Source organism: Cyanobium sp. Copco_Reservoir_LC18, from assembly GCF_009834675.1.
Taxonomy (GTDB): domain Bacteria; phylum Cyanobacteriota; class Cyanobacteriia; order PCC-6307; family Cyanobiaceae; genus Cyanobium; species Cyanobium minutissimum.
The window spans coordinates 1-54,831 of the sequence record NZ_ASAC01000008.1 but is presented as its reverse complement, the minus strand read 5'-3'; the positions used below and the strand labels follow the sequence as shown (position 1 = coordinate 54,831).

At 72.3% G+C, this 54,831-nt stretch carries 55 protein-coding genes and 1 tRNA gene (1 of these 56 only partly in view); 31 read left to right on the top strand and 25 right to left on the bottom strand.

Annotation, left to right across the window (positions count from 1 at the left end; translation table 11 throughout):
• Both L107_RS16895 and L107_RS03455 read left to right on the top strand, forming a co-directional pair.
• Positions 1-862, top strand: partial view of a cyclic nucleotide-binding domain-containing protein gene (locus L107_RS16895; RefSeq protein WP_304523533.1) — the 3' end only. It extends 1,964 nt beyond the left edge of the window; only the last 862 of its 2,826 coding nucleotides appear in the window; its start codon lies off the left edge, out of view; its stop codon occupies positions 860-862.
• Between the two features lie 38 nt (positions 863-900).
• A complete protein-coding gene (locus L107_RS03455) occupies positions 901-1,617 on the top strand; it encodes a TrkA family potassium uptake protein (RefSeq protein ID WP_159816468.1) in 717 nt (238 codons plus the stop codon).
• Here the strand turns inward: L107_RS03455 and L107_RS03450 are convergent.
• Positions 1,568-3,196, bottom strand: coding sequence for a sodium:proton antiporter (locus L107_RS03450; RefSeq protein WP_236550486.1), 1,629 nt, complete (start codon positions 3,194-3,196; stop codon positions 1,568-1,570). The two genes, L107_RS03455 and L107_RS03450, sit on opposite strands and share 50 nt — an antisense overlap.
• A 189-nt stretch (positions 3,197-3,385) precedes the next feature.
• On the opposite strand from L107_RS03450, the gene L107_RS16890 reads away from it, so the two are divergent.
• On the top strand, positions 3,386-4,975 hold the full coding sequence (locus L107_RS16890) for an amidase (RefSeq protein ID WP_159816467.1): 1,590 nt from the start codon (positions 3,386-3,388) through the stop codon (positions 4,973-4,975).
• 30 nt (positions 4,976-5,005) lie between these two features.
• Positions 5,006-6,106, top strand: a complete 1,101-nt coding sequence (gene mtnA / locus L107_RS03440; RefSeq protein ID WP_159816466.1) for an S-methyl-5-thioribose-1-phosphate isomerase — start codon at positions 5,006-5,008, stop codon at positions 6,104-6,106.
• Between the two features lies 1 nt (position 6,107).
• Here the strand turns inward: mtnA and L107_RS03435 are convergent, their stop codons facing one another.
• Complete coding sequence (locus L107_RS03435) at positions 6,108-6,527, bottom strand: cytochrome c oxidase assembly factor Coa1 family protein (protein WP_159816465.1); 420 nt, start codon at positions 6,525-6,527, stop codon at positions 6,108-6,110.
• 23 nt (positions 6,528-6,550) lie between these two features.
• Positions 6,551-6,979 carry a hypothetical protein gene (locus L107_RS03430; RefSeq protein ID WP_159816464.1) on the bottom strand — a complete coding sequence of 143 codons (429 nt, stop codon included), beginning with the start codon at positions 6,977-6,979 and terminating at the stop codon, positions 6,551-6,553.
• A 128-nt stretch (positions 6,980-7,107) separates the two neighbouring features.
• Between L107_RS03430 and L107_RS03425 the strand changes: the two genes are divergently transcribed.
• From L107_RS03425 to L107_RS03410, 4 genes are read left to right on the top strand one after another with little or no spacing between them, the layout of a single operon-like run.
• Positions 7,108-8,157, top strand: a complete 1,050-nt coding sequence (locus L107_RS03425) for a sulfurtransferase (RefSeq protein ID WP_159816463.1) — start codon at positions 7,108-7,110, stop codon at positions 8,155-8,157.
• A gap of 30 nt (positions 8,158-8,187) precedes the next feature.
• The gene (locus L107_RS03420; protein ID WP_159816462.1) at positions 8,188-8,328 is read left to right on the top strand and encodes a hypothetical protein; all 141 of its coding nucleotides are present in this window, start codon (positions 8,188-8,190) and stop codon (positions 8,326-8,328) included.
• Positions 8,325-9,458: a YeeE/YedE thiosulfate transporter family protein gene (locus tag L107_RS03415; RefSeq protein ID WP_159816461.1), complete on the top strand. Its 1,134-nt coding sequence runs from the start codon at positions 8,325-8,327 to the stop codon at positions 9,456-9,458. Before L107_RS03420 ends, L107_RS03415 begins: the two co-directional genes overlap by 4 nt.
• Positions 9,459-9,479: 21 nt before the next feature.
• Positions 9,480-10,466, top strand: coding sequence for a class I SAM-dependent methyltransferase (locus L107_RS03410; RefSeq protein ID WP_159816460.1), 987 nt, complete (start codon positions 9,480-9,482; stop codon positions 10,464-10,466).
• Here the strand turns inward: L107_RS03410 and L107_RS03405 are convergent.
• Together L107_RS03405 and L107_RS03400 are read right to left on the bottom strand one after the other, a co-directional pair.
• Complete coding sequence (locus L107_RS03405; protein WP_159816459.1) at positions 10,463-11,464, bottom strand: zinc-binding alcohol dehydrogenase family protein; 1,002 nt, start codon at positions 11,462-11,464, stop codon at positions 10,463-10,465. The genes L107_RS03410 and L107_RS03405 overlap by 4 nt on opposite strands.
• Before the next feature lie 10 nt (positions 11,465-11,474).
• On the bottom strand, positions 11,475-11,951 hold the full coding sequence (locus L107_RS03400; protein ID WP_236550485.1) for a hypothetical protein: 477 nt from the start codon (positions 11,949-11,951) through the stop codon (positions 11,475-11,477).
• Between the two features lie 58 nt (positions 11,952-12,009).
• Here L107_RS03400 and L107_RS03395 point away from each other — a divergent pair, with 58 nt between their 5' ends.
• Entirely contained in the window at positions 12,010-14,121 is a 2,112-nt protein-coding gene (locus tag L107_RS03395; protein WP_159816458.1) for a bifunctional aldolase/short-chain dehydrogenase, read from the top strand.
• Positions 14,122-14,134: 13 nt separating this feature from the next.
• Here L107_RS03395 and L107_RS03390 read toward each other — a convergent pair whose 3' ends face one another.
• A complete protein-coding gene (locus tag L107_RS03390) occupies positions 14,135-15,559 on the bottom strand; it encodes a sodium/glutamate symporter (RefSeq protein ID WP_159816457.1) in 1,425 nt (474 codons plus the stop codon).
• Positions 15,556-17,439 (bottom strand): S9 family peptidase, encoded by a 1,884-nt coding sequence (locus L107_RS03385; protein WP_159816485.1) that lies wholly within the window; start codon positions 17,437-17,439, stop codon positions 15,556-15,558. Before L107_RS03385 ends, L107_RS03390 begins: the two co-directional genes overlap by 4 nt.
• 85 nt (positions 17,440-17,524) lie before the next feature.
• On the opposite strand from L107_RS03385, the gene def reads away from it, so the two are divergent.
• From def to L107_RS16320, 5 genes are all read left to right on the top strand, one after another.
• The gene (gene def / locus L107_RS03380) at positions 17,525-18,130 is read left to right on the top strand and encodes a peptide deformylase (protein WP_159816456.1); all 606 of its coding nucleotides are present in this window, start codon (positions 17,525-17,527) and stop codon (positions 18,128-18,130) included.
• A gap of 5 nt (positions 18,131-18,135) precedes the next feature.
• Positions 18,136-18,333 carry a hypothetical protein gene (locus L107_RS03375; RefSeq protein WP_015109112.1) on the top strand — a complete coding sequence of 66 codons (198 nt, stop codon included), beginning with the start codon at positions 18,136-18,138 and terminating at the stop codon, positions 18,331-18,333.
• A gap of 143 nt (positions 18,334-18,476) precedes the next feature.
• Positions 18,477-19,346 carry a DUF3747 domain-containing protein gene (locus tag L107_RS17005; protein ID WP_370515350.1) on the top strand — a complete coding sequence of 290 codons (870 nt, stop codon included), beginning with the start codon at positions 18,477-18,479 and terminating at the stop codon, positions 19,344-19,346.
• 61 nt (positions 19,347-19,407) lie between these two features.
• Positions 19,408-19,578 (top strand): 30S ribosomal protein S21, encoded by a 171-nt coding sequence (rpsU, locus tag L107_RS03365; RefSeq protein ID WP_006172073.1) that lies wholly within the window; start codon positions 19,408-19,410, stop codon positions 19,576-19,578.
• Between the two features lie 140 nt (positions 19,579-19,718).
• Entirely contained in the window at positions 19,719-19,859 is a 141-nt protein-coding gene (locus L107_RS16320) for a hypothetical protein (RefSeq protein ID WP_201295790.1), read from the top strand.
• A gap of 30 nt (positions 19,860-19,889) precedes the next feature.
• Here L107_RS16320 and L107_RS03360 read toward each other — a convergent pair whose 3' ends face one another.
• Entirely contained in the window at positions 19,890-21,428 is a 1,539-nt protein-coding gene (locus L107_RS03360) for a YifB family Mg chelatase-like AAA ATPase (RefSeq protein ID WP_159816454.1), read from the bottom strand.
• A gap of 57 nt (positions 21,429-21,485) precedes the next feature.
• On the opposite strand from L107_RS03360, the gene L107_RS03355 reads away from it, so the two are divergent.
• The 3 genes from L107_RS03355 (at position 21,486) to L107_RS03345 (ending at position 24,145) form a co-directional block, all read left to right on the top strand.
• Complete coding sequence (locus tag L107_RS03355) at positions 21,486-21,830, top strand: histidine triad nucleotide-binding protein (protein ID WP_159816453.1); 345 nt, start codon at positions 21,486-21,488, stop codon at positions 21,828-21,830.
• A 70-nt stretch (positions 21,831-21,900) separates the two neighbouring features.
• A complete protein-coding gene (locus tag L107_RS03350; protein WP_159816452.1) occupies positions 21,901-23,922 on the top strand; it encodes an ABC transporter ATP-binding protein/permease in 2,022 nt (673 codons plus the stop codon).
• 4 nt (positions 23,923-23,926) lie between these two features.
• Complete coding sequence (locus L107_RS03345) at positions 23,927-24,145, top strand: chlorophyll a/b-binding protein (RefSeq protein WP_159816451.1); 219 nt, start codon at positions 23,927-23,929, stop codon at positions 24,143-24,145.
• Here L107_RS03345 and L107_RS03340 read toward each other — a convergent pair whose 3' ends face one another.
• From L107_RS03340 to psbX, 4 genes are all read right to left on the bottom strand, one after another.
• Positions 24,146-24,655: a hypothetical protein gene (locus tag L107_RS03340; RefSeq protein WP_159816450.1), complete on the bottom strand. Its 510-nt coding sequence runs from the start codon at positions 24,653-24,655 to the stop codon at positions 24,146-24,148. It abuts the gene before it with no gap.
• On the bottom strand, positions 24,652-25,173 hold the full coding sequence (locus L107_RS03335; RefSeq protein WP_159816449.1) for an LpqB family beta-propeller domain-containing protein: 522 nt from the start codon (positions 25,171-25,173) through the stop codon (positions 24,652-24,654). Before L107_RS03335 ends, L107_RS03340 begins: the two co-directional genes overlap by 4 nt.
• Before the next feature lie 55 nt (positions 25,174-25,228).
• A complete protein-coding gene (locus L107_RS03330) occupies positions 25,229-26,209 on the bottom strand; it encodes a Ycf66 family protein (protein ID WP_159816448.1) in 981 nt (326 codons plus the stop codon).
• A 78-nt stretch (positions 26,210-26,287) separates the two neighbouring features.
• Entirely contained in the window at positions 26,288-26,410 is a 123-nt protein-coding gene (psbX, locus tag L107_RS03325) for a photosystem II reaction center X protein (RefSeq protein ID WP_015109102.1), read from the bottom strand.
• A gap of 85 nt (positions 26,411-26,495) precedes the next feature.
• On the opposite strand from psbX, the gene L107_RS03320 reads away from it, so the two are divergent.
• Complete coding sequence (locus L107_RS03320; RefSeq protein ID WP_159816447.1) at positions 26,496-26,825, top strand: YggT family protein; 330 nt, start codon at positions 26,496-26,498, stop codon at positions 26,823-26,825.
• A 12-nt stretch (positions 26,826-26,837) separates the two neighbouring features.
• Here L107_RS03320 and accC read toward each other — a convergent pair whose 3' ends face one another.
• Complete coding sequence (gene accC / locus L107_RS03315) at positions 26,838-28,187, bottom strand: acetyl-CoA carboxylase biotin carboxylase subunit (protein ID WP_159816446.1); 1,350 nt, start codon at positions 28,185-28,187, stop codon at positions 26,838-26,840.
• A 159-nt stretch (positions 28,188-28,346) separates the two neighbouring features.
• Here accC and L107_RS03310 point away from each other — a divergent pair.
• From L107_RS03310 to msrB, 3 genes are all read left to right on the top strand, one after another.
• Positions 28,347-28,428 (top strand) — tRNA-Leu (locus tag L107_RS03310).
• A 54-nt stretch (positions 28,429-28,482) separates the two neighbouring features.
• Positions 28,483-29,781, top strand: coding sequence for a glycosyl transferase (locus tag L107_RS03305; protein ID WP_159816445.1), 1,299 nt, complete (start codon positions 28,483-28,485; stop codon positions 29,779-29,781).
• 38 nt (positions 29,782-29,819) lie between these two features.
• Positions 29,820-30,233: a peptide-methionine (R)-S-oxide reductase MsrB gene (gene msrB / locus L107_RS03300; RefSeq protein WP_159816444.1), complete on the top strand. Its 414-nt coding sequence runs from the start codon at positions 29,820-29,822 to the stop codon at positions 30,231-30,233.
• A 27-nt stretch (positions 30,234-30,260) separates the two neighbouring features.
• Here the strand turns inward: msrB and L107_RS03295 are convergent, their stop codons facing one another.
• The gene (locus L107_RS03295) at positions 30,261-31,394 is read right to left on the bottom strand and encodes a PRC-barrel domain-containing protein (protein WP_159816443.1); all 1,134 of its coding nucleotides are present in this window, start codon (positions 31,392-31,394) and stop codon (positions 30,261-30,263) included.
• Positions 31,395-31,486: 92 nt separating this feature from the next.
• The gene (gene smc, locus L107_RS03290; RefSeq protein ID WP_159816442.1) at positions 31,487-35,098 is read right to left on the bottom strand and encodes a chromosome segregation protein SMC; all 3,612 of its coding nucleotides are present in this window, start codon (positions 35,096-35,098) and stop codon (positions 31,487-31,489) included.
• Positions 35,099-35,198: 100 nt separating this feature from the next.
• Here smc and L107_RS03285 point away from each other — a divergent pair, with 100 nt between their 5' ends.
• Together L107_RS03285 and L107_RS03280 are read left to right on the top strand one after the other, a co-directional pair.
• Positions 35,199-35,675 (top strand): hypothetical protein, encoded by a 477-nt coding sequence (locus tag L107_RS03285; RefSeq protein ID WP_236550484.1) that lies wholly within the window; start codon positions 35,199-35,201, stop codon positions 35,673-35,675.
• Positions 35,672-36,037 (top strand): phage holin family protein, encoded by a 366-nt coding sequence (locus tag L107_RS03280; RefSeq protein WP_159816441.1) that lies wholly within the window; start codon positions 35,672-35,674, stop codon positions 36,035-36,037. Before L107_RS03285 ends, L107_RS03280 begins: the two co-directional genes overlap by 4 nt.
• A gap of 15 nt (positions 36,038-36,052) precedes the next feature.
• On the opposite strand, the gene L107_RS03275 is transcribed toward L107_RS03280, so the two are convergent.
• The 4 genes from L107_RS03275 to L107_RS03255 all read right to left on the bottom strand — a co-directional run bounded on the left by L107_RS03275 (position 36,053) and on the right by L107_RS03255 (position 41,793).
• The gene (locus tag L107_RS03275; RefSeq protein WP_201295789.1) at positions 36,053-37,699 is read right to left on the bottom strand and encodes an alpha-amylase; all 1,647 of its coding nucleotides are present in this window, start codon (positions 37,697-37,699) and stop codon (positions 36,053-36,055) included.
• Between the two features lie 67 nt (positions 37,700-37,766).
• Positions 37,767-38,942, bottom strand: coding sequence for a class I SAM-dependent RNA methyltransferase (locus tag L107_RS03270; protein ID WP_159816440.1), 1,176 nt, complete (start codon positions 38,940-38,942; stop codon positions 37,767-37,769).
• Positions 38,943-39,298: 356 nt separating this feature from the next.
• On the bottom strand, positions 39,299-40,543 hold the full coding sequence (locus tag L107_RS03260) for a mechanosensitive ion channel family protein (RefSeq protein WP_159816439.1): 1,245 nt from the start codon (positions 40,541-40,543) through the stop codon (positions 39,299-39,301).
• Positions 40,540-41,793: a hypothetical protein gene (locus L107_RS03255; RefSeq protein ID WP_159816438.1), complete on the bottom strand. Its 1,254-nt coding sequence runs from the start codon at positions 41,791-41,793 to the stop codon at positions 40,540-40,542. The genes L107_RS03260 and L107_RS03255 overlap by 4 nt, the downstream gene beginning before the upstream one ends.
• Before the next feature lie 168 nt (positions 41,794-41,961).
• Between L107_RS03255 and L107_RS16885 the strand changes: the two genes are divergently transcribed.
• On the top strand, positions 41,962-42,339 hold the full coding sequence (locus tag L107_RS16885; protein WP_159816437.1) for a hypothetical protein: 378 nt from the start codon (positions 41,962-41,964) through the stop codon (positions 42,337-42,339).
• A gap of 17 nt (positions 42,340-42,356) precedes the next feature.
• Here the strand turns inward: L107_RS16885 and L107_RS03245 are convergent, their stop codons facing one another.
• The 3 genes from L107_RS03245 to L107_RS03235 all read right to left on the bottom strand — a co-directional run bounded on the left by L107_RS03245 (position 42,357) and on the right by L107_RS03235 (position 43,768).
• Entirely contained in the window at positions 42,357-42,641 is a 285-nt protein-coding gene (locus tag L107_RS03245) for a DUF5666 domain-containing protein (RefSeq protein ID WP_159816436.1), read from the bottom strand.
• 147 nt (positions 42,642-42,788) lie between these two features.
• A complete protein-coding gene (locus L107_RS17000) occupies positions 42,789-43,133 on the bottom strand; it encodes a PilZ domain-containing protein (RefSeq protein WP_159816435.1) in 345 nt (114 codons plus the stop codon).
• Between the two features lie 161 nt (positions 43,134-43,294).
• Positions 43,295-43,768 carry a hypothetical protein gene (locus L107_RS03235; protein WP_106222741.1) on the bottom strand — a complete coding sequence of 158 codons (474 nt, stop codon included), beginning with the start codon at positions 43,766-43,768 and terminating at the stop codon, positions 43,295-43,297.
• Between the two features lie 162 nt (positions 43,769-43,930).
• On the opposite strand from L107_RS03235, the gene L107_RS03230 reads away from it, so the two are divergent.
• The 5 genes from L107_RS03230 (at position 43,931) to L107_RS03210 (ending at position 50,051) form a co-directional block, all read left to right on the top strand.
• Entirely contained in the window at positions 43,931-44,908 is a 978-nt protein-coding gene (locus L107_RS03230; RefSeq protein ID WP_159816434.1) for a DnaJ C-terminal domain-containing protein, read from the top strand.
• A 92-nt stretch (positions 44,909-45,000) separates the two neighbouring features.
• On the top strand, positions 45,001-46,077 hold the full coding sequence (locus L107_RS16880) for a hypothetical protein (protein ID WP_159816433.1): 1,077 nt from the start codon (positions 45,001-45,003) through the stop codon (positions 46,075-46,077).
• 78 nt (positions 46,078-46,155) lie between these two features.
• Complete coding sequence (hemB, locus tag L107_RS03220; RefSeq protein ID WP_159816432.1) at positions 46,156-47,157, top strand: porphobilinogen synthase; 1,002 nt, start codon at positions 46,156-46,158, stop codon at positions 47,155-47,157.
• Positions 47,158-47,202: 45 nt separating this feature from the next.
• Positions 47,203-47,628 carry a VOC family protein gene (locus tag L107_RS03215; protein ID WP_159816431.1) on the top strand — a complete coding sequence of 142 codons (426 nt, stop codon included), beginning with the start codon at positions 47,203-47,205 and terminating at the stop codon, positions 47,626-47,628.
• Positions 47,625-50,051, top strand: coding sequence for an endonuclease MutS2 (locus L107_RS03210; RefSeq protein ID WP_159816430.1), 2,427 nt, complete (start codon positions 47,625-47,627; stop codon positions 50,049-50,051). Before L107_RS03215 ends, L107_RS03210 begins: the two co-directional genes overlap by 4 nt.
• A gap of 30 nt (positions 50,052-50,081) precedes the next feature.
• On the opposite strand, the gene L107_RS03205 is transcribed toward L107_RS03210, so the two are convergent.
• Complete coding sequence (locus tag L107_RS03205; RefSeq protein ID WP_159816429.1) at positions 50,082-51,320, bottom strand: ABC transporter ATP-binding protein; 1,239 nt, start codon at positions 51,318-51,320, stop codon at positions 50,082-50,084.
• A gap of 64 nt (positions 51,321-51,384) precedes the next feature.
• Between L107_RS03205 and cgtA the strand changes: the two genes are divergently transcribed.
• The gene (gene cgtA / locus L107_RS03200) at positions 51,385-52,377 is read left to right on the top strand and encodes an Obg family GTPase CgtA (protein ID WP_159816428.1); all 993 of its coding nucleotides are present in this window, start codon (positions 51,385-51,387) and stop codon (positions 52,375-52,377) included.
• 7 nt (positions 52,378-52,384) lie between these two features.
• On the opposite strand, the gene L107_RS03195 is transcribed toward cgtA, so the two are convergent.
• Positions 52,385-52,603 (bottom strand): Calvin cycle protein CP12, encoded by a 219-nt coding sequence (locus tag L107_RS03195; RefSeq protein ID WP_043325524.1) that lies wholly within the window; start codon positions 52,601-52,603, stop codon positions 52,385-52,387.
• A gap of 201 nt (positions 52,604-52,804) precedes the next feature.
• On the opposite strand from L107_RS03195, the gene L107_RS03190 reads away from it, so the two are divergent.
• Positions 52,805-53,293: a hypothetical protein gene (locus tag L107_RS03190; protein ID WP_159816427.1), complete on the top strand. Its 489-nt coding sequence runs from the start codon at positions 52,805-52,807 to the stop codon at positions 53,291-53,293.
• On the opposite strand, the gene L107_RS03185 is transcribed toward L107_RS03190, so the two are convergent.
• Positions 53,267-54,831, bottom strand: a 1,565-nt coding sequence (locus tag L107_RS03185; protein WP_159816426.1) for an ABC-F family ATP-binding cassette domain-containing protein, incomplete at its 5' end; no start/stop codon positions are given. The two genes, L107_RS03190 and L107_RS03185, sit on opposite strands and share 27 nt — an antisense overlap.

Here is a 54,831-nt window from a genome sequence, read left to right as displayed (position 1 = left end):
GCGCAAGGAGTTGACGCTGCGGGCGATCCTCGATGGCCTGGCCACCCTCCAGGAGGATCCGGCGGTGCCGGCCCTGGTGCAGCGCCTCCAGGCCATCGCCCCCCTGGAGCTGCCGGAACTGCTGCACCGGGAGGGTTGGGATCGCCGCCTGCCGGCGGCCGTCGCCGGCACCCTGGCCCACCCCGGCGGGGAGGCCCCCTCCTGTTCCCTGGAGGTGCCCGTGGAGGAGACCCTTGGCTTCCTGGCCACCCTGGCCGCCGATGCCAGCCCCACCCTCGCCTCCGCCGCCCTGTTCCTGACGGCCTGCCTCGATGGCGGCCGGGCCCGGTCGATGGCGGCCGAACTGGCCGTGCCCGGGGCCCCGCCCCTGCTGCTCCAGACCGCCCGGGCGGTGGAGGCCCTCGACGGCCACCCGGAGCTGCGCGGTTTCCCGGAGCTGGAGAAGCGGGTGTTCCTGGCCACCAGCGATTTCTTCCGCCGCAGCGACGCCGACACCCTCGATGCCCTGGCGGCCCAGGCCGATGTGCGCGCCTTCGCCAAGGGCGAGCTGATCACCGAGGCGGGCGACACCTGCCGGGAGCTGCTGCTGCTGATCGAGGGCATCGCCCGGGTCCATCACCGGGACGGGGAGCGCACCTGGGTGAAGGATCTCCAGCCCGGCCGGGTGCTGGACGAACTCCAGGTGCTCACCCACAGCGCCTCGGAGAGCACGATCGTGGCCGAGGCCGACGGCACCCGCCTGCTGGCCGTGCCGGTGGATTCCTTCGATGCGGTGCTGGAGCGCGATCCCGATTTCGCCCGCCGGGTGCTGGAACTGGAGAGCGGCCAGCTGCAGCGGCTGATGCGGGCGGGGGTCTCCTGAGTCCGGAGTCCCCCGGCGCCGTTGGTACCCTTGCGCCCATGTACGTGCTGATCGGCGGGGCGGGAATGATGGGGCTGGGCCTGGCCAGCCAGCTCCTTCAGCTCGGCCACACCGTCGCGATCATCGACATCGATCCGCTGGCCTGCGGCTTCGCCCGCGAGAAGATCGGCGTGATGGCCTTCGAGGGCAGCGCCGTCAGCTCCACCGTGCTGATCGAGGCCGGCATCCGCAAGGCGGATGCGGTGGTGGCCGCCCTGCGGGACGATGCCCTCAACCTGGCCCTGATCACCCTGTCGCGCAGCTACGGCAGTTCCCACATCGTGGTGCGCATGCGCGATCGCGAGTTCCTCCAGGCCTACCGCCTCGCGGGAGCCAGTCACATCATCAGCACCATCGATCTGGCGGTGGCGACGATGGCGAATGCGATCGAATATCCCGATGTGGAATCGATGATGCACTTCGAGCAGGGCCAGGTGAAGGTGCTCAAGCTGCCGGTCCCCGCCGATTGTTCCGTGGCCGGCCGCAGCGTCGCCGCGATCGCCCAGGATCCCCGCTTCCCGAGCGGCTCCCTGATCATCGGCTATCAGATCAATCCCGAGGCCAGCGTCGAGATCCCCAACGGCAACACCGTGCTCCAGGCCGGTTCCACGATCCTGGTGGTCACCAGGCCGGAGTTCGTGCACCCGCTGATCGACTATCTCGGTCTCAGCGCTCGTCGTCGTCCAGCGCTAAAAGTTTCTCATCCAAATCTCTGACGAAGGGCTGCACGAGATCGTCCGGCACGATGCGCTTGCGCAGCGCCTCGATCAGGGCCCCCTTCTCGGCCAGGAGCAGGCGTCTGCGGATCGCCTCCAGCGGTCGGCCCCCGGGCTGATCAGGGCCGGAGCGCCCCTCGCTGTAGGCCTCCCGCAGCACCCGTTCGGACGCCGCCACCCGGGCCTGGTAGGAGGCCCAGAGTTCCTCGTAGGCGGTCTTCGGCAGCACCCCGGACTTCAGCAGCCGGTCGAGTTCCTCCTGGGCCGCCTTGGAGGCGATCAGCTGGATCTGGAGCCTGCCGATTTCGGCGCCGACCGGTGACACCTGGGCGATGTTCAGGCGCCCGATCAGCCAGGGCAGCGCCAGCGCCTGGATCACCAGGGAGAACAGCACCGCGCCGAACACCAGCTCGATGATGCCGCTCCTGCCGGCCAGCGACAGGGGAATCGCCACCGCCATCGCCATCGAGAGCGAGCCTTTGATGTTGCCGAACACCAGCACGTGCTGCCAGCGCAGGGGGATCGGTCGGTCGAAGCGGCGCAGCAGCGCCAGCAGCCCGTACACCGTGAGCACCCGCGCCAGCTGGTAGGCCAGCACCACCAGGGCGATCGCCGGCAGCGACGTCCACAGGGTCAGGGGGTTGATCTCGAGGCCGATCAGCAGGAACAGGAAGGTGTTGACGATGAATCCGGCGTACTCCCAGAAATTCAGCACGGTGAGCCGGTCGGTGGCCGTGTCGCTGCGTGGCAGGCCCTGGTTGCCGAAGACGAGCCCGGCGATCACCACCGCCACCGCACCGGAGACCCCCAGAAACTGGCCGAACTGAAACGTCCCCAGGGCCAGGGGCACCGTGAGCAGCAGCGAGCTGAGGGGATCGTGGAGCCGCAGGAACACCGGCAGGCAGAGGTAGCCCAGGACGCCGCCCACCAGCACCCCTCCCACCGCCACCACCACCATCTCCCGCAGCCCCTGCGCCACCGTGATCGAGCCCGAGGCATGGATCAGCAGCAGCAGGTTGAAGCTGACCAGGGCGGCCGCATCGTTGAACAGGGTCTCGCCCTCCACGATCGTCGTCAGCCGCGCGGGCACCCGGATCTCCTTGAAGACCGCGATCATCGACACCGTGTCGGTGTTGGCCAGGATCACCCCCACCAGCAGGGCAGGGATCCAGGGGAGCCCCAGCACCAGATGCACCAGCAGCGCGATCACCCCCGAGGCGACCAGGGAGCCCGGCCCCGCCAGCAGCGCGATCGGCTTGAAGGTGCTGCGCAGCCGGCTGATGTCGGTGTTGATCGCCGCCTCGAAGATCAGGATCGGCAGGAAGAGATTGAGCACCAGCGAGGGATCGAGCCCGATCCGCCGCGAGAACACCTCGGTGAACGGCAGGCCCGCCAGCACCAGGCCGGTCACGTAGGGCAGCCGCAGCCGCTGGGCGATCAGGGCCACCGCCGTCGCCAGCAGCAGCAGCACGATCGACAGGCTCACCAGTTCGGGGAGGCCACCGGCCGTCGGTCCGGCGGTGGCGCCGCCGCCCGCCACCGTCGCCATGGCCAGCCCCATCTCGTTCAAGTCGGCCACCGCGGGGTTGGGGTCTTCGGTCCGCTCGGTTCGATCGCGGAGCCCCATTATTGGCTCAGGTGGCCACCCTGGGCCGCCCTGGCCAGGGCGGGCGGGTCGTTGCGATGCTGGGCAGGCGCTGGGGGCGGCAGGCTCTTGCCCAGGGGGATCGCTGCGGGCGGTATCGGGTGTGCCATCGCCCTGACGGCGGTGCTCTCCCCTGCATGGGCAGCCGCCCCGGCGGGTCCGGCGGCGGCGGGGGAGGGGGCGCCATCCTGCGTGGCCCGGATCGCCGCGGTGCAGCGGGAGATCCTGGGCCGCAACCTGGCCACCGGCTCCGGGCCGCCCCTCAACGCCTTCCAGCAGCTCAACCCTTACGCCCTCGAGCAGGCCGCCGCCCTCGATCGCGCCCGGGCGGCGGGCGCCCCCGCCGGCCCCCTCCACTGCCTGCCGCTGGCGGTGAAGGACAACTTCGCCACCGCCGACCAGCCCATGGCGGCCGGATCCCTGGCCCTGCTGGGCAACCAGCCCGCCGCCGATGCCGAGGCGGTGGCCCAGCTGCGGGCCGCCGGGGCGATCGTGGTCGGCACCACCACCATGGACGAGTTCGCCTTCGGCATCCGCGGGCTGTCTGGGGCGGCGGGCCGGGTGGGCAACGCCTACGACCCCTGGCTCAGCCCCGGTGGCTCCTCCTCCGGTTCCGCCGTGGCGGTGGCGGCGGGGTTCGTGCCCCTGGCCCTGGGCAGCGACAACTGCGGCTCCCTGCGCCTGCCGGCCGTCTACAACGGCGCCGTGACCCTGCGGCCCACCCAGGGGCGCGTCTCCAGCGCCGGCCTGCTGCCGCTGGGTTTCGTCAACGGCACCCCGGGGCTGATCGCCCGCGACCTGGACCTGCTGGCCCGGGGCCTGGCGGTGCTCGATCCCACCTGGCGCTCCGAGCAGGCGGTGGCCCCGCCGGACCTGCGCGGCCGGCGCCTGGCGGTGCTGGCCCGGGCCGGCGACCAGGACCTGGCCCCCACCACCGCAGCGGCGGCGGGGGCCCTGCGGCAGGCCGTGGCGCTGCTGCGGGCGGCCGGGGCGGAGGTGGTCGAGGCGCTGGTGGTGCCGGGGCTCTACACCCGGCTGGGTGCGGACTTCGTCAAGGGCTCGGGGCGCCGCATTGATGCCCAGCTGGCCCGCTACCCCGGCAGCCGGCGCAGCTGGGACGACATCTGCGGCTCCGGCCGCCTGCCGCCGGAGTGGACCCCGGCCGAATGCCGCGACCTGATGGCCAGCGATCCGGCGGCGGAGGCGCGGGCGCGCCGGCGGATGGACGCCAACCGCCGGCGGCTGGAGCAGGCCCTGGTGGCCGGGCGCCTCGATGCTCTGCTGCTGCTGAGCGACCGTCGCGGCGGCGCCCAGCGCGAGACCTCCCCCGCCATCACCTGCATGGTGAGCAGCACCAGCGGCCTGCCGGCGGTGGCGCTGCCGGTGGGTGTCGATGGCCGCGGCCTGCCCGTGGGCCTGGAGATCCTCGGCGCCGGCGGCCGGGACGAGGACCTGATCGCCATCGCCGCGGCGCTGGAGGCCCGCCGCGGGCCCCTGCCGCCCCCCCGACCGGTGGCGCCCCTGGCGTCCCCCCTGGATCTGGCCGGCCACAACCGGCTGGTGCCGCTGCTGGGCTGGAACGCCTGGAAGAGCCGCCGCGGTGAGGCCCTCGGGGATCTCGCGCCCGCCCGCTTCCGGGCCCTCACCGAGGAGCTGCTGCGCCGGCCCGGTGATGGCGGAAAATCGTTGCCGGCGCCCCCTGCGTCCCCGTGACCCCCGGGTCCCCATGACCCCTTCTTCCCGATGAACATCGACGGCAGGCCCTGGCGCACCATCTGGCTGGAGGCGGGCGGACGCTCGGTGGGCGTCATCGACCAGACCCTGCTGCCGCACCGCTTCGTCACCCGCTCGCTCTCCAGCGTCGAGGAGGCGGCCGAGGCGATCGTCACCATGGTGGTGCGGGGGGCTCCCCTGATCGGCGTCACCGGGGCCTACGGCCTGATGCTGGCCCTGCAGGCCGACCCCTCCGACGCCTCCCTGGCCGCGGCCTTCGAACGCCTTGATGCCACCCGCCCCACCGCCATCAACCTGCGCTGGGCCCTGGAGCGGGTGCGGGCCAAGGTGTTGCCCCTGGCGGCGGAGCAGCGCGCCGAGGCGGCCAAGGCCGAGGCGGCCGCCATCGCCGAGGAGGACGTGGCCATGTGCGAGGCCATCGGCGACCACGGCCTGCGCCTCCTCCAGGAGATCGCCGCCGCGCGCCCCGAGGAGCGCCGCGGCCAGCCCCTGAACGTGCTCACCCACTGCAACGCCGGCTGGCTGGCGACGGTGGACTGGGGCACGGCCCTGGCGCCGATCTACAAGGCGCACCGCTCCGGCCTGGCGATCCACGTGTGGGTCGATGAGACCCGCCCCCGCAACCAGGGGGCCAGCCTGACGGCCTTCGAGCTGGGCCGCGAAGGGGTGCCCCACACCGTGATCGTCGACAACGCCGGCGGCCACCTGATGCAGCACGGCCAGGTGGATGCGGTGATCGTCGGCACCGACCGCACCACCCGCAGCGGCGATGTCTGCAACAAGATCGGCACCTACCTCAAGGCCCTCGCCGCCCACGACAACGGCGTGCCCTTCTACGTGGCCCTGCCCGCCTCCACCATCGACTGGACGATCGGCGATGGGGTGAAGGAGATTCCGATCGAGGCCCGCTCCCCCCTGGAGGTGACCCGCATCGCCGGCAAGCCCGCGGCCGGGGAGCCCACCAGCGTGCAGCTGGTGCCCGACGGCAGCGACGGCTTCAACCCGGCCTTCGACGTCACCCCCGCCCGGCTGGTGACGGCCCTGATCACCGAGCGGGGCGTGGCGCCGGCCAGCGAGGCGGGCCTGCAGGCCCTCTACGCCGCCGCTTGATTCACAGCGAGGGCCGCAGCAGGCTGATGGGTTCGCCGGGGCCATCCGGCCGCACCGTCAGGGTGGAGTAGGTCCAGCGGCCGGCCCTCTTGCGGGCCTCCACGTAGAGGGTGCTGCTGCCCCGGGATCCCTGCAGGGGAATGGCCAGCCGGGCCTCGCCCGTGCCACCCGAGAGGCTGACGTTGCCGGAGACGAGGAAGCCCCCCTGGATCGGCGTGCCCAGACGGCCGATCACCACCGGATCCCGCTGGGCCCGGGCCAGGGCCTCCCTGTAGGGCGTGGTCGACTTGAGCAGCCCGAACACGAGGCTGACGATCAGGGCGATGAAGGCGGCCACGCCGGCCAGGCCGGTGAGGCAGCCGGCCGGTACCAGCCACTTCCAGTGACGGCCCCACCAGCTGGGGGCCGGTCGGCTGTCCATGGGGGGAGTCTGCTCGTCGACCCTCAGAGCCCTTCGAAGCGGACGTTGAGGTTGAGCTGGTTGGGGCCGATGGCGGTGGCCTGCAGCACTAGGGCGGCGGCCTTGCCTGCGGCGGTGCCGTCCACCTTGGTGCCCGAGGGGGGATCCAGCACCAGGTTGAAGCCCCAGGGGCCGACCACGGTGTTGACCGTGCGCTCGCTGTAGCCCTGCTTGGCGAGCGACGCCTTCACCTTGGCGAGCAGCTCGTCCGGCTTGCCGGGCAGCTGGGTGTTGAGGCTGGTCTGGCCGATGGCATTGGCGGCGAACAGGCTGGCGGCCGGCTTGGGCAGCGGCAGGGCCAGGCCCTTGAGCAGCGATCCGGCAGGGGTGGCCAGGGCGGCCCCGCCCACCAGGGCGCCGGCTCCCACCATCAGGGAGGTGGAGAGGGCCAGCAGACGGGGGCGCCAGGGCATGGCCTGTTGATCGCGGCAGCAGGGCAACCGTACCCCGATTCCGAAGGCACACCCCCCTGTGGTTCAACACACAGAGGCCCGGACCCGCCGTCGCCTAAACATCGGTACATCGGTCGTCATTCCGTTCAATGCTCTCCCGGATCTCCCGCCCCAGCCGGCGCCTGTTCCTCTCGGTGGCGGCCGGTGCCGCCACCACCCTGGTGGCCACCGGCTTCGCCTTCGCTGAGGCGCCGATCACCCGGGCCCTGGCCGCCGCCCCCGCCCAGGCCAGCGCCGGTGTGACCACCCTGGCCGCCGGCGGCACCACCCTCCAGGTGCTCTCCCCTGAAGAGGCCGCCGCCGCCGCCCGTTCGGGCCGCTGGAAGGTGCTCGACGTCCGCCCGGTGCCGCCGCTCTCCTACGTCGGCGGCCACATCCCCGGGGCCGTGCATCTCTCCGAGCAGGCCTTCCGCGGCCCCAACGGCCGTCTGCCCTTCCAGATCTGGACTCCCACCAAGCTGGCCGGCCTGCTGAGCCAGGCGGGCATCTCCAACCGGGATTCGGTGCTGGTCTATTCCGACGGCAACGACGTGCTCGGCACCGCTCTGGTCTCCTACATCCTCGAGAAGAGCGGCGTGCGCCAGGTGGCGATCGTCGATGGTGGCCTCAGCGGCTACAAGGCGGCCGGCCAGAGCACCACCAAGGCCTTCCCCAGCTTCCAGGCCGCCAGCTTCCGTCCCACCACGGTCCAGGGACTGGCCATCACGCTCGATGAGCTGAAGCCCCTGATCGGCCGCAGGGACGTGGTGATCATCGACCCCCGCCCCAAGGCCCAGTTCGAGGGCACCGACCAGACCTTCATCCGCAACGGTCATATCCCCGGGGCCCGGAACATCCCCTGGCAGGCGTTCACCGAAGCGAACAACGCCGATGAGGCGAAGCGGAACCCCCACAGGCTGAAGTCCCTCGAGGAGATCCGGGCCCTCCTCGTCAGCCGCGGCATCACCCCCGACAAGACGATCATCGTCTCCTGCAGCACCGGCCGGGAGGCCAGCCTGCAGTTCCTTGCTCTCCGGCATCTCCTCAGGTACCCGAACGTGCGGATCTATGAGGGCTCCTGGACCGAATACAGCGCCACCAACCTGCCGATCGCCGTGGGGCCCGAGGGCAGCCCGGCTCAGCAGGTGAGTCTGCGCTGACCCCCACCTCCGTTCCCCCTCCCCGCCGCCATGGCCAAACCCCTCCCCCGCGCCCGCGTCTGGGCGCTGGCCAGCCTGTTGCCGCTGCTGCTGCTCGCCCCGGCCGCCACCCTGGCCTGCGACACCGGCGGCGACAGCTCGGCCCCCGCCGCCCGGACGAAGAAGCGTTGAAACAGCCGCTTCCCCCGGCGCTGGCCGTGGCCCCCGCCGTGGCGGTGGCCGCGGCCCTGGCGATCCGGCAGCCGTCCTCGGCCCTGGTCTGGGGGCTGGGCTGCGGCCTCGGCCATGTCCTGGTCCGCTCCCGGTTCGGCTTCGCCTCCGGCTACCGCCGGTTGCTGCAGCGGCGGGATGCGGCACCGGTCTTCGCCCAGCTGCTGCTGGCGGCGCTGCTGGTGATGGCCATGGCCCTGGTGCTCGCCGCCGAGCCCCTCACGGGCCTGCGGCCGAAGCTGCTGGCGACGCCCCTCTCCCTGCCGTTCCTGGCGGGGGCCTTCCTGTTCGGCATCGGCATGGAGCGGGCCCGGGCCTGCGGCTGCGGCACCCTGGCGGCCACCTCCCGCGGCGGGGTGGGCGTGCTGGCCGCCCTGACAGGCCTTGTGGTGGGCGCCTTTCTCGGCAGCCTGCATGCCCCCCGGCTGGCGACCCTGCCTTTGCCGCGCCTGCCGTCCCCGGTCGGCCTCGACTGGTTCGGCCTGCTGGGCGCCCTGACCCTCCAGCTCGCGTTCATCGCCCTGATCACGGTGCTGCTGACCCGCTGGAGCGGCCAGGTGCCGTGGCATGGCGAGGGCCGCGGCCCCTACGGCGGTGCCATCGCCGTCGCCCTGCTGGCCACGGGCCTGCTGCTGGTGACCGCCGAGCCCTGGAGGGTGCTCTGGGGCCTGGCCCTCAGCGGCGCCCACGCCGCCCGGGCCCTGGGCTGGGATCCCGGCGGCAGCCTGTTCTGGTCCAGTCCCCGGGGCCAGGCCCTGCTGACGGGGCCGGAGGCCTGGCTGTTCAACGAGGCCGTGCTCGTCGATCTGGGCCTGCTCTACGGCGCCGTCGCCACCGCCCTTGCCCAGGGCCGCTTCCGCTGGCGCGGTGAGCGCTCCGAGCCCCTGCCGGACCTGGCCCGGCGTGGCTTCGGCGGCCTGCTGATGGGCTACGGCGGCCTGCTGGCGTCGGGGTGCAACGTCAACGCCTTCCTGGGCGGGGTGATGAGCTTCAGCCTGCACGGCTGGATCTGGCTGGCGGTGGCCCTGGCGGGCTTCGGCGCCTCGCTGCGGCTGTGCCCGGCTCCGGGCCCCGCAGCGCCGTCAGACTGAGTCGCCGCCACTCCGCCGTCCATGGCCCAGGCCCAGCCCGTCGCTCCGGCCCTGACCCCCGCCTCCCCGGCCCCGCCCCCCAACTGGGTGGCGTCGCGCCATCCCCTCGGCTGGCTGATCGACCGGCTGCTGGCCGTCGAGCCCCTGCGGAGGCTGCTGTTCCTGCAGGCCCGCCAGCTGATCATCCGCACCGCCGAGCGCCGCGGCATCGCCTGGCGGGCCCGGCGCGAGGAGCTCGTACGGCAGGCCGGGCCGTTGCTGGCCAGCAGCACCGAGGCGGCCACCCAGGCGCCGCCTTACTACCGGGCCCGGTTCCACGCCTACCAGGAGGGCAACCTCTGCTGGCAGGCGGCCGGTGAGGCGGAGCAGGCCACCGACGCCATGGCCCTGCGGGTGTGGCCGGGGGAAACCCTCGAGCCCCAGGAGGCCCAGCGGCGGCTGAGGGACGCGATCTTCGCGGCGATCGAGCCCAGCCTCAGCGGCCCGGTGCACAGCGCCCTCGACATCGGCTGCTCGGTGGGCGTCGGCACCCTGGCCCTCAAGGACTGGCTGGAGCGGCGCGAGGGCACCGATGTGGCCGTCGAGGGGCTCGATCTCTCCCCCCAGATGCTGGCGGTGGCCCGGGTCCGCGATCCCGGGGGGAGGATCCGCCGCTGGCACCACGCCGCCGCCGAGGCCACGGGCCTGCCGGCGGCGAGTTTCGATCTGGTCACGCTGCAGTTCGTCTGCCACGAGCTGCCGGCCGAGGCCACCCGGGCGGTGCTGCGGGAGACGGCCCGGCTGCTGCGGCCCGGCGGGGTGGTGGCCCTGGTGGATCAGGACCCCGATTCGGCCGTGATCCGGCGCCTGCCGGCGCCGATCGCCACCCTGCTCAAGAGCACCGAGCCCTACCTGGAGGAGTACTTCAGCCTCGACCTGCCCCGGGCCCTGGAGCAGGCCGGCTTTCGCGAGGTGCGCCGGGAGGCCTGCGACCCGCGCCACCGGGTGCTGGTGGCGCGACTGGCCTAGCCCCAGCCCACCAGCGCGATCTTGCCGATCGTGCTCCCGGTGACCAGCTGGGCGTGGGCGATCCCCAGGTTGGCGGCGTTGATGGGGCTGAGGGTGCGGGCCAGGGTGGGGCGCAGCGCGCCGGCGTCGAACAGCGCGGCCAGCTGATCAAGGATCTCCCCCTGCCGCCCCATGTCGGCGGTCTGGAACTGGGAGCGGCTGAACATGAACTCCCAGGCGAACGTCACGCTCTTGGCCTTGAGCCGGTTGAGGTCGAGGGGGCGGCGGTTGCCCACGATCGCCACGATCGACCCCAGCGGGGCGATCAGTTCGGCCATCGCCTCCCAGTAGGCGTCGGTGTCGCTGAAGTTGGCGATGTGATCCACCGTCTCGAAGCCCAGGGCGGCCAGCTGGGGGGCCAGGGGCCGGTGGTGTTCGACGACGTGGTCGGCCCCCAGCTGCCGCACCCAGGCGGCGCTCTCGGGGCGCGAGGCGCTGGCGATCACCACCGCCCCGGCCCGGCGGGCCAGCTGGATGGCGATCGAGCCCACCCCACCGGCGCCGCCGAGGATCAGCAGGCTGGGACCCTTGGCGCTCCCGCCCCCGCCGCCATCGGGATCCAGCCCGAGCCGCTCGAACAGCGACTCCCAGGCCGTCAGCCCCGTCAGCGGCACGCTGGCCGCCTCGGCCCAGGAGAGCCGGGCCGGTTTGTGTCCCACCAGGCGCTCGTCCACCAGCACGGCTTCGGCGTTGCACCCGGCCCGTCCCGCATCGCCGGCGAACATCACCGCATCCCCCACCCGGAAGCGGCCCACCCGCTCCCCCACCGCCGCCACCACTCCGGCCGCGTCCCAGCCCAGCTGCCGGGGCGGATCCCCCACGCCCACGGCGGCCCGCAGCTTGGTGTCGATCGGGTTCACCGCCACCGCCTCGATCCGCACCAGCAGGTCATGGGGGCCGGGGACGGGCTCCGGCAGCTCCGTGTCCACCAGGGCCGGGGTGGCGAGGATCGCTCTCATGGCGGCGGGCTCAGTAGCGGCAGTAGCCCACCTCCCCCTTCAGGGGCGGTTTGCAGGGGAAACGCAGCGGCACGAAGATCCGGTTGCCGTTGGCCTCGTTGGTGAGGGTGATGTTGCCCTGCACGAACAGCTCCCGGCGCCAGAGTCCCCCCAGCCGGTCGCGCAGCAGGTCGCTGCCGCTGGCGTCCTTGCCCTTGGTGGACACCTCCCGATAGGTCATGGACTGGCCGTCCTTCCAGCGGATCTTCAGGCCCCCGGGGATCTGCTCATCCACGCAGGCCAGGGGCTTGTCGTTGTACTCGCAGTCCTTCCAGCCGTCGCGGGGGATCTGGGGGGGCACCGGCTGCTCGGCCAGGGCGGGGGCCGCCACCCCGACCCCCACTGTCGCCCCCATCGCCAGCAGGAGGGGCAGCAGCGCCCGGCCGGCCCACGGGTGCAGGCCCCCGCGGCGGGAGCACGGGCGCCTGCGGCGGCAGTCGATGGACACGGGCAGCCCCTGGAGGATCGCTCCCCGTAGTCTCCCCCCAGAGTCCCCGTTTCGCCCCATGGCCGTGCAACATCGCTGGTCGGATGCCGCCGCCCGCGAAGCGATCGCCCGCTACGGCGCCCAGGGTGTGAACGAAGACCTGGCCCTGCGCACCTATTCGGCCCGGCTGCTGGGGGCCGACCCCGAGCTGGTGCTGCACGGTGGCGGCAACACCTCGGTGAAGACCACCGTGCACGGGCTGCTGGGTGAGCCGATCCGGGTGCTGTGCGTCAAGGGTTCGGGCTGGGACCTGGGCACGATCGAGCCGCCCGGCCATCCGGCGGTGCGGCTGGAGCCCCTCCAGTCCCTTCGGGTCCTGGACTCCCTCAGCGACGAGGCGATGGTGGCGGCCCAGCGCCAGAACCTGATCGATCCGGCCGCCCCCAACCCCTCGGTGGAGGCGCTGCTGCACGCCTTCCTGCCCCACACCTTTGTGGATCACACCCACTCGATCGCCCTGCTGGCTCTGGCCGACCAGCCCGATGCGGCCGAGGTCTGCCGTGAGGTGTACGGCGATCGGGTGGCCCTGGTGCCCTATGTGATGCCCGGTTTCGCCCTGGCCAAGGCGGCGGCCCTGGCCTGGGAGGCCGCGGCGGCCGGCGGCCGCGAACCGGAGGGCATGGTGCTGCTGCAGCACGGCCTGTTCTCCTTCGGGGCGACGGCCGAGCAGAGCTACGACCGGATGATCGACCTGGTGCGGCGGGCCGAGGAGCGCCTGGCCCGGGGCGAGCGCTCGCTCCATGCCGTGGCCGTGCCGGAGCGCCCGGCCCCTGCGGCGGCGGTGCTGCCGGTGCTGCGGGGCGCCCTGGGCCGGGCCGCCGTCGCCGCCGGCGTCCGTCCCCACTGGATCCTGGCGCTGCGCGACACGCCCCTGGCCCGCGCCGTCAGCGACGACGCCCGACTGGCCGACTGGGCGACCCGCGGCGTCGCCACCCCGGACCACGTCATCCGCACCAAGGCCCGGCCCCTGGTGCTGCCGCCGCTGCCGGCCGGCGGCGACGGCCCGGCCCTGGCCGCCTGGGGCCGCTCCCTGGAGCAGGCCCTGGAGGCCTATACCGCCGAGTACCGCGCCTACTTCCAGCGCCAGAACGCCGCCGCCGGAGGCGTCAAGAAGGCGCTCGACCCCCTGCCGCGGGTGGCGGCGATCCCGGGCCTGGGGCTGGTGGGCATCGGCAAGTCGGCCGCCGAGGCGGCCACCGTGGCCGACATCGCCGAGGCCTGGGCCCAGACCCTGCTGGCGGCCGAGGCCATCGGCCGCTTCGCGCCCGTCAATGAGGCCGACACTTTCGCCATGGAGTACTGGAGCCTGGAGCAGGCGAAGCTCGGCAAGGCGGCCGAGAAGCCCCTGGCCCGCCAGGTGGTGCTGGTGACCGGCGGCGCCGGCGCCATCGGTGCCGCCACCGCCCGGGCCTTCGCCGCCGCCGGGGCCGAGGTGGCCGTGCTCGATCTGGAGCAGGAGGCGGCCGAAGCGGTGGCCGCCTCCTGCGGCAAGCGGGCCCTCGCCGCGGCCTGTGATGTCACCGACCCGGCGGCGGTGCGGGCCGCCGTCGCGGCGGTGGCGGCCCACTTCGGCGGTCTCGACATCGTGGTGAGCAATGCCGGCGCCGCCTGGACCGGCCGGATGGCCACCCTGGCCGACGCCGACCTGCGGGCCAGCTTCGAGCTCAACTTCTTTGCCCACCAGAACGTCGCCCAGGCCGCCCTGGCGCTGTTCCGCGCCCAGGACCGCCCCGAGGGCGGCGGCCGCCCGGTGCTGGGGGGCCAGCTGCTGTTCAACGTCAGCAAGCAGGCCCTCAATCCCGGCCCCAACTTCGGCGCCTACGGCATCAGCAAGGCGGCCCTGCTGGCCCTGGTGCGCCAGTACGCCCTCGAGGAAGGCGAGGCCGCCGTGCGGGTGAACGCCATCAACGCCGACCGCATCCGCTCCGGCCTGCTCGACGACACCATGATCAAGGCGCGCTCCGCCGCCCGTGGCCTGAGCGAGGAGCTCTACATGGCCGGCAACCTGCTGGGGGCCGAGGTGCGCGCCAGCGACGTGGCCGACGCCTTCGTGGCCCTGGCCCGCATGGAGCGCACCACCGGCGCCGTGCTCACCGTCGACGGCGGCAACGTGGCGGCGATGGTGCGTTGAGCGCGCCGACGCTCTAGGCGGCCGCTCGGGCCCGCGCCGCCAGCCACAGCCCCAGGCCGCTCCAGAGCACCACCAGGCCCAGGCACAACCCGGTCCAGGCCGGCAGACCCCAGCCGTCCACCACCAGCGGGGCCACCACGGTGATCACGCCCCCGGCCAGCAGGGGCTGGAGCAGCAGCTGCTTGATGGAGAAGGCCGTCACCGCCTGGCTGCGGTCGCCCGGGTCGGCCATGCGCAGCAGCAGCAGGCCGCTGGCGGCCACCCCCGTGGCCTGACCGAATTCGATGATCGCCCGCTCGAACCAATCGGGCGGCAGGATCCGCGGCGCCAGCAGCAGGATCACCCCCAGGTTCCACAGCAGGCCCACCACCGCCAGCACCGCCAAAGGGATCCAGTCGTGGGCCAGCAGGCTCAGGTCGAGGCAGGCGGTGGCGGCGGTGATCAGCAGATCGGCGGAGATCGTGCCGGTCCTCCCCTGGATGGCGGTCGAGACCCACTGGGTCTGGCCGCTCCTCTCCAGGATCAGGCGCACCAGCAGGGAGCCCACCAGGGCCAGGGGGAACACGGGCAGGGCGTCGATCACCAGGGCGAAGACCCCGCCGCTGGCGTCGGCGATGGAGCGCAGGGCCGCCAGCGCCCCGCAGCCGAACAGCACCGCCACCCCCGCCAGGCCCAGGTTCACGGCCCAGTCGGCGAGCTGCCGCCACAGGGCCGGCACCTCCACGGTGCCCGCCTCCAGGGGCAGATCCATCGGCACCTCCCGCAGCGGCGGAGTCTCCTCCTCCACCAGCGCCATCGCCGCTTCGATCGGCAGCGCATCGGGGAACATCAACCAGCCCCGGGCCCGGGCCAGCACCACCAGCAGGCCCCCCACCACCGTCGACACCAGCAGACCGACGGTGGCCATGGCCAGCCCCAGGGCCTGGGCCCCCTCCAGGCCCAGCCGCTCATAGGTGGGCCCCATGGCGGCGGCGGAGCCGTGCCCGCCCTCGTAGGCCACTTCGATCAGGCAGGCCATCACCGGGCTCACCCCCAGCCAGGGCTGCAGCACCAGCAGCACCGCCAACCCCGCCACCAGGAACTGGCCGAAGGCCAGGGTGAGGGCCAGCAGCACCTGGGCCGAGAGCGGGCGCCACAGCCCCCCCAGCTTCGGCAGCGGCTTGCCCAGCAGCAGCGTGGCGAACACCAGGGTCAGCAGGGGCAGGGGCAGCTGGTCCCAGAGGTCGATCACCCTCTGGGGCAGCAGGGGCAGCAGCCCGGCCGGGGCCACCACCAGCCCCAGGCCTCCGGCCAGCAGGGCCTCCGGCAGTCCCCAGCGCTTCATGCCCAGCAGCCCGCCGATGCCGGCGCCGATCACCAGCAGCACGGTGAGGGCGGCCAGGGCCAGGGCCAGCCACTCCACCCGATCCACCACCCCCGGCACCAGTGAGGCGATCACAGGTGGAACCGGCGGCGGAAGAAGGCTTCGGTGGCCTCGAGCACCGCGGTGCGCACTGCGCTGTCACGGAAGCCGTGGCCTTCCCCGGGGATCAGGTGCAGTTCCACCTCCTGTCCGCGTTGCCTGAGCGCATCCACCATCTGCTCACTCTGACGGGCCGGCACCACCCGGTCGTCGAGGCCGTGGAAGAACAGCACCGGCGCCGTGATCCGCGCCGCATGGCGCAGGGGTGAACGCGCTTCGTAAAGCGCCCGGGCCCCGGGCCAGGGGCCGATCAGGGTCTCGGTGTAGCGGGCCTCGAAGCGATGCTCCACGGCCAGCAGGGCCTCCGGATCGGTCACCGGGTAGCGGACGGCGCCGGCCGTGAACACGTCGGTGAAGCACAGGGCCGCGAGCACCGTGAAGCCGCCGGCGCTGCCGCCCTCGAAGGCGACCCGGGTCGGGTCGGCCTTGCCCGCCGCCACCACGGCCCGGGCGGCGGCGGCGCAGTCGGCCACGTCCACCACGCCCCACTGGCCGTCAAGGCGCTCGCGGTAGGCCCGCCCGAAGCCGGTGGAGCCGCCGTAGTTCACATCCACCACGCCCCAGCCGCGGCTGGTCCAGAACTGGATGGCCAGGTTGAGCCCCGTGCCGGCCATGGCGGTGGGGCCGCTGTGGCCCTTCACCAGCAGGGGCGCCTCGGCGCGGCTGCTGCCCCGGGGCGGGTAGTACCAGGCGTGGGTGGGCGTCCCGCCGTGGCCGTCGAACCAGAGGGGTTCGGGGAGGCTGATCGCTTCCGCCGCCAGCGGCGCCGGGGCGGCCGGTGTGTGCTGCCAGGTGCCGCTGGCCGTGTCCAGCTCCAGCAGCCCCTGGCCGATGGCGGGGGCGGCGGCCACCGCCACCAGCCGGCCCGCTGCGGCGCTCAGGGCGGCCAGGTCGCTGAAGGGCAGGGGGATCGGCTCCCAAGGGCCGCCATCCAGCGCCAGCCTGCCCAGTTCCCAGCGTCCCTGGCGGCAGGCCGCCGCCAGCAGCCGCTCGCCGTCCCAGGCCGTTGTTCGCAGGCCATAGACCCACTGCGGTGTGGCGAACTCCGCCTCCATGGGGCAGAGCGGCTGCCAGCGGGGCGGCGTGTCCGGCCCCAGGGCGGACGCGTCCGCCAGCCGCTCCAGGTTCCACCAGCCGCTGCGGTCGTTGGCCACCACCAGGGAGCCGTCGTCGAGCCAGAGGGGCTGGAACACCGAGATCCCCTGGGGATCCCCGGCCGCCGAGCCGGCGATCGGCCGGGCCTGGCGCAGCTGCCCAGCGGCGTCGATGGCGGCCAGCCAGAGCTGGCTGCGCTCCCAGGGCATGAACGGCTGCTCCCAGCTCACCCAGGCCAGGTGGCCGCCGCCTGGGGCCAGCACCGCATAGCCGCAGAAATCGGCCGGCTGGTGCAGCAGCTCCGGCTCACCCCCCGCCAGGGGCACGGCCACGAGCCGGTCGAGGCCGTCCTGCTCCATCACGCCGATCCAGCGCCGGCGTCCCCGGTCGATCAGGCCATCGGCGAAGGCCCGCGGCCGCTCCGGGTCGGGCGGGGCGGTGAGCCGCCGGGGTTCCGCGACGGTGGTGGGATCGCCGTCGCTGGTGAGGGTGACCTGCCACAGGCAGCGGTCGCCATCGTCGACGAACACGACCTGGTCGCCCGCCACCGCATAGGCGCCGCCGCCGTATTCGTGCACCCGGGTGCGCAGGTTCCAGGTGCCCGGGGTCAGGTCCACCGCGGCTGCGCCGGCTCCGCCCCGTCCCATCAGGGTGGTGCGTCCCCGCTCCCCAGGTCGCTGCTCCAGCCAGAACAGGCGTCCCCCCTCCAGCCGCGGTTCGGCGATGCCGGCTGTCCGGCCGACCGCCAGCCCGGCGGGCAAGGGCACCGTGTCCGGCCATGGCTGCGCCCCCACCGAGTCCTCCGCAGGCTGCTTCTAGAATCCCCCCATCGTTTCAGGTGACGATTTGGCCCGCAGCTTCGCCCAGATGGCACGGTCCGCCGAACAGGGCGGCAATTCCGTGCTGGTGCCGAAGGTGCCGGTGGAGCGGCCACCCCTGGAGATCCACAAGCTGGGCTCGAAGGAGCTGCGGGCCCCGGCCCGCCGGATCAGCAAGGTGGATGCCTCGATCCGGGATCTGGCCCGGGACATGCTGCGCAGCATGTACACCGCCAAGGGCATCGGCCTGGCGGCCCCCCAGGTGGGTGTGCATCGCCAGCTGCTGGTGATCGATCTGGACCTCGAGGAGGCCGCCACTCCGCCGCTGGTGCTGATCAACCCGGAGATCACCGCCGCCGGGGCCTCCTTCAACACCTACGAGGAGGGTTGCCTCAGCATCCCCGGGGTCTACCTCGATGTGGTGCGTCCCTCGGTGGTGGAGGTCACCTACCGCGACGAGACGGGTCGCCCGCGCCGCCTCAAGGCCGACGGCCTGCTGGCCCGCTGCATCCAGCACGAGATGGACCATCTTCAGGGTGTGCTGTTCGTCGATCGGGTCACCGACGAGCTCAGCCTCAACGAGGGCCTGCAGCAGCAGGGCTTCCGCCGCTCCGACGTCCAGTCGATCCGCTGATTGCCATGCCGATGAAACCCTTGGCCGGCCTCTTCCTGGGCCTGGCCTGCCTGCTCGGCATCGCCGCCACCGGATCGATCTTCGAGCTCTCCTACGGCGACCCCGACCTGGGCGTCCAGGCCACCCGCTGGATCCTGGCCGGCAGCCTGCCGGGCACGGTGCTGGCGCTCCTGGTGGCGATCCGGATCAACAAGCCCGCCTGAGCCCGCGGCGGTCCCGCCGCGACCACGCCGCGACCCCACGGCCGGCCCGACAACCGGCCGCCCGATTGGGACACACGGGCTGGATTCCGGTGGTTGCCGTTCATACGATTCAGACCGCTTCGATGAACGCCGTGACCCTCCCCGTGCTTCCCCGCGCAGGCCTGGCGGCCCTGACGGTGCTGGCGACCGCCCTGGCCACCACGGCCCCCGCCCCGGTCCGCGCCTCCGCCCTGTTCGCCGCCGCCGAGGTGGATCAGCAGAACTTCCTGCTGGTGGCGGCCCCCATCGGCACCCGGGGCGACAAGGCCCAGCTGAACATCTACGAGCAGCTCAAGCCGGTGCGCCCCTGCTTCGAGGTGGGCGAGGGCCTGCCGTCCCCTGTGAACCCCCTGCTGGCCACCTTCGATTTCACCGGCATCTGCAACCGCTACATCGACGCCAACGGCTATTCGGTGCGGGTGGGCGGCCAGGACCTGGCCACCTCCTACCGGCTGATGGTCACCCGCAGCGGCGGCGACATGCTGCTGCTGGCCTTCCCCACCAGGGCCGGAGCCGGCCCTGAGATGGTGGTGGCCCGCACCCGGGGCAGTGCGCCCGGCTTCCTCAAGCTCCACATGGAGCCGGGCTGGCGGCTGATGCGGCGCCAGTTCGGCGGCCGCAACCTCGGCCACCTGTACGTCTATGCCGACAGCTGGCCGGGAACGGCGGCCACGGCGGCCCAGCCCGCCCCGAGCAATCCCTCCCTCCCGGCCCAGCCCGCCGCCAGCACGGGCACGCCGGCCCCGGCCAGCACGGGTACGCCCGCCCCGGCTGGCCCCGTCGGCCCGCCCGCCGCGACAGCCCCGGCCAGCACCCCTGCCGCGGCAGTCCCGAACCGCCGGCCTGCCGCCGCCGGGCGCCGGGTGCAGCCGGCCACGACCCGTCCCACGGCCGTCGACCCAGCCGGGGAGTCGGCTCCCGCCGCCGCCCAGCAGCCCGTGGCTCCGCCGGCCATCCCCGCCACCAAGCTCTGAGGCGGGGCCCCGAAGCCCCGCTTGCTAGGGTGCAACGCTGCGAACGTCTCAGCAGTACTTCATGACCCAGGTCACCGTCGGCGAAAACGAAGGCATCGAATCGGCCCTGCGCCGCTTCAAGCGCCAGGTGTCCAAGGCGGGCATCTTTGCCGATCTGAAGCGGCTGCGCCACCACGAAACCCCCACCGAGAAGTACAAGCGCAAGGCCCAGCAGCGCCGCCGCCGCCGCTGAGCCCCGCCTCGGAGCCGACGCTTCAGGTGCTTCTACCTGTTGCCCTGGCCAGCGGCCGCCTCCAGGCTGGAGGGGCCATCGCAGCAGGGTCCATGGGCCATCCGGTCGCCTCCACCGCAGACCAGCCACGGTCAGCCTCCATGCTTGAGCGGCTCAGCCACTGGTTGGCGGAGACGGTCAACCATGCCTGGGGCAATCCGGGTGAGGAAGCCCAGCACCGGCCGCCCCTCATCGGGGTGCAGCCCTACAGCGACAGCCCGCCGCGGCGCCGGCGCCGCTGAGGTCCGCTTCGCTTCCTCGGATCCGCTTCCTCAGTCGATCCTGTCGAAGGATCGGTAACTGAGGGCTTCGGCGATGGCCGGGCACGTCACCCGCACCTCGCCGGCCAGATCGGCGATGGTGCGGGCCACCCGCAGCACCCGCTCCGCCCCCCTGGCGGAGAGGCGGCGCTGGCTGATGGCGCGCTCCCACAGGGCCAGGGCCTCCGGCGCCGGATCCACCACCGCCGCCAGCGACGGCCCATCCAGTTGTCCGTTGGCCGCCCCCTGCGGGTTGCGCGCGCCCATCCGACGGCGCGCCGCCGCCACCCGCCGGGCCACCACCGCGCTCGACTCACCGGCGGGCAGCGCCGCCTCGTGCCCCCCGCGATAGGCCCCGCCCAGTTCCCGGGCCTCGGGGCGGCGCATCACCACCTGCAGGTCGATCCGGTCGAGCAGGGGCCCGGAGAGGCGCCCCCAGTGCCGCCGCCGCTGGGCCTCACCGCAGCGGCAGCTCTGGCTGGGGTCGCCATACCAGCCGCAGGGACAGGGGTTGGTGGCCGCCACCAGCAGCACGCGGCTGGGGAAGCGGCAGCGCTGCCGGGTGCGGCTGATCCACAGCTCCCCCTCCTCCAGGGGCTGGCGCAGCTGGTCGAGCACCTCGCGGCGGAACTCCGCCAGCTCATCGAGGAACAGGACCCCGTGGTGGGCCAGGCTCAGCTCCCCTGGCCGGGGAACGGCGCCACCACCGATCAGGGCGGCGGCGGAGCAGCCGTGGTGGGGGCTGCGGAAGGGGCGCTGGCGCCGCAGGCCGGCCCCCTCCCCCAGCAGCCCGGCCAGGGAGTGGAGCTGGGTGACCTCCAGGGCCTCCTGGTGCGACAGGGGTGGCAGCAGCGTCGGCAGACGCCGGGCCAGCATCGTCTTGCCGCTGCCGGGCGCCCCCACCAGCAGCAGGTGGTGGCCGCCGGCCGCGGCGATCTCCAGGGCCCGGCGGCCATGGGCCTGGCCCCGCACCTCGGCCAGGTCGGGCGCGGCCAGCGACGGCTCCGGCGGGACCGCCGCCGCCGGTGCCGCCGCGCGCCCCGGATCCCGCAGCAGGGCCACCACCTCCCCCAGGTGCTCGGCCCCCCAGACGGGCAGCCCCTCCACCAGGGCGGCCTCGGTGGCGTTGGCCGCCGGCACCACCAGGGCCCGGGCCCCCTGCCGCCGCGCCGCCAGGGCCAGGGCCAGCACCCCCCGGATCGGCCGCAGCCGGCCGTCGAGGCCCAGCTCCCCCGCGCTCCAGATCCCCTCCACCTGGGCCGCGGCCAGCTGCTGGCTGGCCACCAGCAGCCCCAGGGCGATGGGCAGATCGAAGCCGGGCCCCGCCTTGGGCAGGTCGGCGGGGGCCAGGTTGACCACCACCCGGGTGAGGGGCACCCGCAGGCCGCCGTTGCGCAGCGCCCCCCGCACCCGCTCCCGGGACTCCTGGGCCGCCGCATCCGCCAGGCCCACCACCCGCAACCCCGGCAGCCCCGGGGCGATGTCCACCTCCACCGTCACCGGCAGGGCCTCGAAGCCCCGCAGGGCGCCGCTGCTGCACCGTGCCAACATCATCCGGGGAGCTCACTGCCCGTTCAGTGCCACCTCCCGACCACTCCCCGGCGTGCCATGGCCAGCAGCGACACCATCTTCGGCCGCATCCTGCGGGGCGAGATTCCCTGTCAGGAGGTCTATGCCGACGACCTCTGCCTGGCCTTCCGGGATGTGAATCCCCAGGCCCCGGTGCATGTGCTGGTGATTCCGCGCGAGCCCATCCCCCAGCTGGGGGAGGCCGCCGCCGAGCACCAGGCCCTGCTGGGCCACCTGCTGCTGGTGGCCGCCAAGGTGGCCCGGCTGGAGGGGCTCGAGAGCTGGCGCACCGTCATCAACAGCGGCGCCGAGGCCGGCCAGACCGTGTTCCACCTGCATCTGCACGTGATCGGCGGCCGCCCGCTGGCCTGGCCGCCGGGCTGATCACCGGCTGCACACCGCGGCCGCGGCCGGGTGGGGCCGGCGGTGAGAATGGCGCGATCCGCCCACGCCCATGTCCCCTCTGAAGGCCCTTCGCGAGCAGCTGGGCAAGCTGCAGCGCCTGGCCCAGCCCTACTTCCTGCCCCTCGACGAAGGCGGCGGCGGCAGCGGCCAGTTTCTTCTCCTTGTGGTGGCCCTGCTGGCGGTGGTGGTGGGCTTCACCCTGCTGCTGCTCACCGGCGTGGTGGCGGCGGCCGGGGCCTGGATTCCCGAACTGCGCAACCGCTTCCTGCCCGGGGTGCCGGAGCAGGTGGCGGCGGTCTGGAGCGGGCCGATCGGCATCGTGATCATGGTGCTGTTCGCCGCCGGTGTGGGCGCCTTCATCAGCCTGCGGGCCAAGCTGCGCCAGGGACGCTGGCTGCCCTGGCTGCTGCTGGGCATCATCGCCCTGCTGATCCTGGTGATCAACGGCATCAACGTCGGCATCAGCTTCATCGCCCGGAACATCGAGAACGCCCTGGTGGCGTACAAGGCGGAGGAGTTCTGGAAGATCGTCGCGATCTACGCCTTCTGTCTGGTGCTGGCCCTGCCGATCCGCGCCATCCAGAGCTACCTGATTCCCAAGCTGGGTCTGCTGTGGCGGGAGTGGCTCAGCGGCCGCATGCTGGGCCGCTATCTCACCAACCGGGCCTACTACGTCCTCAATCCAAACGACGAATCCGTCGAGGAGATCGACAACCCGGACCAGCGGATCTCCCAGGATGCGGCCAGCTTCACCGCCACCAGCCTGAGCGTCACGGTGGAGATCATCTCCGCCCTGCTCACCTTCTTCAGCTTCATCATCGTTCTCTGGAGCATCAACCAGACCCTGGCCCTGTGGCTGCTGGCCTATTCGGTGGGCGGTACGGCCCTGATCGTGTTCGCCAGCCGCAAGCTGGTGAACCTCAACTACCAGCAGCTGAAGCTGGAGGCCGATTTCCGCTACGGCCTGGTCCACATCCGCGACAACGCCGAATCGATCGCCTTCTATCGGGGCGAGCGCCAGGAGCAGAAGGAGGGGGAACGGCGCCTGGACGGGGTGATCGTCAACTACAACCGCCTGATCATTTGGGAGGCGCTGATCAGCGTCATCCAGCGCTCCTACGACTACTTCTCCCGTTTCCTGCCCTGGCTGGTGATCGCGCCGATCTACTTCGCCAAGGAGGTGGATTTCGGGGTGTTCGGCCAGGCCAGCATCGCCTTCTCCCAGGTGCTGTTCTCGGTCAGCTACATCGTCAACAACATCGACCGGCTGGCCGCCTTCTCCGCCTCCATCAGCCGTCTTGAGGGCTTCCAGGGCAAGGTGGAGTCGATCAGTGCCGACATGGCCGAGTTCGTGGCCGCCGAGCAGGCCTCCGCCGGGGGTGCCATGGGGGCCGGTGCCGGGGCCGTGCGCCCGGAATCGATCCTGGTGAGCCACGTGGATCTGGTGCCGCCGCGCACCAAACGCCTGCTGGTGCGGGACCTCAGCCTGGAGGTCACCGCCAACCAGCGGCTGCTGGTGGTGGGCCCGTCGGGCTGCGGCAAGACCTCCTTCCTGCGGCTGGTGAGCGGCCTCTGGCCGCCCGCCGCCGGCCACGTGCAGCGGCCGCCGGTGGGGGAGCTGATGTTCATCCCCCAGAAGCCCTACATGCTGCTGGGCAGCCTGCGGGAGCAGCTCTGCTACCCCCAGCCCACCGACCGCTTCAGCGACGAGCAGCTGCGCCACGTGCTCGAGGAGGTGCGCCTGCCCGATCTGGTGCATCGCTATCCCGACCTGGACATCAAGCAGGACTGGCCGCGGCTGCTCTCCCTCGGCGAGCAGCAGCGCCTGGCCTTCGCCCGACTGCTGCTCAACTCGCCCCGGTTCGTGGTGCTCGATGAGGCCACCAGCGCCCTCGACGTGGCCACGGAGAAGGCGCTCTACGAACTGCTGGTGCAGCGGGAGATGGCCTTCGTGAGCGTGGGCCACCGTCCCACCCTCACCGCTTACCACGACACGGTGCTCGAGCTCGACGGCAACGCCGGCTGGCGCCTGCTTCCGGCGGCCGGCTATACCTTTGGCCGCGAGGACTGACCCGATGAGCGACCCTTCCGCCACCCCATCAGCCGACGCCCCACCGGCGGTCGCCACATCCCCCGCCACCAGTGCCACCACCTCCGAGGTGCCCGCCTTCGGCTGGAGCGGCTATGCCGAGCGGGTCAACGGCCGTTTCGCCATGCTCGGCTTCGTCGCCGTGCTGCTGATCGAGACCCTCAGCCACGACACCTTCCTGCACTGGGCCGGCCTTGTGCCCTGATCAGGGCACGGCGATCAGGTCCACCTGCCACTGGCCCTGGCGACTCACCTCCACCGCCAGCTCCCGGCCGTCGGCCCGCAGCGACACCCGCCGGGGCACGCCGGGGGGCTGCAGCGGCACCGGCTGCAGGGCCATCAGGTTGCGGCGGTAGAGCACCAGCTCCGTGCGCCCCTCCAGCTGGCGCACCAGGGCCAGTCGCTCACCGCGGCCATCCACCGCCACGCTCAGGGGCTGGGCATCGGGGCGCTCCAGGCCCGGCAGGGGCACCGGCTGCAGGCGCTGCAGGTTCACCAGCTGCACCCGGTCGCGGCCATCGCGGCTGACAATCAGGGCCAGCCAGTCGCCGGAGAGGGACGGGGCCCGGGCGGGGCCGGCCGCCTCGAGCCGCTGGTTCAGCCCCACCAGCGGCTGGGGCAGCGGACCCAGGCAGCCCGCCAGCAGCGGCGGCAGGGCCGCCACGGCCGCCACCGCCGCACGCGCGCGCACCAGCCTGCCGGCCCCGGCTGTCATGGGGCGTCACCCGGCGCGCCCCGCACGGCCAGGCCGGCGGGCAGGTCCGGCTCCAGCAGGGCGGTGAGGTCGTACAGCTGCACCCGGGAGCGGCCGTCCCCCTCGGTGGCGACGGCGAGGCGCCGGCCGTCGGGGGCCAGGCTGAGGCTGTCGGGCACCAGGCTGCCCGGCAACGGCAGGCGGTGCAGCCGTCCTGTGGCCCGGTCCTCGATGACCACCCGCCGCTGCGGGCCCTCCTGAACCAGCAGGGCCAGATAGCGGCCGTTCCAGCTCAGGGACGGGGAGCGGTGGGGCTGCAGCCGCTGCAGGTGGCGCAGGGGCAGCACCGTGCCGGAGGGCTGCTCCTGCAGCAGCACCGTGTCGCGGCCGTCCCGACGCACGACGCTGGCCAGGACGCGGCCGTTGCCGCTCAGGGCCGGATCCTGACGGTCGGCGCTGCCCCAGCCCACCGGCCCGGCGCTGCGGCGACCCCAGCTCCAGCTGCCGCAGCCGGAGAGGAGCAGGGCCAAGAGGGCCACCGCCAGCAGCGGCACACGGGCACCAGCCGGGCGCCGCCGCCGGCGAGGTGGCGGATCAGTCGTCGAAACGGGAGCTGTTGTCCCTGGCAACAGGGGGGCGGGCGGAAGGCTCGGCTGCCGGCGGGCGGGTCTCCGGGCCCGCCGGCCGGGGCCGGCCGCTGGCCATCGGCGAGAAGTCGGCATCACTGACGTCATCGGCGGCGCCGCCGCGGGAGCTGGGGCGGATCGGAGTGCCCATGGGCGTTCCCGGCGGACCGGCGGCCGCGGGGCCAGTGGCGGCGTCCCGGCCCGTCGGGGCGGTGCCACGACGGGCGGAGCGGGGCACCGTGTCGGCCGCCGCCAACGGGCGGGAGCCGCGGCGGGGCTCGGGGGCGCTGTCGCGGTCCCGGCGACGGGCGCCGAAATCAGCAGTGGCGGAGCGGCCCTGGCCACCGGCGCTGTAGCGGCCGGCGGTCCGGTCGGGTCGGTCGTCGAGGGGGGGACGGTCGGGGCGGCCTGGGGGACGCTCTGCCCTGGGGTTGTCCCAGGATTCCTGCTCGTCGCGACGGCTGGCGGCCCGCTCGGGGATGGCGGCCCGGCTGGGGCGGCGTGGCCGGTAGAAATCGTCCTCCGGTTCTTCGCGGGAGGGGATGCGGCGCCGCAGCGGTTCAGGCTCGTCGAAGCGGTCGGGCTCGTCCTCCCAGCTGCGACCGCCGCCGAGGCCCCCCCGGGGCCGGAAAGGGGCGGCGGGTTCCTCGTCGTCGAAATAGGAGGAGCGGCGGGCCTGCTCGGTGGTCACCCCCCGCAGCCGCACGCTCTCGTAGGCGAAGAAGACCGTGGTGCCGGCCAGCAGGAACTGGCCGAACTGCAGGATCGGATCCAGGCGCCAGCCCTGGAAGAAGAGGATGCCGCCGCAGAGAAGGCCGATGGCGGCGAAGAAGACGTCGTAGTCGCGGGCCAGGGCCGGCTTGAAGCTCCTCATGAAGTAAAGGAAGGCTCCACCGACCGCCAGGACGATGCCGACGATGCTGGCCCAGTTGAGGCTGGCGTTGACCACGGCGGTTCACCCGGGCGACGGGCCCCACTCTAAGGACCGCGCCCGCCCTGTCATCGGCAGGCGCGGGGGGCCGCCGGCTCAGAGGCGCCGGTCGACCTGGTCGTTCTGGCTGATCAGCACCAGGGCGATGGAGATGGGGATCACCACGATGACCGCGCCCCAGGCGAGGCTGCTGAGGAAGTTGGCGAGGGATGGGGTCATGGCAGGCGTTCGCTCCGGACAGCTCGGCGGATCCTAGGCAGGGAGGGCCGCTTCCTACGATCAGGCTTCCGACGCTTAGAGCTTTGTGACGGCTCCGGCCCTTTCCGCACCGGCCCTCCTGCCCCTGCTGCACCTGGCCCTGGGGCTGGTCCTGGCGGGCTGGACCCTGCTGTTCCTGTTCCGCATCGTCCTCACCTGGTACCCCGGTGTGGACCTCACCAAGGGGGTGATGCGACTGGTGGGGGCGCCCACCGAGCCCGTTCTGGCCCTCACCCGCCGCCTGATCCAGCCCATCGGCGGTGTCGACGTGACGCCGGTGGTCTGGGTGGGGCTGGTCAGCCTGCTGCGGGAGCTGCTGGTGGGTCAGCAGGGGCTGGTCACCCAGGCCCTGCTGCGCAGCCAGGCCGTCGGCTGAGCTGGTGCCCGCTCAGCGGTTCAGCATCTCCTCCTCGACGAACTTGGTCCAGACCTCACCGCGCTGGAACTCCTGGCGATCCAGCAGGGCCAGGTGGAATTCGATGGTGGTGGGAATCCCCGTCACGGCACATTCCGACAGGGCCCGGCGCATGCGTCGGATGGCGTGGTCCCGGTCGGTCCCCCAGACGATCAGCTTGCCGATCAGGGAGTCGTAGAAGGGCGGGATCTCATAGCCCGTGTAGACGTGGCTGTCGATGCGCACCCCCGGCCCGCCGGGGGGCAGCCAGCCGGTGATCTTGCCCGGGGCCGGGCGGAAGTTGTGGCGCGGATCCTCGGCGTTGATGCGGCACTCGATGGCGTGGCCGCTGATGTGGATCTCGTCCTGGCGGACGGAGATCGGCTCGCCGCCGGCGATGCGCAGCTGCTCGGCGATCAGGTCGATGCCCGTCACCATTTCGGTGACGGGATGCTCCACCTGGATGCGCGTGTTCATCTCCATGAAGTAGAAACCCCCGCCGCGGTCGACCAGGAACTCCACCGTGCCGGCGCCCTCGTAGTTGATGCAGCGGGCCGCCGCCACCGCCGCCTGGCCCATGCGTCGGCGCAGCTCGGGATCGAGCCCCGGGCTGGGGGCCTCCTCCAGCAGTTTCTGGTGGCGGCGCTGGATCGAGCAGTCGCGCTCCCCGAGGTGCACCACGTTGCCGTGGCGGTCAGCCAGCACCTGCACCTCCACGTGCCGGGGCCGGTCGATGAATTTCTCCATGTAGAGGCCCGGGTTGCCGAAGGCGGCCTCCGCCTCCCCCTGGGCGGCCCGGAACAGGGTGTCGAGCTGGCTGGCCTCCGGCACCAGGCGCATGCCCCGGCCGCCGCCGCCGGCGGTGGCCTTGATCATCACCGGATAGCCCATGGCGGCGGCGAGGCTGGCGGCCTCGGTGGGATCCTCCAGCAGCCCCTCGCTGCCGGGGATCGTGGGTACCCCCACCCGCTGCATGGTGATCTTCGCCGTCGACTTGTCACCCATGGCCAGGATCGAGGCCGGCGAGGGGCCCACGAAGATCAGGCCGTGGTCGAGGCACTTCTCGGCGAAGTCGGCGTTCTCCGCCAGGAAGCCGTAGCCGGGGTGGATGGCGTCGGCGCCGCGGGAGGTGGCGGCCGCCAGGATGTTGGGAACGTTGAGATAGCTGCGGCTGCTGGGGGCTTCGCCCACGCAGACGGCCTCATCGGCCAGCTGCACGTGCAGGGCGTTCTTGTCCACGGTGCTGTAGACGGCCACTGTGGCGATGCCGAGCTCCCGGCAGCTGCGCAGGATGCGGAGGGCGATTTCGCCGCGGTTGGCGATCAGCAGTTTGCCGATGGGCATCCGTGCAGGTCCGGCGATGGGGGCAGGCGGGGGGTGCGGCCGTGCCGGGGCGGACTGTATCAGCGCTCACCGGCGCCGCCCCGCATCAGGGTCGCCGGGGCTGGGGAAGCCTGTGCGTATATTGCTCAGTCGGTGAGGGCCCCGGCCCGCTCCGACCACGCGGATGTGGTGGAATTGGTAGACACGCACGTTTGAGGGGCGTGTGGCTTCGGCCTTGCGAGTTCAAGTCTCGCCATCCGCATTTCTCTTTTCCCGCTCCGTTTCCCGCCCCCGTCCCCCGGACCCAGCGGTTCTCTTGTCCCAGCCCTCGCCGGTCTCCGCTCCAGCCGCCGCGAGCGCGATCGTGCTGGTCAGCAACGGCCCGGGCGAGCTGAGCACCTGGGTGCGGCCGCTGGCTGAGCAGCTCCATCGGCTGCAGCCCCTGCGGCCCCGGGATCCGGCGTCCCCCTGCAGCCTGCGGCTGGTGCTGGTCCCCTGCCCCAATGCCACCGGGGCGGAGCATCGGGTGGCCCGGGACTGGGGGCTGTTCGAGCGCGTGCTGCCGGCCTCCCGGTTCTGGTGGCTGCTGCTGCGGCCCCGCCGCCACGGCCCCTGGCCCGCGCGGGGCGTGGTGGTGTTTCTGGGCGGCGACCAGTTCTGGACCGTGCTGCTCTCCGCCCGCCTGGGCTACCGCCACCTCACCTACGCCGAGTGGGTGGCCCGCTGGCCCCGCTGGAACGACCGCATCGCCGTGATGGGCCCCACCGCCGCCGGCCGCCTGGCCCCCCGCTGGCGGCAGCGGGCCACGGTGGTGGGCGACCTGATGGCGGACCTCTCGACCCTGGCCCGCCAGGACGATCCCCTCCCGCCCGGCGACTGGGTGGCCCTGCTGCCCGGCTCGAAGCGGGCCAAGCTGCTGGTGGGGGTGCCCTTCCTGCTGGAGACCGCCGACCGGCTGGCGGCCCTGCGGCCCGGCTGCCGCTTTCTGCTGCCGGTGGCCCCCACCACCACGGTGCGGGAACTGCTGGCCTACGGCGGGCCCGCCAACCCGCTGAACCGCCACCGGGGAGCCGGCGAGCCCCAGCTCCGGGGCGACGAGATCGTCACGGCGGCCGGCACCCGCATCCTGCTGCTGGAGCGCCATCCCGCCCATGCCGCCCTGAGCCAGTGCGCCCTGGCGCTGACCACGGTGGGGGCCAACACCGCCGAGCTGGGGGCCCTGGCGGTGCCGATGATCGTGCTGGTGCCGACCCAGCACCTGGCGGTGATGCAGGCCTGGGACGGCTGGATGGGGCTGGTGGCCCGGCTGCCCCTGCTGCGCCGTCTGGTGGGGGTGGCCCTCACCGCCTGGCGGATGCGCCAGCGCGGCTTCCTGGCCTGGCCCAACATCTCCGCCGGCCGCGCCGTGGTGCCGGAGCGGGTGGGGCCGATCGAACCGGCCCAGATCGCCGCGGAGGCCGCCGACTGGCTGGAGCATCCCGAGCGCCTGGCGGCCATGGCCGACGACCTGCGCAGCCTGCGGGGGGCGCCCGGCGCCGTGGCGGCGGTGGCGGCCATGGTGCGGGGCCTGCTGCCGCCACCGGAGTCCTCCGGGGCGCCGGTGCGATCTGGATAGGATTCCGTTCACCATGGCCCCATCAGGGGCTCGTCACGATGCAGCCGAGCGATTCCACCCCCTCCACCACCGTCCCTGCCGACGCCGACTGGCGCGCGAAGCTGACACCCGAGCAGTACCGGGTGGCGCGGGAGGGGGGCACCGAGCGGGCCTTCACCGGCGCCTACTGGAACAACAAGGCCACCGGGATGTATCACTGCGTCTGCTGCGGCAGCGAGCTGTTCAGTTCCGCCACCAAGTTCGATTCCGGCACCGGCTGGCCCAGCTTCTGGCAGGGGGTGAGCGACGGAGCGATCACCACCCACACCGACCGCTCCCATGGCATGGAGCGCACCGAGATCCGCTGCGCGACCTGCGATGCCCACCTCGGCCATGTCTTCAACGACGGGCCCACCCCCACCGGTCTGCGCTACTGCGTCAATTCGGCGTCGCTGCAGTTCGCCGAGGGCTGAGCCGGGGCGGTTGCCCTCTCTCCAGGCTCACCAGGGATCGTCGAGGATCTCGGGCTCCACATCCACCGGCTCCTTGGCGCGGCGGGCCTCCCGGGGAGGGGCTTCTTCGGGGGGCGCGTAGGGGTCCTGCTGGGGTTCCCGGGCCCGGGGTGGCTCGGGACGGTCCCGCTCCGGGTCGTACCCGCGCTCGGGCCGGTAGCGCTCCTCGGGGTAACGGCCTTCGCTGAAGCGATCGCCGCTGTAGCGCTCTTCGGGATAGCGGTCGTCGTAGCGCTCCGGCACCACCCGGTCCCGCCGCTCGCTCTCGCGCCCGTAGGCCTCGGCCGGGCGGGCTTCGGGGCGCTGGCGCGGTTCCGGCAGATCGTCGTCGAGGTAGCGGCGCTGGCGCAGGGGCTCCCGCTCGCGCCGCTCCTCCAGTTCCACGTACTCCAGCTCCTCCGCGGGCTGGAAGCTGCGGCTGGCGGCCGGCTGGATCCGGCGCTGCTCCTGGACGGTGGGCTGGCCCGCCGGCAACTGGTTCTCGGCGGGAACGGCCCCGGTGCGGAACCGGTCCCGCTCTTCCTGCTCCCAGCTGGCGCCGCCGATGCCGAGCTTCTCCAGCAGGCCGGTGCCGAGCTGCTTGAGCTTCTCCTCGGCCCCCTCGTAGACGATGATCCGGTCCGGGCCGCTGCTGACCACCTCCCCCACCGGCATCTCCCAGGTGCTGAGCACCCCTTCGCCGAGCAGGGGAACGCCGAGGGCGCCGATCACCAGGGTGGTGAGCTCGCCGGTCTCGATGTCGAAGCTGAAGCCGAGCACACGGCCGAGCTGTTCACCGGATTCGGTGATCACCTGGCAGTTGATGACCTTGCTGTAGCGCTCGGGGTTGAAGCCCTCGGCCAGGGAATCGGCCGAATCCACCAGGATCACGTCACCCACCTGACGGATGCGATCCAGCGGCATCCAGCGGGGCAGGCCCGGCAGGAATCGGGTCAGGGGGTTGTCCCGCAGGCCGAGGGCGATCACCTCGCGCCGGTCAATGTCGACCACCACCTCGCCGACGACGCCCAGGCGCCGACCGGTGTCCCGGGTGATGACCTGGGTGCCCATCAGTTCGGAGCGCAGCCAGAGGCGGTCGCTGGGGGCGGCGGGCTCGGTGGAGGGGGGAATCGGGGAGGTCAAATCCGGAGATCGGGGCTGGACGGCGGGGGGAACGGGAGCGACTTCACGGCCTGGAACAGCCTGGTCGGCCCATTGTGGCCCACGCGGTCGGCTCAGGCCGCCGGCGGCAAACCGACCACCTGGGTATGGGAGCCGCGGGCCTGGGTGACGCCGATGGTGCGGGTGGCCGCGGCGATCATCGGTCGGCGGTGGCTGACGACCATGAACTGGGCCTCGCGGGCCTGGGCGGCGATCAGGGCCGCCAGCCGCTCGACGTTCACCCCGTCCAGGAAGCTGTCGACTTCGTCGAGGGCATAGAAGGGCGAGGGACGGAAGCGCTGCAGGGCGAACAGGAAGCTGAGGGCGGTCAGGGATTTCTCACCGCCCGACATCGAGGCCAGCCGCCGCACCGCCTTGCCCTTGGGGTGGGCCACCAGGGTCAGGCCGCCCTCCAGGGGCTGCTCGGGGTTCTCCAGCTGCAGGTGGCCTTCGCCGTCGGAGAGGCCGGCGAAGATCGTCTGGAAATGGCCGTCGACGGCCCGGAAGGCCTCCATGAAGGCCTCCTGGCGCAGGGTGGCCACGGTCTCGATCCGCAGCAGCAGTTCCTCCCGCTCCTTGCTGAGCACTTCCAGCCGGTCGTCCAGGTCGGCCAGCCGCTGCTCCAGCTGCTCCAGCTCCTCGAGGGCGAGCATGTTGACCGGCTCCAGGGCCTCCATGCGCTGCTGCAGGCTGCGCAGGCTCTGCTGCAGGGCCTCCAGGCCGGCCGCGCGCACCTCCTCGCCCAGCTCCGGGCGGGGGTCGGGCAGCTCGAGTTCCATCTGGGCCAGCCGCAGGCCGTGGCTGCGCTGCTCCTCGGCCAGGGCCAGCCGCTCCTCCTGGCGCCGCTGCAGTTCCCACTGGCGCTGCTGCAGGGCCTGGCGCCGGCCGGCCAGGTGGGCTTCGGCCCCGTCCCGGGCGCGGCGCCGCTCGCCGAAGCGGGTCTGCAGCTCGCTCTGCTGGCGCTCCAGCAGGGTGCGGCGCTCCTGCTCCGCCTGCTGGCGTTCCTTCCAGAGCTGGCGTTCGGCCACCAGGGCCTGCACCGCCTCCACCAGCCGCCGTTCCTCCCCGGCCAGGGCCTCCAGCTGGCTGCCCAGCCGCTCCGCCCCCAGGGCCCGGTCGCGCCGTGCCGCCTCCAGTTCGTCCCGCTGGCGCCGGGCCTCCACCAGGGCGCGGTCGGCCCGCTCCAGCTCCCCCTGGAGCCCCTGCCAGCGGGCACTGTCGTCGTTGCCGCTGGCGGCCCGCTCGGCCTCCTCCAGCTCCGCCAGGGCCTGGCGCAGGGGGGGCAGGGTCTGGTCGAGCACCTCCATCCGGCTGCGGTCGGCCCGATGGGCCTCCTGCAGCTGCCGCCGCCGGCCGGCCACCTGGTCGCGGCGCTGCTGCCGCGGGGCCAGGGTGCGCTCGGCGGCACTGCGTTCGGCCTGGAGGGCGGCCTGGCGCTGCTGCAGCTCCAGCAGGGCCGGCCGGGCCTCCTCCAGGCTGCGGCCCAGCTCGGCTTCACGGCGGCGGCTGGCCAGCAGGCCCTCCCCCAGCTCCAGCAGCCGCTGGCGCAGCGGCTCGGCCTCGTCGCCGTCGCCGCTGCGGCCGAAGCCCAGCTGGCCCGAGCGCTGCTGCAGGCTGCCGCCGGTCATGGCGCCGCTCTTCTCCAGCAGCTCCCCTTCCAGCGTCACGGCCCGGCAGCGGCCCAGTTCCCGCCGGGCGTCGGCGAGGGTGGCGAACACCAGCGTGTCGCCGAAGACGTAGCGGAAGACATCGGCGTAGACGGGCTCGTGGCGGATCAGATCCACCGCCCGCCCCACCAGGCCTCCGGCCCCGCCACCGCCGCCGGCGGTTCCCCGCTGCAGGGCCGCCCCCCCCGAGCCACCGCTGCCGCCCCCCCGGATGCGGTTGAGGGGCAGGAAGGTGAGGCGGCCGGCGCGGCGGCTCTTGAGCAGCTCGATCGCCCGGGCGGCGATGCGGTCGTCCTCCACCACCACCTGGGCCAGGCGCCCCCCCGCCGCCACCTCCAGGGCCACCCGCAGCCGCTCCTCCACCTCGCCCAGCTGGGCGACCGAGCCGTGGATCCCCTCCAGCCCCGCCTCCAGCAGCAGGCGCAGGGCGCCGGTGCCGCGGCTCTCCTGCAGGGTCTCGCGGCGGCTGTCGAGGCGGGCGATCTCCCGCTCCAGGCTGGTCTGCTCCTGCTCCAGCCGCGCCCGGGTGCGCTGCTGCAGGGCCAGGGCCTCGGCCAGCTCCCGGGCCTGCCCCTGGCGCTGCTCCAGGGCGGCCCGCAGGGCCTGCTCCTGCCCGCTCAGGGCCGCCAGGGCGGCGGCGGCCTCGGCGTGGGCCGCGTCCTCCTGGAGCTCCTCGCCGCCGAGCTCCTCGAGCCGTTCGCCCGCCTGCCGCAGCCGTTCCTCCAGTTGCTGACGTTCGGCCAGCAGGGGGGCGAGCCGTTCCTGCAGCTCCCGGCGCCGGCGGCTGCGTTCCTGCTGCTCCTCCAGCCAGCTGCCGGAACGTCCGGCCACCTCCCCGAGGCGGCGCCGGGAGAGCTCCACCGCCGCTTCGGCATCCCGGCAGAGGGCCTCGGCGCGGTCGATGGCGCCGTCGTCGTCCCCCGCGCCAAGCTCCTGCTGCTGCCGGCGCAGCTCCGCCTGGTTCCGCTGCAGCTGCTGGCGGCGGCGCTGCAGCTCCTCGGCCTGCTGGCCGTGCTGCTCCGCCTGGCGGGCCAGCTCCCGGCCGCTGCTCTCGAGGCCGGCCAGTTCGGCCTGCACCGCCAGCAGCTGGTCCTCGCCCAGGGTCTTCACCTCCGCCTGCAGCTGCTCGAGGACGGTGGCGGCGGCGACCACCTCGGCCTCGCCGGCGGCGATCGCCTGCCGCTCCTCCTGCTGCTGCTGGTCGAGGCGCTCCAGGCGGCCCGCGAGGGCCAGGCCGTGGGCGCGGGCCTCCTCCCAGGCCAGCACCTGCTCCTGCAGGCGCCCCTGGTGCAGGCGCTCCCGCAGCTCCTGGTAGGTGCGGGCCTTGGCGCAGTCGCGTTCGAGCTTCTGGCGGGCGGCCAGCAGTTCCTGCTCGACGATGCGGCAGCGCTCCTGCCGTTCGACCACCTCGTCGAGCTTGGCCCGGCTCTGCTCGATGCGGGAGTCGAACAGGGCGACGCCGGCGAGCTCGTCGATGATGCCGCGACGGTCGCGGGCGCTCATCGAGACGATGCGGGTGACGTCGCCCTGCATGACGACGTTGCTGCCCTCCGGGTCGACCCGCAGGCGCCGCAGCTGGGTCTGCAGCTGCTGCAGGTTGCAGGGCACCCCATCGGCGCTGAAGCTGCTGCTGTAGGTGCCGCCGGGGGCCACCCGCAGCCGCCGGGTGACACTCCATTCCCGCTGGCCCCGCCGCAGCCAGGGGCCCTGCTCGGGAACGTCCAGCCCCTCCTCGGCCGCATCCGGCTGCCAGTCGCCCAGGTCGAAGCGCACGGTGACGCTGGTTTCGGCGGCCTTGCCCTCCCGCAGAACGGCGCTGTTGATCAGATCAGGCAGCCGCTCGGCCCGCATGCCGCGGCTGGTGGCCAGGCCGAGGCAGAACAGCACCGCATCGAGGATGTTGCTCTTGCCGGACCCGTTCGGCCCCGTCACCACCGTGAATCCCTCCTCCAGCGGGATGGTCATCGACCCGCCGAAGGACTTGAAATGCGTGAGCTCGACCTGATTGATGTGAACCAACAGGCCCGTGCGCCGAGCAGGCCGAATTTAACCGAGGTGCTGACGATCACAACCCCTTCTTCCTACGGTGATGCCGTGCAGCCGTCGCACGGAGCGCCCCATGGAAACGGACACCACCTCTGTCGAGTCCCCGGCGGCCCCCGCCCCGGGCCCGGCGCCCGCCGGCGGCGGCGAGGCCCAGCAGGCGCAGAACCTGTTCCGCGAACGCTTTGAGAGCCTGCTGCCCAGCATCCAGAAGGAGTGGCCCGAGGTGGCCCGCCACACCCTGGAGGCCACCCGGGGCAGCTTCGACCACGTGGTGGAGGTGATCAGCCGCCAGAGCGGGGTCACCAGTGCCGGCGTCAAGCAGCAACTGCTGGATCTGGTCAACGTCACCGGCGAGCAGGCGGGCCACGTGGTGGATGCGCTGCGGCCCCTGGAGGAGCAGCTGGAGCACCTGCTGGACGAGCTCAACACCACCCTGCGGCCCCGGATCGAGAAGCCGGTGCGGGAACGGCCCCTGATGGCCCTGGGCATCGCCGCCGGCGTGGGGGTGCTGGTGGGACTGCTGCTCTCGTCGGGTCGGCGTTCGGCATGACCGGTCCGAACTTCAGCCGGGTCACGGCCCTGATCACCTCGGTGATGGACCTGCACGTCCGCATCGCCCTGCAGGAGGCCGACAAGGAAAAGCGGCGCCTGGTGGGCGGCGGGGTGATGCTGGGCCTGGGCCTCACCCTGATGACCCTGGCGCTGGTGGCGGCGGAGCTGGTGCTGCTGCTCTGGATCCGCGAGGCCTTCCGCCTCAGCTGGCTGCAGGCCGCGGCGACCGTGGCCGCCATCGATCTGGTGCTGGCCGGGATCAGCCTGCGCATCGGCGGCCAGATGCTCAAGGGCCCCTACCTGCCGGAGACCACCGCCGGCCTGATGCGCACCACCCGGGCCATCACCGGCAAGTTCTGAGGCCCGGCGCCGGCGTCAGAGGCTCACCCCCATCGCCGCCAGCGACGCCTCCTCCACCCACACCGACACCGAGCCCCCCGGGCAGTGCCATTCCGCCCAGCCGTCGCCGTTGGTGGTGATCGGCCTCTGGATGTGGCCGGTCAGGTCGCGGAAGGTGGTGTGGCGCTTGCCCACCTCCATCCACTTGTGGCCGGCGGGCCCGTCGCTCATCAGCACCGCCAGGGCCCCGGGGTGACCCGGGGTGCCCAGGCGCGTCCAGCCGATGGTGTTGACGTGGTCGAGGTAGTCGTACTGGGGGCCATAGGCGCAGTGGCCGCGGGCCAGCAGGAAGCGGTCGATCAGGAAGCGGTGGCTGGGCAGCACGATCCGGTACTCCTGGCCGTCTTTTCTGTCGGCGTACTCGGCGCCGTAGTAATCGGCACCGAAGATGCAGGGATAGCCCTGGTCGCGCAGCAGGATCACGGCGTAGGCGAGGGGTTTGAACCAGGCCTCCACCACCGATTCCAGGGCCTGCAGCGGCTGGGTGTCGTGGTTGTCCACCAGGGTCACCGCCAGCAGCGGCAGCTGCTGCATCAGGGTGCCGTCGAGCAGCCGGCGCATGTCGTACTGGCCGCCGCTGCAGCTGGCCTGGTGGAAGTTCATGTGCAGCGGCGCATCGAACAGGCTCATGTGGCCGCCGGTGTTGGCCGCATACCAGTGCAGGCTTTCGATGTTGTACGTCCAGTACTCACCGACCACGAACAGATCGCGCCGGGCGTGATTCTCCAGGTCGCTGATCCAGTCGAGGAAGAAATCACTGGCGATGTGCTTGATGGCATCGAGCCGGAAGCCGTCGGCGCCCACGTGGTCGAGGCTCCAGCGGCCCCAGTGCTTGAGCTCACCGCGCACCTCCGGATGGTTCACGTTCAGGTCGCTGCCCATCAGGTAGTCGTAGTTGCCCTTCTCCAGATCGACGTTGGCCTCGAAGCCGGCCCCCTGGGTGCGCCAGACGGCCCGGAATCCCGGATCGAGGGTGTTGTGATCCACGGCGTCGAAGTGATACCAGTGCCACTGCATCGACGAATAGCGATCGCCGCGGCCGTCGAAGCGGAAGCGGGTCCAGGCGCTGATCGTGCGTTCCTCCCCCAAGGGCCGGTTGCGGTCGGCGGGGTCGCAGGGGGTGGCCCGGTACTGCTCCTGCTCTTCGGCATTCATCTTGTGGTTGAACACCACATCGGCGTACACCTGCATCCCGGCGGCGTGGCAGGCCTCGATCGCCTCCAGATACTCCTGCTTGGTGCCGTACTTGGTGCGCACCGTGCCCTTCTGGTCGAATTCGCCCAGGTCGAACAGGTCGTAGGTGCCGTAGCCCACATCCCACACACTGCCCCCCTTGCCCGCCGGCGGCAGCCACAGGGCGGTGATGCCCGCCCGGCCCAGGGCCGGTGCCTCCTGGCGCAGTCGCCGCCAGTGGCCGCCGTCGCCGTCGCTGTACCAGTGGAACCACTGCATCAGCGTGCCGTTGAACTCCGTCGGCGCCGCCAGCTTGCGGGCGCTGATCTCGGCTTCATGGCTGGCCAGCCACTCCCGCACCAGGGTCACCGTCGCCGCTCCGGTGTCGAGGGCCGGATCCCTCTGCACGGCCAGGGCCTCCTGTTTGAGCGCTTCAAAGGGTGAGGCCATGGGGCTGGCGGCGGCGGAGGCAGAACCCACCGCTAGCAGTGCCGGAGGGGAGTGGCCGTCGCGCCCCTCAGCGGATGTCGTAGCGCAGCCAGCGGCAGTCGATGCCGCCGTTGCTCACCGGCACCCGGCGGCTGGCCTTCAGGCGCAGGGCCGCCGTGAGGGCGGGGTTGCCGCTCAGCAGCCACAGGGTCCAGCCGCCGCAGCGCTCCTTCACCATCCGCCCCAGGTCGCCGTAGACCGCCTCCAGGTCGTCGTCACCGCCCAGCCGCTCGCCGTAGGGCGGGTTGCACACCAGCACCCCGGGCGTCCCGGGGGGATGGAAATCGCGAAAGTCCCCCCCCTGCAGGTCGACCCAGTCGGCCACCCCGGCCGCCGCCGCGTTGCCGCGGGCCATGGCCAGCACGGCCGGATCCCGCTCCATGCCCACGACGGCCGCCAGGGGCGCCCCATCGGGGAGGCTGGTGCGGGCCAGGTCCTGGGCGGCCTGCCGCTCCCGCTGCCAGAGGGCGGCATCGAAATCGGGCCAGCGCTCCAGGCTGAAGCCGCGCTCCAGACCCGGGGCCCGGCCGAGGGCCCGGCAGGCGGCCTCGATCAGCAGGGTGCCGGAGCCGCAGAAGGGATCGGCCAGGGGCACGGTCCCGTCCCAGCCGGTGTGGGCGATCAGGCCGGCGGCCAGGTTTTCCTTGAGGGGGGCCAGGCCCATGGCGGCCCGGTAGCCGCGCCGGTGCAGGCTGGCGCCGCCGCCATCGAGGCTCAGCACCGCCTCGGGTCCGCTGCCGCCGGGGCGGCCGGGGCTGAGGTGCAGGTGCAGCACCAGGTCGGGATCGTCCAGGTCCACCGAGGAGCGCGACCCCCACACCTGGCGCTGGCGGTCGACCAGGGCGTTCTTGACCTGCAGGGCGCTGTAGTGGCTGTGGGTGAGGCCCGGCACGCTGCCGCTGGCCTCCACCCGGAAGCTCAGCTGGGGCGGCAGCCAGCGCTCCCAGTCGGCGGCGTGCTGCACCCCGTCGTACAGCTCCTCGCGGCCGCGGCAGGGGAAACGGGCCAGCTGGCGCAGGAAGCGGAACGGCAGCCGGGCCTGCAGGTGCAGGCGATAGAAGGTGGCCGCATCGGCCCGCAGGCCCACGGCGCGCCGCAGGGGGCGCACCTCGGTGGCCCCGAGGGCGGCCGCCTCCGCCGCCGCCGGTTCCTCCAGCCCCGGGGGCACCACGGCAATGACGTCGAACGGGGAAGGTGTGGCCATCCCCCCATGCTGCTGGCTGGTCGGCGGCCCGGAGGTGGCAGGATGAACAAGCTCGTCTTCGGACGAACTAGGTGGTCCACACCAGTGTCTCGGACAGCGGTTCGATTCCGCTCAGCTCCATTCCCCCGACCCACCGTCCCCCGGCGGTGCGTCATCCCGGGGCTGCAATGGTTTCGACGGGGCATGAGGAGGGTGACTGAAGCCTGCTCGGTCAGAGCGAACCCGTAACAGCGAACAACATCGTTCGTTTCTCCCGTCAAGCCGCCCCTGTGGCTGCCTGACACTCTTAACGGAGACGGGGTGAGGTCAGCCTTGTCACCCAAATGACCCATGGGGCCTGGAAGGGCCCTTCCCAATCATGAGGAGGATTCTCCCGGCGGCTCGGTCCTGGCGCGCTCCACGATCAGGCGGGGGAACGGCAGGCTGATGCCCAGCTCCCGGAACCGCTCGATGGCCGCCGCCATCACGGCGCTGCAGAGCATGCGGTTGGCGAAGGGGCTGTGGATCCAGAACTTCAGCACGTAGTCGCCGCCGCGGTCCCCCACCCCCTGCACGTAGGCCCTCGGGGGCGGATGGCTCTCCACGCCAGGCACCCCGGCGGCGATCTCCTCCAGCAGGGCCAGGATCGTGGTGGCGGGCTGACCGGCGTCGATGCAGATGGCGATCTGGGTGAGGAAGCGGGTGCGGCCGACGCTGAACTCCACCGTGCTGGAGTTGAAGAAGGTCTGGTTGGGAATCACCAGCTCGGCGTTGTCCCGGTCGCGCCAGAGCCGCGTGGCCCGCAGGCCGAGACGGCGCACCTCGCAGAAATCGCCATCGAGGGCGATGATGTCGCCCGGCCGCAGGGAGCCTTCGAACAGCAGCCACAGGCCGCTGACGAAGTTGCCGAACACCTCCTTGATGCCGAAGCCGAGGCCCACCGACAGCCCCCCGGCGATGGCCAGCAGGGCGGTGCTGTTGAAGCCGATCGTTTCCAGCAGCGCCACGGTTCCGAGGCTGATCACCGCATAGCGCACCATCAGTCCGATGGCGCGCGCACTCACCCGCTCCAGGGCAAAGAGCCGCTTCAGCAGCCAGGCCACCCCCAGCGACGGCGGCCCTGAGGCGACCAGCAGCAGGTAGAGCACCACCACCAGCCGCGTCACGTCGCCCACGTTCACGTTCGCGCCCATCCAGCGGCCCAGGGGGATCAGGGCCAGTTCGGCGCGGGTGTCCAGCTCTTCGATCAGCGCCCACAGCAGTCCGGCGAGCAGGAACGGCCGGATCAGCAGATGGCGCAGGGGCTGGATCTGATCCTCGGGAAGCCAGCGCTCGGCCCGACGCAGCACCAGCTCCGACACCTGCAGGCCGACCACGACGGTGATCAGCAGGATGGCCAGGGCCGTCGGCAGGCGGACGATGGCCAGCAAACCCCAGCCGACGGCGGCCAGTGCCGCCGTGGTGCCGAGTTCGAGGGCCCCTGGCCGGCCGTTCGGCCCGAAACGGTGACCCGCCAGGCGACCCCCGGCCACGGCCAGGGCCACCAGGGCGAGCTGGACCAGGACCTGGGGCCGGCCCAGCATCGGCAGCCAGCCGACCATCTGGCCGAGCAGGTCGTTCATGGCCGGGGAGCCAGGGCCTGGACCACGGCCCCGGTGGCCTCCGTTGCCGTGATCTCGCCGAAGGCCACCGCCGTCACGAGGCGACTGAGGGCACGGTCGCGCGGATCGCCGGCGGGCAACACCCGGGAGATGGCGTCGCTGGCGTCGGCCTGCCGCACCGACCGCTGCATCGCCTTGAGCACCGGGGTGTGCAGCGCCGAAGGTGGGACGAAGCGATTGGTGGGCAGCATGTCCTGGTTGTCGCTGGTCAGGGTGCTCTGGATCCAGGGGTTCAGTGCAAACACGGCCAGGGCCTCCGCTACGTTCCGCTGCCGGGCCGTGGAGTCCCTGCCGAAGGCCAGCACCCGCAGCCGGGTGATCGGTGTGGGCGGCCCGTAGGGTCCGGCGGGCAGGTCGCTCACCCCGAGCGAATTCCCCAGGCTGCCGCGCAGCCGGCTGAGGCTGCCGCTGTTGCAGGGGATCCAGTCCAGGCGCCGCTCCAGCAGACCCTGCACCAGCGCCTCCTGGTCGGGCTCGATGAAGACCTTCTGGTTGAAGTTGGCGGCCGAGAGCCAGGCCAGCCACCGCTGCAGCCCCGCCCGTTCACCGGCCGCCAGGGGGCGCCCGGCGGCGGCCGCGATGATCGCCCGATCCGCCCCCAGCGGACCCGTGCTCCAGAAGAGGCTGCGCGATTCCACCGCCAGCCCCACCCGCACCCCCCCGCGGGCCTCTCGGAGCAGGGCGTCGGTGCTGGCGGGGCTGGAGGCCAGCCGGGTGCGATTGAAGCAGGCGAGCTGCGGTCGCCTCAGGATCGGCAGCCCCGCCAGACCCCGGGGCGGGATCGCCAGCCGCTGCAGGGAATCGGGGTCCACCTGGCGGCGTGCGGCCTGGGGCAGCTGCAGGCCCCGCGCCAGATCGGCCTCCACCAGGGCGTGGGCGGTGGAGCCCGCCACCAGCATCAGATCGGGGCCGAAGCCGGCGGCCTGCCGGCGACGCACCTCCTCGAGGAAGGCGCTCTCCCGCAGGAGGTTGGTCTCGATCGCCACGTGGGGGTGCAGCTGGCGGAAAGCCGCCACGATCGCCTGCGCCTGCAGGACCTCCTCCTGCAGGATCGCCTTGGTCAACGGCTGGTCGCCTTCGACGCTGATGGCGAGATAGGCCGTTCCCTTCAGCTCCTCCGGAGCGGGGCCGCAGCCCGAAAGCAGGCTGAGCGGCAGCGCCAGCCACAGGAGCCGGCGGGCGCCGTCCATGGCCGGCCGGGCTGCGTTCATGGCCTGCAGGAGCCGTGGCCCGGGGGACGCCGGCGGCGATCAGCTGTGCCGGTCACGGACCCGGGGCCCAAAGGACGACTCTAGGAGCCGCCCTCCAACCCACCCGTGCAGGTACGGGGGTGGGACGTCGACCTTGCTAGGACGAGGGTCTCCTGTGCATGGCCGGCGATGAAACGCTCCCAGCTCCCCATCCTTCCGGCCCTGGCAGCGGTGGCCATCGGCCTGGCCTTCCCCGGCATCAGCCAGGCCCGGCCCAATCCCGGCGGGCTCGGCGGGCCGGCCTCCGGCGCGGGGGTGGCCCCCGGCGCCGGCTTCGGAGCGGCCGGTGCCGGCCTGGACCGGGAACCGGGTGTGGGAGCCGGGGGTGTGGGCGGGCCGGCCTCCGGCGCCGGGGTGTTGCCCGGGGCCGGATTCGGTGAGGCCGGGGCGGGCCTGGAGCGGGGGCCGGAGGGCAATCCCGGCGGTCTCGGCGGGCCCGCTTCCGGGGCCGGGGTTCGCCCCGGGCTCGGCTACGGGGCGCCGGGCGCCGGCATGTACCGGCGCTGAGGTCGCGCCCGGTTCCCTCAGTCGTCCAGCTCCACGTCCCTGGCGAAACGCTGGCCGCCCCGCTGGGAGTGGTCCACTTTCACCTTCATCCCCGGCTTGAGATCGGCGAAGCTCTCCGGCCCATCGTCGTAGTCCGTGGCGGCAGTGGTGAGCAGCGTCTGTCCCCCGACGACAAAGGAGCGCCTGGCGGCATCGATCGACTGGATCCTGCCTTCCAGGGAATCTCTGGAATCGGCCAGCACGGGATTGGCGACCGTGCCGAGCAGGAGGCTGGCCGCCAGGGCGTGAGGGAACAGGTTCATGGCGGCTTGGCATCAAGCGGCGGGAACCACCGGATCGTATGGATCTCTCCGCTGCGGCCGCCGCGGGTTCTGATGACCGGATGTGACTCGCGCCCGCTGCCGTCATGTCTGGACATGCCTGCGCCGCCGCAGGGCGGCGTTGAGGCATCAGGACTCGTCCGCCTTGATCAGGAGTCTGAGAAAGGTCTTGGAGATGTCGAAACCCTCTTCAAACCTGAGGCCCGAGTAGTGGGCACCCCTGAGCTGGTTCTTCCAGATCAGCTCGCCCCTGGCCTCAATGACTTCACCGTCGCTGGGATCGTGGAAGCGAATCTGGGCGGGGGTTCCCATGGGAACCTGCTGAAAGCTGCGGATGCAGGCGCCGGAACGGCTCACATCCCAGAGATGGCCGGAATAACAATGATCCTGAAAAAACACCTCGACTTTAATGAGGATCTGAAAAAAGGGCGCTGAAAACTTGGGTTCTCGAACGGGAAGTCGTGACTCCTTCATGTCCCTGGGGAGAGGAGATTGGCTCCAGACGGGTTTCAGTGTTCTGCAGAAGTAGTTGACAGACTCTACCAAAATCAACCCTCCCGTCTACCTGTGATCTCCACTTCAGAGTGACAGTGGACAGGTGGTTTTCCGGGTGCTCTGCGGCACCCTCACCACCCTCAGGGGTTACCCGTTCCCGGCGCCTGGCGGAAGCCGCTCCAGCGCTTCAGTTCCTCCAGCGTCTGCACGCCCTCCACCCGGTTGCTCCCCAGGACCCAGGTGGGGTAGGCCTTGATGCCGGCCGCCTGGCAGCGTTCCCGGCCTTCGCTGGTCTTGTCGCACTCCACATACGGCAGCCGGTCCCCCGCCTGCTGGCCGAAGAGGCTCTTCTGGCGGAAGCAGGCCGGGCACCACCAGGCGCCGTAGAACACGGCCCCGATCCGCCGCAGGTGCTCCGTCAGCTCCAGCTGATCGCCGCTGGAGGGGGCCAGGGCCTCGCCGAGGGTGGGGGTGGTGGAGGCGCCGGCCTGGCCGCCGTGGGCCGGGGTGCTGAAACTCAGCAGCCCCCCTGCCAGGGCGGACAGTCCACCCAGCAGCAGCAGCGTCGGGGCCGAAGACCGCCGGGGCGATCGGGGGGGACAAGGGGTGCGCATCGAGCGGCCGAAGGGGCCGGAAATCTAGGCCGGCCCTCCGCTGCCGCACCCCTGTGCCGTACGGGCTTCCGCCCTGCCCGGGCCTGTGAATTCCGCGACGGGACTGGGACAATTCCCAGGTTCGACGGTGACCGGGCGCCCTGGCGAAATGAGCAAGACGAGATGAGCGTGAACGGTTACCGCGACTACTTCAAGGTCCTGGGTGTGGAACGGGGCACCGATGCCGACGGCATCAAACGGGCCTTCCGCAAGCTGGCCCGCCAGTACCACCCGGATGTGAATCCAGGCGACGCCTCCGCCGAGGCCCGCTTCAAGGAGATCAGCGAAGCCTATGAAGTGCTCTCCGATCCCGAGAAGCGCCGTCGTTATGAGCAGTTCGGCCAGTACTGGAACCAGATGGGCGGCGGTGGCGGCGGCGCCCCCGGCGTCGATGTCGACTTCGGCCGTTACGGCAACTTCGACGACTTCATCAATGATCTGCTGGGACGCTTCGGAGGCGGTGCCGCGGCCGGAGCCCCCGGCGGTTTCGGTTTCGGCAGCGGCTTCCCCGGTGGCTTCGGCTCCGGTTTCGGCGGCGCCGGCGCCGAGCGCGCCACCCAGGTGCAGCTCGATGCCGAGGCCACCATCAGCCTGCCGGTGGCCGATGCCTTCCGCGGCTGCGAGCGCACCCTCGCCGTCAACGAGGAACGGGTGCAGGTGCGCATTCCCGCCGGTGTCAAGGATGGCAGCCGCCTGCGGCTGAAGGGCAAGGGGAACCTGCAGCCCGGCACGGGACGCCGCGGGGACCTCTACCTCACCCTCAAGCTCCAGCCCCACCCCGTCTGGCGTCTCGACGGCGACCAGCTGCGGGCCGAGCTTCCCCTCAGCCTCGACGAACTGGCCCTGGGGGGCGAGGTGCGGGTGGCCACCCCCGATGGCGAAGCCACCATCCAGGTCCCCCCGGGGATGACCCTCGGCCGCAGCCTGCGGCTCAAGGGCAAGGGCTGGCCGGTGAGGGACGGCCGGGGGGATCTGCTGTTCACCCCGACCCTGAAGCTGCCCGACAGCCTCAGCCCCCGGGAGCGGGACCTGCTCGAGCAGCTGCGCCAGGCCCGCAGCATCGACCCCCGCAAGGACTGGATCAGCGCCGCGGCCCTCTAGGAGCCAGCCGTGCCCGCTGGTGATCCCCCAGAGTGAGCCCAGCGGCGGCTTACGGGGGCATGGGTCAACGGCGTCGGTGGTGGCTGGGTCTGGTGGTGCTCCTGATCGGTGTTCTGGTGGCCGTCCGGACGCTGGCGCCCGACCGGGGCCCGATGCTGCGGGAGCTGGTTCGGGAGGAGACGATCCGGGTGGACCCCCGCACCGAGCTGGCCCGGGGCAGCGGCTATGCGGTGACGCTCGGTTCCTACATCGAAAATCTCCACAGCCTGTCGTTGCGGCAGCGCATGTTCAACGCCGAGGGCTTCTACTGGCTGGAGTGGCCGAGGGAGGTGCAGGAGCTGCTGGAGAAGCAGGGCATCACGGCGCTGCAGTTGGTGGAGCTCACGAACCAGGTCAATTCCTCTTCGGCCCAGATTCAGGCGGATACCCCGACGCCGGTGGCGCGACCGGGAGATCGCTTCTATCAGCTTTTTCGCTATTCCGCCAGCTTCTATATTCCGGTTGTCGATCTGAAGAGATCGCCGTTTGAGCGATTGGTTCTGCCGATCCTCTTTGAGGTGGTTCCTGATGCGTTCGCTCGCCAGAACAAGAACGTCGTTCTTGTCCATGATGGTGATCCGAGGAGCAGCCAGATTGGGGCCTATGCAACGATCAATGGTTATGACATTGAGGATGTGAGATTTGTTTCCTCCAGCCATTCCTATGGAACCGACTGGGGGATGGGGCAGGGGGATCTCGACTACTCCAGATTGGCTGCGGAAGTGGTGATGCGGAGTGATCTGTTCTCCAGCTTCGTGACCTGGATCCTGCCGTTGCTGATCGTGATGTTGATTGTTCTTCTGGCGCCCTCACTGGTGGGGGAGCTGGGGGATGTCAGGCTGGCCATCCCCTCCACGGCCCTGCTGACGCTGATCTTTCTGCAGCAGTCCTACAAGGCTGAGCTGCCATCGTTGAGCTACCTCACGTTCCTGGACTGTCTCTATGCCTATTCCTACATTGTCTCCCTGGTGCTGTTTGTGCTGTTTCTCTGGGGTACGAACGTCTACTCAGAAGCCAGTGAGCAGGAGCGTACCGGTGCGTTGCGCAGGATCAACCGCATGGATCGGGTCTTCCAGCTGACGGCCTGTGCCGGCTTTGTCCTGATCGCCATCTGGGCGTGGCTTGCCTGAAGGCAGCGGTGCCGTTCCGGGCGGTGGCGCTATCTCCGGAAGGCGGGGCTTTAGGATCACCAAATTGTTCATCACGGCATGGATCTCACGTATCGTCCCCGTCGCCTGCGCCGCACGCCGGCCCTGAGGGCCATGGTGCGGGAGTTCCAGCTCAGTGCCGCCGATTTCATCTATCCGCTGTTCGTCCACGAGGGCGCATCCAACGAGCCCATCGGCGCCATGCCCGGTGCCCAGCGCTGGAGTCTGGAGGGGCTGGTGGGGGAGGTGGGCCGGGCCTGGGACCTGGGCATCCGCTGCGTCGTGCTCTTCCCCAAGGTGGCCGACGGTCTCAAGACCGAGGACGGCAGCGAGTGCTTCAACGAGGGCGGCCTGATTCCCCGGGCGATCCGGCGCCTCAAGGAGGTGCATCCCCAGATGGCGATCATGACCGATGTGGCCCTCGATCCCTATTCCTGCGACGGCCATGACGGCATCGTCAGCAGCGAAGGGGTGGTGCTCAACGACGAGACCGTCACCCTTCTGTGTCGCCAGGCGGTGGCCCAGGCCCGGGCCGGAGCCGATCTGATCGGCCCCAGCGACATGATGGACGGCCGGGTGGGCGCCATCCGCGAGGCCCTCGATGAGGAGGGCTTCGAGCACGTCGGGATCATCAGTTACACCGCCAAGTACGCCTCCGCCTACTACGGCCCCTTCCGGGAGGCGCTGGATTCCGCCCCCCGGGCCGTGAGCACTAAGCCCATCCCCAAGGACAAGAGCACCTACCAGATGGACCCGGCCAACGGCCGTGAAGCCCTCACCGAGGCCCTGCTCGACGAGCAGGAGGGGGCCGACATCCTGATGGTGAAGCCCGGCCTGGCCTACCTCGATGTGATCCATCGCCTGCGGGGCGAGAGCGAGCTGCCCATCGCCGCCTACAACGTCAGCGGTGAGTACGCGATGGTGAAGGCCGCCGCCGAGCGGGGCTGGATCGATGAGCGGGCCGTGGTGCTGGAAACCCTGCTCTGCTTCAAGCGGGCCGGCGCCGACCTGATCCTCACCTACCACGCCTGCGACGCCGCCCAGTGGCTCCGCGACGGCTGAGCCGCACCGCTTGAATGGTGCGATGAACCGTCGCTGCCCCCTCCCATGACGCGTCTCGGCCACGTGGCGGTGCGGGTCCAGGACATGGAGCGAGCCAAGCGCTTCTACGAGGGGCTGGGGCTGCGCCTCACCTGGGATGCCCAGGACTGGGCCTACCTGCAGTCGCCCGCCAACGGCGACGGCATCGCCCTGCTCAGCCCCGGCTACACCGCCGCCGGCCCCCACTTCGCCTTCCACTTCAGCGACCGCGCCGAGGTGGATGCGGTGCACGACCGGCTCGAGGCCGACGGCCACCAAGTGGGTCCGGTGCACGACCACCGCGACGGCACCGCCTCCTTCTACCTGCAGGATCCGGACGGCAACTGGCTGGAGATGCTCTACGAGCCCGCCGCCGGCATCCCCTCCAACGTCGGTGCCGCGGCCATCCCCGCCCCTGCGCCCGCCCCCCTTTCCCCTGCACCGGCGGGGTGAGCGCACCCCCCGTGAGCGAGATCCACCAGGACACCCTGGAGCTGCTGGAGTGGCCCCGGCTGGCCGCCCATCTGGCCGGTTTCGCCAGCACCGCCGCCGGCCGCCGCCACTGCACCGGCCTCGGCCTGCCCGACCATCCGGCTGAGAGCCGCCGCCTGCTGCTGGAAACCACCGAGCTGCTCGCCCTCGACGGCCTCTGTGAGGGGGGCCTGAGCCTGCAGGGGGCCGGCGACATCGCCGCCACCGTGGTCCTCTGCGCCAAGGGGGGCTGCGCCGGCGGCGAGGAGCTGCTGGCCGTGGCCGCGACCCTGGCGACGGCGCGGCGGCTGCGGCGCCAGATCGAGGATCCGGAGCTGCGGCCCGTCACCACGGCCCTGGTGGCCGAACTGCGCACCCTGCCGGAGCTGGAGCAGCGGCTCCACTTCTGTCTGGAGGAGGGGGGCCGGGTGGCGGACCGGGCCAGCGGCCCCCTGGAGGCGGTGCGGCGCCAGCTGCTGGCCCTGCGCGGCGAGCGGCGCGACCGGCTGCAGGAGCTGGTGCGCCGCTACGGCTCCCTGCTCCAGGACACGGTGGTGAGCGAGCGGGGCGGCCGTCCGGTGCTGGCGGTGAAGGCCGGTTCCGCCGCCCAGGTGGGCGGCCTGGTGCACGACAGTTCCGCCTCCGGCAGCACGGTGTACGTGGAACCCCAGGCGGTGATCCCCCTGGGCAACCGCATCCGGGATGCCGAGGGCCAGGAGCGGGAGCTGGAGCGGCAGGTGCGCAGCGAGCTCAGCGCCCTGGTGGGCGAGCAGGCCGAACCCCTCGACCACCTCCAGCAGGTGCTGGTGCGGATCGATGCGGGTCTGGCCCGGGCCCGCTACGGCCAGTGGCTGGGGGGGGTGCGGCCCGAGCTGGCCGAATCGGCCGACGCCCCCTTCGAGCTGTGCGACCTGCGCCATCCCCTGCTGCTCTGGCAGGAACGGCGCGAGGGCGGCCGGCCGGTGGTGCCCGTGACCATCCGGGTGGGGCCCGAGCTGCGGGTGGTGGCGATCACCGGCCCCAACACCGGCGGCAAGACGGTGACCCTCAAGAGCCTGGGGCTGGCCGCCCTGATGGCCCGCGCCGGCCTGTTCCTGCCCTGCGCCGGCACCCCCCGGCTGCCCTGGTGCGGCCAGGTGCTGGCCGACATCGGCGACGAGCAGTCGCTGCAGCAGAACCTCTCCACCTTCAGCGGCCACATCCGCCGCATCGCCCGCATCCTGGCGGCCCTGCCCCAGAGCCCGGCGTCCCTGGTGCTGCTCGATGAGGTGGGGGCCGGCACCGATCCCACCGAGGGCAGCGCCCTGGCCGCCGCCCTGCTGCGCCACCTCGCCGACCGCGCCCGCCTCACCGTCGCCACCACCCACTTCGGCGAACTCAAGGCGCTCAAGTACGCCGATCCCCGCTTCGAGAACGCCTCGGTGGCCTTTGACGTGGAGACCCTCTCGCCCACCTACCGGCTGCAGTGGGGCATCCCCGGCCGCAGCAACGCCCTGGCGATCGCCTCCCGCCTGGGGCTCGACCCCGCCGTGCTGGCGGCGGCCGCCGCCCAGCTGGAGCCCGGCGGTGAGGGGGACGTCAACCGGGTGATCGAGGGGCTGGAGCAGGAGCGCCAGCGCCAGCAGGAGGCGGCCGAGGCGGCGGCGGCCCTGCTGGCCCGCACCGAGCTGCTGCACGAGGAGCTGCTGCAGCGCTGGGCCCAGCAGAAGGAGCAGTCGGCGGAACTGCAGGAGCAGCGCCGCCAGCGGCTGGAGCTGTCGATCCGGGAGGGGCAGGGGGAAGTGCGACGGCTGATCCGGCGGCTGCGCTCGGTGGGCCAGGAGGTGCGCGTCGGCGGGCGGGTGGCCGGCGAGACGGCCCGCCAGGCCGGCCAGCGGCTGCGGCGCCTCGAGCAGCAGCACCGGCCCCTGCCGGAGCGGCGCGACCACGGCGGCTGGCGGCCCCGGGTGGGCGACCGCATCCGGCTGCTGGCCCTCGGCAAGGCCGCCGAGGTGCTGGCGATCGCCGACGACGGCAGCGAGCTCACTGTCCGCTGCGGCGTGCTGCGGCTGACGGTGGAACTCGCCGCCATCGAGGGGCTGCACGGCGAGAAGCCGGCACCCCCCGAGCCGCCGCCCCAGGTGCGGATCCGCAGCCGCCGCTCCCCGGGCAGCCGCGGGCCCGAGGTGCGCACCGAGGGCAACACGGTGGACGTGCGCGGCCTGCGGGTGCACGAGGCCGAGGCGGCGGTGGAGGAGCGCCTGCGCGGCGCCAACGGGCCGGTGTGGGTGATCCACGGCATCGGCACCGGCAAGCTCAAGCGGGGCCTGCGGGAGTGGCTCTCCGGCCTGCCCTGGGTGGAGCGGGTCAGCGATGCCGAGCAGGGGGACGGGGGTCCCGGCTGCAGCGTGATCTGGGTGAAGTGAAGCCCTGAGGGCAGCCCAGGGGCTGATGGGTCAGTGGCTGATGGCGGGCAGCTGGGGTTCCGGCCGCGGCGGCGGCGTGGTGGCTTCGGCCGGCAGCAAAGCCGCCCCGAGCCCGTCGAACAGGCGCCAGCCCGTGGGCTCCACATCCAGATGCACGGTCTGGCCCACGGTCACGCTCTGGTCCGGGGTGGCCCGCACCAGCACCAGGTGGCTGCCCTCCAGCAGGCGACAGGTGACCAGCTGTTCGTTGCCCAGAGCCTCGCAGTGGCTCACCTCCGCCGCCAGGTTGCGATTGGTGGCGGGGGCCAGCCGCAGGTGCTCCGGCCGCAGGCCGCCGGTGATCCGGTGGCCGATCCAGTCGCCCAGCAGGTCGGCCATCGGCCCCTCCACCGGGAAGCGCCGCCCCCCCAGCAGCAGCTGGGCGGAGCCGGCCACCTCCACCGGCAGCAGGTTCATCGCTGGGCTGCCGATGAACTGGGCCACGAACAGGTTCGAAGGCCACTGGTATAACTGCATCGGGGTGCCCAGCTGCTGCAGCCGGCCCTCGTTCAGCACGGCGATGCGGTGGCCCATGGTCATCGCCTCCACCTGGTCGTGGGTGACGTAGAGGGTGGTGGTGCCCAGGCGCCGCTGCAGCTCCACGATCTGGGTGCGGGTGCCGGTGCGCAGCTTGGCGTCCAGGTTGCTGAGGGGCTCATCCATCAGGAACACCGCCGGCTGGCGGGCGATGGCCCGGCCCAGGGCCACCCGCTGCTTCTGGCCGCCGGAGAGCTCCTTGGGTCGCCGCTCCAGCAGCGGCTCCAGCTCCAGGGTGGCGGCCACCTCGTCGATGCGGGCCGCGATGCGCCGCTCCCGCTCGGAGTCGATCCGCAGGGGGGCCGGCAGGCGGCGGGTGGCCCGGTGCAGGCTGTCCTGCAGCTGCTGGGGCAGGCTGCGGTGGCGGCTGCGCCGCAGGCCGAAGCCGATGTTGTCGGCCACGCTCAGGTGGGGATAGAGCGCGTAGCTCTGGAACACCATCGCCACGTCGCGCTGGGCGGGCCGCAGCCGGCTCACGGGGCGGTCCCCCACGTAGATCTCGCCCGCGGTGGTGGCCTCCAGCCCCGCCAGCAGCCGCAGCAGGGTGCTCTTGCCGCAGCCCGAGGGGCCCACCAGCACGAGGAATTCACCGTCCTCGATGTGCAGGTCGAGCTGGCGCAGCACCTCCACCGGGTTGCCGCCGCGACGGGGCGGGTAGGTCTTGCCGACCTTCTCGAAGCGGACCTCGGCCAAACCAGGGGTGCAACCGGGGGATCCTAGGGTTGTTCCTCATCCGCGCCCCGGCCGAACCCCTTCCTTGCAGTTCATCGATCAGGCCCGCATCGCCGTGCGCGCCGGCCGCGGCGGCGACGGCATCGTGGCCTTCCGTCGTGAGAAGTACGTCCCCGCCGGCGGGCCCTCCGGTGGCGACGGCGGCCGGGGCGGTGACGTGCTCCTCGTCGCCGACGCCAATCTCCAGACCCTGCTGGATTTCAAGTACCGGCGCCTGTTCGCCGCCGACGATGGCCGCCGCGGCGGGCCGAACCGCTCCACCGGGGCCAGTGCCTCCACCCTGACGATCCGGGTGCCCTGCGGCACGGAGGTGCGCGACTGCCGCACCGGCATTCTGCTGGGGGATCTCACCAACGCCGGCGAGGAGCTGCTGGTGGCGGCCGGTGGCCGGGGGGGCCTGGGCAACGCCCACTACCTCAGCAACCGCAACCGGGCGCCGGAGAAGTTCACCGAGGGCAAGGAGGGGGAGGAATGGCTGCTCCAGCTGGAACTCAAGCTGCTGGCCGAGGTGGGGATCATCGGCCTGCCCAATGCCGGCAAGAGCACCCTCATCGCCGTGCTCTCGGCGGCCCGGCCCAAGATCGCCGATTACCCCTTCACCACCCTGGTGCCCAACCTGGGGGTGGTGCGGCGCCCCAGCGGCGACGGCACCGTCTTCGCCGACATTCCCGGCCTGATCGCTGGGGCGGCGCGGGGCGCCGGGCTGGGTCACGATTTCCTGCGCCACATCGAGCGCACCCGGCTGCTGCTGCATCTGGTCGATGCGGGTGCGGAGGATGTGATGGCGGATCTGAAGGTGGTGGAGGAGGAACTGGCCGCCTACGGCCACGGCCTCAGGGATCGGCCACGCCTGGTGGTGCTCAACAAGATGGAGCTCTGCGACGCCGCCGGACTCAAGGAGCGGGTGGCCGCCATCGGCGCCCACATCGGTGAACCCCCGCTGGTGATCTCGGCGGCGGCCTCCCAGGGTCTTGATGCCCTGCTGGCCGCCGTGTGGGCCCAGCTGGGCATCGCCTGAGCAGTGGTCAGTCGTCGTAGACCCGGCACTCGGGAGCTTCGGGGTTGAGGTCGCAATAGACCTCCAGGGGGGTGGGGTCGTGGTTGTCCTCGGGGTGGTGCTCCTTGTACTCGTTGAGGGCCTTGAGCTCCTCTTCGAGGTGGCGCACCTTGCCGAGATTGCCGTCGGCCTTGGCCGATTCGATCTCGACTTTGTCCTTCTCGATGTGATCGTCGATCGTCTTCATGCAAAAACCGGCCGTCACGGGTCGGAACTCACCGCAGACACCATACGGTCGGGGCCGGGGGATCGCCGTCTCCTGTGGGTCTCCGCACACCCCCCCGACCGCCCCCTGATCGCAGGCTGACCGTTGCAAACCCGGCGCCGGCGGCTGCGTCGGGGGCTCCGCCGTGGCTAGCAGCGGAATGGACAGTGCCCCGGTTGGCCCATGACACGCATCAGCAAGCGGCGGGAACGGCATTTCATCGACGAGCACGGCCGGCTCTTCTGGATCAACGGCCCCGAAACCCACTGCTACCTCTCGGAGCAGCGCCAGTGGCGCCGGGGCCTGGGCTTCGAGGAGGTGCTGGTCTGGAAACAGTGCGCCCCCAGCGGACTCGTCAGCCAGCGCTTCGCCAGCGTCCAGGCGGCCCTGGAGGCCTTCCAGGCCGACGCGGTGCAGTGGTACCAGGATCTCTACCTGCGCCGCATGGGGGACCAGATGGCGGCCCACCGCAGCGTCGACGACTACAAGCCCACGGCGATGCAGCAGGCCGAAGCCCGCGGAGCGCGGGTGCAGCGCCAGCCCTGGCTGCTGCCGGAGCCTGCCGGGCCGGTCTGTGGCCTGCCCCCGCGGATGGCCGACGGGGCAGGACTCCTGGAGGTGCCCCACCCCCACCGGCGCCGGCGCTCAGGCTGCCAGCTCGCTGAGCGTTAGCCAGCGCTCCTCGGCGGCGGCGATCCGCTCCACCAGGGCCGCCAGCTCGTGGGTCAGGGTCTCCAGCCGGGCGTAGTCCGGGCCGCCGGGGGCCGCCAGCTGCTGCTCCAGCTCCCGGCGACGCTGCTCCAGCTCCGGCAGCTCGCTCTCGAGGCGCTCCAGCTCCCGTGACTCCTTGAAGCTGCGCCGCCGGGGGCCCGCCGCGGGCTTGGCCGCCGGCGTCGCCCGCCGGGTGGCCGGCGGGGCGGCCCCAGGGGCGGCAACCGGGGCCTGGGCCCGCCGCTCCAGCCAGCTGCTGTAGTTGCCCTCGAACCGCTCCAGCCGGCCCGCCTCGAAGTGGAACAGGCGGTCGACGGTGCGGTCCAGGAACCAGCGGTCGTGGGAGACCACCACCACGCAGCCGCGGAAATCCTCGAGGAAGTCCTCCAGCACGCTCAGGGTGTGCACATCGAGGTCGTTGGTGGGCTCGTCCAGCAGCAGCACGTTGGGGGCCTCGATCAGCAGCCGGCAGAGGTGCAGCCGCCGCCGCTCGCCCCCCGAAAGCTTGGCCACCGGCTGGTGCTGCTGGGCGGGGGGAAACAGGAACCGCTCCAGCAGCTGGGAGGCCGTCAGTTCCACCCCGTCCACCTGCACCCGGCTGGCGGCCTCCTGCACCACCTCGATCACCTTGCGCTTGCCGTCCCTGGCCAGCAGCACGTCGCTGTGCTGGTCGAAGTAGGCCAGCTTCACCGTCGCCCCCAGCTCCAGCAGTCCCTCGCTGGGGGGGCGGCGGCCGGCGATCACCTCCAGCAGGCTGGATTTACCGGCCCCGTTGGGCCCGATGATCCCCACCCGGTCCTCGGGACTGAAGTCGTAGCTGAAGTCCCGCAGCAGGGTGCGATCGCCCACGGCCACCGCCAGGTCCTCGGCCGTGATCGCCCGCTTGCCGATGCGCCGGGCGGTGGCGGCCATCGCCAGGCTGGCCCGGCCCTGGCGGGTGGGAGCCTCCCGCAGGGCCTCGATGCGCTGCAGCCGCGCCTTCTGTTTGGTGCTGCGGGCCTTGGGGCCCTGGCGCAGCCAGGCCAGCTCCCGCCGCAGGGTGCCCTTGAGCTTGGCGGCGCTGGAGGCTTCCGCCTCCTCCTCGGCCGCCTTCAGGGCCAGGTAGGTGCCGTAGTTGCCCTCATAGGGGCGGGCCTCACCCCGATCCACCGCCACGATGCGGCGGGTGACCCGATCGAGCAGGTAGCGGTCGTGGGTGACGAGCACCAGGGCGCCGGCGAAGCGATCCAGGTAGCTCTGCAGCCATTCCACCCCCTCGGCATCGAGGTGGTTGGTCGGTTCGTCCAGCAGCAGCACCTCCGGCTCGGCCACCAGGGCCGCCGCCAGGGCGACGCGGCGCCGGTTGCCGCCGGAGAGTTCGCCGATCGTCCGCTCCTGGTGGGCCGCGTCGATGCCCAGACGCTCCAGCACCTCGCGGCAGCGGCGCTCCAGATCCCAGGCCTGGCAGCCGTCCATGCGGTGCTGCAGGGCGCTGAGGCGGGCCAGCAACGGTCCCTCCA

What these genes read in the sequence shown, in the direction of transcription:
- msrB (WP_159816444.1), top strand. Translation starts at nt 29,820, where the DNA reads ATGCAGCCGAGCGATTCCACCCCCTCCACCACCGTCCCTGCCGACGCC.
- L107_RS03235 (WP_106222741.1), bottom strand. Translation starts at nt 43,768, where the DNA reads ATGCGCACCCCTTGTCCCCCCCGATCGCCCCGGCGGTCTTCGGCCCCG.
- L107_RS03275 (WP_201295789.1), bottom strand. Translation starts at nt 37,699, where the DNA reads ATGGCCTCACCCTTTGAAGCGCTCAAACAGGAGGCCCTGGCCGTGCAG.
- L107_RS03420 (WP_159816462.1), top strand. Translation starts at nt 8,188, where the DNA reads ATGGCCAAACCCCTCCCCCGCGCCCGCGTCTGGGCGCTGGCCAGCCTG.
- hemB (WP_159816432.1), top strand. Translation starts at nt 46,156, where the DNA reads ATGGATCTCACGTATCGTCCCCGTCGCCTGCGCCGCACGCCGGCCCTG.
- L107_RS03215 (WP_159816431.1), top strand. Translation starts at nt 47,203, where the DNA reads ATGACGCGTCTCGGCCACGTGGCGGTGCGGGTCCAGGACATGGAGCGA.
- L107_RS03405 (WP_159816459.1), bottom strand. Translation starts at nt 11,464, where the DNA reads ATGAGAGCGATCCTCGCCACCCCGGCCCTGGTGGACACGGAGCTGCCG.
- L107_RS03425 (WP_159816463.1), top strand. Translation starts at nt 7,108, where the DNA reads ATGCTCTCCCGGATCTCCCGCCCCAGCCGGCGCCTGTTCCTCTCGGTG.
- L107_RS17000 (WP_159816435.1), bottom strand. Translation starts at nt 43,133, where the DNA reads ATGAAGGAGTCACGACTTCCCGTTCGAGAACCCAAGTTTTCAGCGCCC.
- L107_RS03190 (WP_159816427.1), top strand. Translation starts at nt 52,805, where the DNA reads ATGACACGCATCAGCAAGCGGCGGGAACGGCATTTCATCGACGAGCAC.
- L107_RS03455 (WP_159816468.1), top strand. Translation starts at nt 901, where the DNA reads ATGTACGTGCTGATCGGCGGGGCGGGAATGATGGGGCTGGGCCTGGCC.
- L107_RS16885 (WP_159816437.1), top strand. Translation starts at nt 41,962, where the DNA reads ATGAAACGCTCCCAGCTCCCCATCCTTCCGGCCCTGGCAGCGGTGGCC.
- L107_RS03410 (WP_159816460.1), top strand. Translation starts at nt 9,480, where the DNA reads ATGGCCCAGGCCCAGCCCGTCGCTCCGGCCCTGACCCCCGCCTCCCCG.
- L107_RS03245 (WP_159816436.1), bottom strand. Translation starts at nt 42,641, where the DNA reads ATGAACCTGTTCCCTCACGCCCTGGCGGCCAGCCTCCTGCTCGGCACG.
- rpsU (WP_006172073.1), top strand. Translation starts at nt 19,408, where the DNA reads ATGACCCAGGTCACCGTCGGCGAAAACGAAGGCATCGAATCGGCCCTG.
- L107_RS03395 (WP_159816458.1), top strand. Translation starts at nt 12,010, where the DNA reads ATGGCCGTGCAACATCGCTGGTCGGATGCCGCCGCCCGCGAAGCGATC.
- L107_RS03430 (WP_159816464.1), bottom strand. Translation starts at nt 6,979, where the DNA reads ATGCCCTGGCGCCCCCGTCTGCTGGCCCTCTCCACCTCCCTGATGGTG.
- L107_RS03285 (WP_236550484.1), top strand. Translation starts at nt 35,199, where the DNA reads ATGGAAACGGACACCACCTCTGTCGAGTCCCCGGCGGCCCCCGCCCCG.
- L107_RS03375 (WP_015109112.1), top strand. Translation starts at nt 18,136, where the DNA reads ATGCCGATGAAACCCTTGGCCGGCCTCTTCCTGGGCCTGGCCTGCCTG.
- accC (WP_159816446.1), bottom strand. Translation starts at nt 28,187, where the DNA reads ATGCCCATCGGCAAACTGCTGATCGCCAACCGCGGCGAAATCGCCCTC.
- L107_RS16320 (WP_201295790.1), top strand. Translation starts at nt 19,719, where the DNA reads ATGCTTGAGCGGCTCAGCCACTGGTTGGCGGAGACGGTCAACCATGCC.
- L107_RS03345 (WP_159816451.1), top strand. Translation starts at nt 23,927, where the DNA reads ATGAGCGACCCTTCCGCCACCCCATCAGCCGACGCCCCACCGGCGGTC.
- mtnA (WP_159816466.1), top strand. Translation starts at nt 5,006, where the DNA reads ATGAACATCGACGGCAGGCCCTGGCGCACCATCTGGCTGGAGGCGGGC.
- L107_RS03350 (WP_159816452.1), top strand. Translation starts at nt 21,901, where the DNA reads ATGTCCCCTCTGAAGGCCCTTCGCGAGCAGCTGGGCAAGCTGCAGCGC.
- L107_RS03230 (WP_159816434.1), top strand. Translation starts at nt 43,931, where the DNA reads ATGAGCGTGAACGGTTACCGCGACTACTTCAAGGTCCTGGGTGTGGAA.
- L107_RS03270 (WP_159816440.1), bottom strand. Translation starts at nt 38,942, where the DNA reads ATGGCCACACCTTCCCCGTTCGACGTCATTGCCGTGGTGCCCCCGGGG.
- L107_RS03260 (WP_159816439.1), bottom strand. Translation starts at nt 40,543, where the DNA reads ATGAACGACCTGCTCGGCCAGATGGTCGGCTGGCTGCCGATGCTGGGC.
- L107_RS03255 (WP_159816438.1), bottom strand. Translation starts at nt 41,793, where the DNA reads ATGAACGCAGCCCGGCCGGCCATGGACGGCGCCCGCCGGCTCCTGTGG.
- L107_RS03360 (WP_159816454.1), bottom strand. Translation starts at nt 21,428, where the DNA reads ATGTTGGCACGGTGCAGCAGCGGCGCCCTGCGGGGCTTCGAGGCCCTG.
- L107_RS03195 (WP_043325524.1), bottom strand. Translation starts at nt 52,603, where the DNA reads ATGAAGACGATCGACGATCACATCGAGAAGGACAAAGTCGAGATCGAA.
- L107_RS03355 (WP_159816453.1), top strand. Translation starts at nt 21,486, where the DNA reads ATGGCCAGCAGCGACACCATCTTCGGCCGCATCCTGCGGGGCGAGATT.
- L107_RS03435 (WP_159816465.1), bottom strand. Translation starts at nt 6,527, where the DNA reads ATGGACAGCCGACCGGCCCCCAGCTGGTGGGGCCGTCACTGGAAGTGG.
- L107_RS03340 (WP_159816450.1), bottom strand. Translation starts at nt 24,655, where the DNA reads ATGACAGCCGGGGCCGGCAGGCTGGTGCGCGCGCGTGCGGCGGTGGCG.
- L107_RS03280 (WP_159816441.1), top strand. Translation starts at nt 35,672, where the DNA reads ATGACCGGTCCGAACTTCAGCCGGGTCACGGCCCTGATCACCTCGGTG.
- psbX (WP_015109102.1), bottom strand. Translation starts at nt 26,410, where the DNA reads ATGACCCCATCCCTCGCCAACTTCCTCAGCAGCCTCGCCTGGGGCGCG.